51 protein-coding genes and 1 riboswitch (1 of these 52 running past the window's edge) are annotated in these 57,671 nt (G+C 49.0%); of the genes, 29 read left to right on the top strand and 22 right to left on the bottom strand.

The features are described from left to right. Positions 1 to 149: 149 nt before the first annotated feature. The gene (gene murI / locus M988_RS20045; protein ID WP_064575478.1) at positions 150 to 1,010 is read right to left on the bottom strand and encodes a glutamate racemase; all 861 of its coding nucleotides are present in this window, start codon (positions 1,008 to 1,010) and stop codon (positions 150 to 152) included. Continuing rightward, a complete protein-coding gene (gene btuB / locus M988_RS20050; protein ID WP_008815814.1) occupies positions 955 to 2,859 on the bottom strand; it encodes a TonB-dependent vitamin B12 receptor BtuB in 1,905 nt (634 codons plus the stop codon). The genes murI and btuB overlap by 56 nt, the downstream gene beginning before the upstream one ends. Before the next feature lie 64 nt (positions 2,860 to 2,923). Beyond that, positions 2,924 to 3,118, bottom strand: a riboswitch (cobalamin riboswitch). Between the two features lie 120 nt (positions 3,119 to 3,238). Between btuB and trmA the strand changes: the two genes are divergently transcribed. Beyond that, positions 3,239 to 4,342, top strand: a complete 1,104-nt coding sequence (gene trmA, locus M988_RS20055) for a tRNA (uridine(54)-C5)-methyltransferase TrmA (protein ID WP_004094266.1) — start codon at positions 3,239 to 3,241, stop codon at positions 4,340 to 4,342. 93 nt (positions 4,343 to 4,435) lie between these two features. On the opposite strand, the gene M988_RS20060 is transcribed toward trmA, so the two are convergent. Both M988_RS20060 and fabR read right to left on the bottom strand, forming a co-directional pair. Beyond that, positions 4,436 to 4,825: a YijD family membrane protein gene (locus M988_RS20060; protein WP_008815812.1), complete on the bottom strand. Its 390-nt coding sequence runs from the start codon at positions 4,823 to 4,825 to the stop codon at positions 4,436 to 4,438. A gap of 21 nt (positions 4,826 to 4,846) precedes the next feature. Further along, positions 4,847 to 5,515, bottom strand: a complete 669-nt coding sequence (gene fabR, locus M988_RS20065) for an HTH-type transcriptional repressor FabR (protein ID WP_008815811.1) — start codon at positions 5,513 to 5,515, stop codon at positions 4,847 to 4,849. Between the two features lie 243 nt (positions 5,516 to 5,758). Between fabR and sthA the strand changes: the two genes are divergently transcribed. Beyond that, the gene (sthA, locus tag M988_RS20070; RefSeq protein ID WP_008815810.1) at positions 5,759 to 7,159 is read left to right on the top strand and encodes a Si-specific NAD(P)(+) transhydrogenase; all 1,401 of its coding nucleotides are present in this window, start codon (positions 5,759 to 5,761) and stop codon (positions 7,157 to 7,159) included. Here sthA and oxyR read toward each other — a convergent pair. After that, positions 7,142 to 8,068 (bottom strand): DNA-binding transcriptional regulator OxyR, encoded by a 927-nt coding sequence (gene oxyR, locus M988_RS20075; RefSeq protein WP_008815809.1) that lies wholly within the window; start codon positions 8,066 to 8,068, stop codon positions 7,142 to 7,144. The genes sthA and oxyR overlap by 18 nt on opposite strands. 151 nt (positions 8,069 to 8,219) lie before the next feature. Between oxyR and M988_RS20080 the strand changes: the two genes are divergently transcribed. Next, positions 8,220 to 8,954 (top strand): glutathione peroxidase, encoded by a 735-nt coding sequence (locus M988_RS20080; protein ID WP_004094255.1) that lies wholly within the window; start codon positions 8,220 to 8,222, stop codon positions 8,952 to 8,954. Positions 8,955 to 9,043: 89 nt separating this feature from the next. After that, on the top strand, positions 9,044 to 10,492 hold the full coding sequence (locus M988_RS20085; RefSeq protein ID WP_064575480.1) for a dihydrolipoyl dehydrogenase: 1,449 nt from the start codon (positions 9,044 to 9,046) through the stop codon (positions 10,490 to 10,492). Positions 10,493 to 10,553: 61 nt separating this feature from the next. On the opposite strand, the gene argH is transcribed toward M988_RS20085, so the two are convergent. The 4 genes from argH to argC all read right to left on the bottom strand — a co-directional run bounded on the left by argH (position 10,554) and on the right by argC (position 15,203). Next, on the bottom strand, positions 10,554 to 11,927 hold the full coding sequence (gene argH / locus M988_RS20090; protein WP_008815807.1) for an argininosuccinate lyase: 1,374 nt from the start codon (positions 11,925 to 11,927) through the stop codon (positions 10,554 to 10,556). Positions 11,928 to 12,083: 156 nt separating this feature from the next. After that, entirely contained in the window at positions 12,084 to 13,298 is a 1,215-nt protein-coding gene (locus tag M988_RS20095; protein ID WP_004094246.1) for an argininosuccinate synthase, read from the bottom strand. A gap of 70 nt (positions 13,299 to 13,368) precedes the next feature. Beyond that, positions 13,369 to 14,148, bottom strand: coding sequence for an acetylglutamate kinase (gene argB / locus M988_RS20100; protein WP_008815805.1), 780 nt, complete (start codon positions 14,146 to 14,148; stop codon positions 13,369 to 13,371). A gap of 32 nt (positions 14,149 to 14,180) precedes the next feature. Then, complete coding sequence (gene argC / locus M988_RS20105) at positions 14,181 to 15,203, bottom strand: N-acetyl-gamma-glutamyl-phosphate reductase (RefSeq protein WP_064575482.1); 1,023 nt, start codon at positions 15,201 to 15,203, stop codon at positions 14,181 to 14,183. Positions 15,204 to 15,361: 158 nt separating this feature from the next. Here argC and argE point away from each other — a divergent pair, with 158 nt between their 5' ends. The 3 genes from argE (at position 15,362) to M988_RS20120 (ending at position 21,506) form a co-directional block, all read left to right on the top strand. Further along, on the top strand, positions 15,362 to 16,510 hold the full coding sequence (argE, locus tag M988_RS20110) for an acetylornithine deacetylase (RefSeq protein WP_169817479.1): 1,149 nt from the start codon (positions 15,362 to 15,364) through the stop codon (positions 16,508 to 16,510). A gap of 269 nt (positions 16,511 to 16,779) precedes the next feature. Next, the gene (ppc, locus tag M988_RS20115) at positions 16,780 to 19,416 is read left to right on the top strand and encodes a phosphoenolpyruvate carboxylase (protein WP_008815802.1); all 2,637 of its coding nucleotides are present in this window, start codon (positions 16,780 to 16,782) and stop codon (positions 19,414 to 19,416) included. Positions 19,417 to 19,778: 362 nt separating this feature from the next. Next, entirely contained in the window at positions 19,779 to 21,506 is a 1,728-nt protein-coding gene (locus M988_RS20120; protein WP_064575484.1) for a phosphoethanolamine transferase CptA, read from the top strand. A gap of 256 nt (positions 21,507 to 21,762) precedes the next feature. On the opposite strand, the gene rpmE is transcribed toward M988_RS20120, so the two are convergent. Then, entirely contained in the window at positions 21,763 to 21,978 is a 216-nt protein-coding gene (gene rpmE, locus M988_RS20125) for a 50S ribosomal protein L31 (protein WP_004094235.1), read from the bottom strand. 256 nt (positions 21,979 to 22,234) lie between these two features. On the opposite strand from rpmE, the gene priA reads away from it, so the two are divergent. From priA to rraA, 7 genes are all read left to right on the top strand, one after another. Beyond that, positions 22,235 to 24,430: a primosomal protein N' gene (gene priA, locus M988_RS20130; protein WP_039185220.1), complete on the top strand. Its 2,196-nt coding sequence runs from the start codon at positions 22,235 to 22,237 to the stop codon at positions 24,428 to 24,430. 277 nt (positions 24,431 to 24,707) lie between these two features. Next, entirely contained in the window at positions 24,708 to 25,736 is a 1,029-nt protein-coding gene (gene cytR / locus M988_RS20135; protein ID WP_008815799.1) for a DNA-binding transcriptional regulator CytR, read from the top strand. Positions 25,737 to 25,866: 130 nt separating this feature from the next. Beyond that, positions 25,867 to 26,844 (top strand): cell division protein FtsN, encoded by a 978-nt coding sequence (gene ftsN / locus M988_RS20140; protein WP_074388468.1) that lies wholly within the window; start codon positions 25,867 to 25,869, stop codon positions 26,842 to 26,844. Positions 26,845 to 26,930: 86 nt separating this feature from the next. After that, positions 26,931 to 27,461 (top strand): ATP-dependent protease subunit HslV, encoded by a 531-nt coding sequence (hslV, locus tag M988_RS20145; protein ID WP_025801467.1) that lies wholly within the window; start codon positions 26,931 to 26,933, stop codon positions 27,459 to 27,461. A gap of 11 nt (positions 27,462 to 27,472) precedes the next feature. Beyond that, positions 27,473 to 28,804, top strand: coding sequence for an ATP-dependent protease ATPase subunit HslU (gene hslU / locus M988_RS20150; RefSeq protein WP_004094226.1), 1,332 nt, complete (start codon positions 27,473 to 27,475; stop codon positions 28,802 to 28,804). A gap of 167 nt (positions 28,805 to 28,971) precedes the next feature. Continuing rightward, complete coding sequence (locus M988_RS20155) at positions 28,972 to 29,889, top strand: 1,4-dihydroxy-2-naphthoate polyprenyltransferase (RefSeq protein WP_004094224.1); 918 nt, start codon at positions 28,972 to 28,974, stop codon at positions 29,887 to 29,889. A 131-nt stretch (positions 29,890 to 30,020) separates the two neighbouring features. Then, positions 30,021 to 30,506, top strand: coding sequence for a ribonuclease E activity regulator RraA (gene rraA / locus M988_RS20160; RefSeq protein ID WP_004094220.1), 486 nt, complete (start codon positions 30,021 to 30,023; stop codon positions 30,504 to 30,506). A gap of 73 nt (positions 30,507 to 30,579) precedes the next feature. Here rraA and zapB read toward each other — a convergent pair whose 3' ends face one another. Next, positions 30,580 to 30,822 (bottom strand): cell division protein ZapB, encoded by a 243-nt coding sequence (gene zapB, locus M988_RS20165; RefSeq protein WP_004094217.1) that lies wholly within the window; start codon positions 30,820 to 30,822, stop codon positions 30,580 to 30,582. Between the two features lie 522 nt (positions 30,823 to 31,344). On the opposite strand from zapB, the gene M988_RS20170 reads away from it, so the two are divergent. The 3 genes from M988_RS20170 (at position 31,345) to glpX (ending at position 35,476) form a co-directional block, all read left to right on the top strand. Then, entirely contained in the window at positions 31,345 to 32,190 is an 846-nt protein-coding gene (locus M988_RS20170; RefSeq protein ID WP_008815796.1) for an MIP/aquaporin family protein, read from the top strand. A gap of 85 nt (positions 32,191 to 32,275) precedes the next feature. Next, positions 32,276 to 33,784 (top strand): glycerol kinase GlpK, encoded by a 1,509-nt coding sequence (glpK, locus tag M988_RS20175; RefSeq protein WP_004094211.1) that lies wholly within the window; start codon positions 32,276 to 32,278, stop codon positions 33,782 to 33,784. A gap of 681 nt (positions 33,785 to 34,465) precedes the next feature. Next, on the top strand, positions 34,466 to 35,476 hold the full coding sequence (gene glpX / locus M988_RS20180; protein ID WP_064575489.1) for a class II fructose-bisphosphatase: 1,011 nt from the start codon (positions 34,466 to 34,468) through the stop codon (positions 35,474 to 35,476). A gap of 56 nt (positions 35,477 to 35,532) precedes the next feature. Here the strand turns inward: glpX and emrD are convergent, their stop codons facing one another. Next, a complete protein-coding gene (gene emrD, locus M988_RS20185; RefSeq protein WP_039185209.1) occupies positions 35,533 to 36,717 on the bottom strand; it encodes a multidrug efflux MFS transporter EmrD in 1,185 nt (394 codons plus the stop codon). A 414-nt stretch (positions 36,718 to 37,131) separates the two neighbouring features. Here emrD and M988_RS20190 point away from each other — a divergent pair, with 414 nt between their 5' ends. Together M988_RS20190 and fpr are read left to right on the top strand one after the other, a co-directional pair. Then, positions 37,132 to 37,755 (top strand): helix-turn-helix transcriptional regulator, encoded by a 624-nt coding sequence (locus M988_RS20190; RefSeq protein ID WP_004094203.1) that lies wholly within the window; start codon positions 37,132 to 37,134, stop codon positions 37,753 to 37,755. A 2-nt stretch (positions 37,756 to 37,757) separates the two neighbouring features. After that, a complete protein-coding gene (gene fpr, locus M988_RS20195) occupies positions 37,758 to 38,504 on the top strand; it encodes a ferredoxin--NADP(+) reductase (protein WP_008815794.1) in 747 nt (248 codons plus the stop codon). Positions 38,505 to 38,556: 52 nt separating this feature from the next. On the opposite strand, the gene M988_RS20200 is transcribed toward fpr, so the two are convergent. Then, complete coding sequence (locus M988_RS20200) at positions 38,557 to 38,988, bottom strand: DUF805 domain-containing protein (protein ID WP_061059354.1); 432 nt, start codon at positions 38,986 to 38,988, stop codon at positions 38,557 to 38,559. 300 nt (positions 38,989 to 39,288) lie between these two features. Here M988_RS20200 and M988_RS20205 point away from each other — a divergent pair, with 300 nt between their 5' ends. Together M988_RS20205 and tpiA are read left to right on the top strand one after the other, a co-directional pair. Beyond that, positions 39,289 to 39,969, top strand: a complete 681-nt coding sequence (locus M988_RS20205; protein ID WP_008815792.1) for a DUF1454 family protein — start codon at positions 39,289 to 39,291, stop codon at positions 39,967 to 39,969. A gap of 126 nt (positions 39,970 to 40,095) precedes the next feature. Beyond that, the gene (gene tpiA, locus M988_RS20210; protein ID WP_008815791.1) at positions 40,096 to 40,863 is read left to right on the top strand and encodes a triose-phosphate isomerase; all 768 of its coding nucleotides are present in this window, start codon (positions 40,096 to 40,098) and stop codon (positions 40,861 to 40,863) included. A 68-nt stretch (positions 40,864 to 40,931) separates the two neighbouring features. On the opposite strand, the gene M988_RS20215 is transcribed toward tpiA, so the two are convergent. The 3 genes from M988_RS20215 to fieF all read right to left on the bottom strand — a co-directional run bounded on the left by M988_RS20215 (position 40,932) and on the right by fieF (position 44,326). Continuing rightward, positions 40,932 to 41,921, bottom strand: a complete 990-nt coding sequence (locus M988_RS20215; protein WP_039185201.1) for a sulfate ABC transporter substrate-binding protein — start codon at positions 41,919 to 41,921, stop codon at positions 40,932 to 40,934. A gap of 205 nt (positions 41,922 to 42,126) precedes the next feature. After that, positions 42,127 to 43,089 carry a 6-phosphofructokinase gene (gene pfkA / locus M988_RS20220; protein ID WP_004094193.1) on the bottom strand — a complete coding sequence of 321 codons (963 nt, stop codon included), beginning with the start codon at positions 43,087 to 43,089 and terminating at the stop codon, positions 42,127 to 42,129. A gap of 334 nt (positions 43,090 to 43,423) precedes the next feature. Then, positions 43,424 to 44,326, bottom strand: coding sequence for a CDF family cation-efflux transporter FieF (gene fieF, locus M988_RS20225; protein WP_008815789.1), 903 nt, complete (start codon positions 44,324 to 44,326; stop codon positions 43,424 to 43,426). Between the two features lie 333 nt (positions 44,327 to 44,659). Between fieF and M988_RS20230 the strand changes: the two genes are divergently transcribed. Next, the gene (locus M988_RS20230; protein ID WP_064575491.1) at positions 44,660 to 46,387 is read left to right on the top strand and encodes an LTA synthase family protein; all 1,728 of its coding nucleotides are present in this window, start codon (positions 44,660 to 44,662) and stop codon (positions 46,385 to 46,387) included. An 81-nt stretch (positions 46,388 to 46,468) separates the two neighbouring features. Here the strand turns inward: M988_RS20230 and cpxP are convergent, their stop codons facing one another. Continuing rightward, positions 46,469 to 46,942: a cell-envelope stress modulator CpxP gene (gene cpxP, locus M988_RS20235; RefSeq protein WP_020303931.1), complete on the bottom strand. Its 474-nt coding sequence runs from the start codon at positions 46,940 to 46,942 to the stop codon at positions 46,469 to 46,471. A gap of 151 nt (positions 46,943 to 47,093) precedes the next feature. On the opposite strand from cpxP, the gene cpxR reads away from it, so the two are divergent. Genes cpxR through trmL form a run of 3 tightly spaced genes read left to right on the top strand, consistent with a single transcriptional unit; the run spans position 47,094 to position 49,675 of the window. Next, complete coding sequence (gene cpxR / locus M988_RS20240; protein WP_004094186.1) at positions 47,094 to 47,792, top strand: envelope stress response regulator transcription factor CpxR; 699 nt, start codon at positions 47,094 to 47,096, stop codon at positions 47,790 to 47,792. After that, a complete protein-coding gene (gene cpxA, locus M988_RS20245; protein ID WP_004094183.1) occupies positions 47,789 to 49,159 on the top strand; it encodes an envelope stress sensor histidine kinase CpxA in 1,371 nt (456 codons plus the stop codon). Before cpxR ends, cpxA begins: the two co-directional genes overlap by 4 nt. A 42-nt stretch (positions 49,160 to 49,201) precedes the next feature. Beyond that, positions 49,202 to 49,675, top strand: coding sequence for a tRNA (uridine(34)/cytosine(34)/5-carboxymethylaminomethyluridine(34)-2'-O)-methyltransferase TrmL (gene trmL / locus M988_RS20250; RefSeq protein WP_008815787.1), 474 nt, complete (start codon positions 49,202 to 49,204; stop codon positions 49,673 to 49,675). Positions 49,676 to 49,741: 66 nt separating this feature from the next. Here the strand turns inward: trmL and cysE are convergent, their stop codons facing one another. From cysE to M988_RS20275, 5 genes are all read right to left on the bottom strand, one after another. Continuing rightward, on the bottom strand, positions 49,742 to 50,563 hold the full coding sequence (gene cysE / locus M988_RS20255) for a serine O-acetyltransferase (RefSeq protein WP_008815786.1): 822 nt from the start codon (positions 50,561 to 50,563) through the stop codon (positions 49,742 to 49,744). A gap of 211 nt (positions 50,564 to 50,774) precedes the next feature. Further along, positions 50,775 to 51,794 carry an NAD(P)H-dependent glycerol-3-phosphate dehydrogenase gene (gene gpsA, locus M988_RS20260; RefSeq protein ID WP_064575497.1) on the bottom strand — a complete coding sequence of 340 codons (1,020 nt, stop codon included), beginning with the start codon at positions 51,792 to 51,794 and terminating at the stop codon, positions 50,775 to 50,777. After that, positions 51,794 to 52,267, bottom strand: a complete 474-nt coding sequence (gene secB, locus M988_RS20265) for a protein-export chaperone SecB (RefSeq protein ID WP_008815784.1) — start codon at positions 52,265 to 52,267, stop codon at positions 51,794 to 51,796. The genes gpsA and secB overlap by 1 nt, the downstream gene beginning before the upstream one ends. A 62-nt stretch (positions 52,268 to 52,329) precedes the next feature. After that, positions 52,330 to 52,578, bottom strand: coding sequence for a glutaredoxin 3 (gene grxC / locus M988_RS20270; protein ID WP_008815783.1), 249 nt, complete (start codon positions 52,576 to 52,578; stop codon positions 52,330 to 52,332). A 17-nt stretch (positions 52,579 to 52,595) separates the two neighbouring features. Next, positions 52,596 to 53,027 (bottom strand): rhodanese-like domain-containing protein, encoded by a 432-nt coding sequence (locus M988_RS20275; RefSeq protein ID WP_035503673.1) that lies wholly within the window; start codon positions 53,025 to 53,027, stop codon positions 52,596 to 52,598. A 385-nt stretch (positions 53,028 to 53,412) separates the two neighbouring features. On the opposite strand from M988_RS20275, the gene gpmM reads away from it, so the two are divergent. From gpmM to M988_RS20295, 4 genes are all read left to right on the top strand, one after another. After that, a complete protein-coding gene (gpmM, locus tag M988_RS20280) occupies positions 53,413 to 54,957 on the top strand; it encodes a 2,3-bisphosphoglycerate-independent phosphoglycerate mutase (RefSeq protein ID WP_004094166.1) in 1,545 nt (514 codons plus the stop codon). 9 nt (positions 54,958 to 54,966) lie between these two features. Beyond that, positions 54,967 to 56,328 carry a murein hydrolase activator EnvC gene (gene envC, locus M988_RS20285; RefSeq protein WP_008815781.1) on the top strand — a complete coding sequence of 454 codons (1,362 nt, stop codon included), beginning with the start codon at positions 54,967 to 54,969 and terminating at the stop codon, positions 56,326 to 56,328. Further along, on the top strand, positions 56,313 to 57,305 hold the full coding sequence (locus M988_RS20290) for a divergent polysaccharide deacetylase family protein (RefSeq protein WP_226228526.1): 993 nt from the start codon (positions 56,313 to 56,315) through the stop codon (positions 57,303 to 57,305). Before envC ends, M988_RS20290 begins: the two co-directional genes overlap by 16 nt. Before the next feature lie 183 nt (positions 57,306 to 57,488). Beyond that, on the top strand, positions 57,489 to 57,671 hold the start of the coding sequence (locus tag M988_RS20295) for a phosphoethanolamine transferase (protein WP_248846527.1). Its footprint extends 1,332 nt past the window's final position; only the first 183 of its 1,515 coding nucleotides appear in the window; its start codon is at positions 57,489 to 57,491; its stop codon lies beyond the right edge, outside the window.

Here is a 57,671-nt window from a genome sequence, read left to right on the forward strand (position 1 = left end):
TGCTTTTCTCTTCCTCACCGAGCGACGTTTGCGTCGTTGTTCCCGGTCAGTGGTGGCGCATTATAGGGACTTCTGAACGGCTGACAACCCCTAATTACAAAAAACTTTTCAACCGCGCAAGTTTTCATCAGAAACCGTAAATTTGGAGACTAAATACTCAATTCTCGTAGCTCTGAGAAGCCCATACGGTGCAATACGGGCAAAAGTGCCTCAGTATCGCTATTCGTTTTCGTGGCATATGCCACATCATCTTCTGTACTCAATGTATTTTCTTGGTTTGCAACCAGCCAAGCAACTCGGCGAGCAATAGCGGCACCAGAATCGACCAACCGTGTTCCATCGGGCAGTACCGCAGCCAACTCCTCGCGCAGTAAAGGAAAATGTGTGCATCCTAAAACTACAGTGTCTGGCGGCTCTGCCATTGACAGCCATGGGCGTAGAATTTTCTTCAATACGGCATGATCAATCACTTCACCATGTAACTTCGCTTCAGCGAGTACCACCAGCTCAGAAGAGCCAAGCATTTTGATATCACAGTCTGTCGCAAAACGGGCAATGAGATCGTGAGTGTATGAACGCTGCACCGTCGCCTTGGTTGCCAAGAGTCCGACAACGCCATTACGTGTTAACTTCGCTGCGGGTTTAATCGCTGGCACCACACCCACAATCGGAAAGCTAAAACGCTCACGCAATGCGGGAAGCGTAATAGTACTCGCCGTGTTGCACGCGATGATGACAATAGAGAGAGGATGGCGCTTTTGCACTTCGGCAACGGTTTTGACGACACGCTCGATAATGAACGCCTCATCTTTTTCCCCATAGGGGAATCCCTGATTGTCGAATGCATAGATGTAATGGAGATCCGGCAGCAAACTGCGGATCTCCTGATATACAGATAACCCACCCACGCCGGAATCGAAAACTAGCGCAGTAGGTTTGGCAGTCGCTACATCATTAGAAGGTGTAACTACCGGTGAGATAATATTCTCTACCTGCGGTTTGGTAGCCATAAGCCGTTTCATAATCTTTATCTAACAGGTTGGCGATTCTACCACGAACTGTGAGATGAGACGTAACCGGATAGGAAGCAGAAATATCAACTGTGCTGTAACTTGGCAACACCTGCTGTGTGGTGTTGTACTTCGAAGTGTTATTGTCATAACGGCGCCCATAATATTGGTATGAAACGTCCATATCAACGTTAAACATCGTCCAATCGAGCTGATATTTTGCCTGTCGCTTCGCGCGACGCGCTAATACCTCATCCGTTTTGTCATTGCGTGGATCCATGTACTGCAAGGTTACCTGATGGGTAAAAATGCCGGTATCGATACTTCCTGTCCACTCCACACCTTTAATGGTTGCAGAATCGATATTGTCATAGCTGCCTGCATTGGCATTAGGCGCACTATAGTAAGTAATCAGATTCTCTATTTTGTAATGATACGCCGATAACCGCCAGTCAAGCGGCCCCGTTAACCCTTCGAGCCCAGCTTCCCATTGCTTGGAGGCTTCTGGTTTCAGATTTGGATTGGAATCAATGTTAAAACGTGTTGATCCAAACTGCTGCCCAAGGGATGGAGCCAAGAATCCGGTGCCATAAGATAGGGTAGTTCTATAACCTGGCGTGAACTCCCAACCGGCCGCGGTTTGCCATGTACCATGCCAGCCAAACTGTTCATCTTTATCTTCACGCCCAGAGGCTTCCACCGTGACGTCCCCTAGCTTTTGCTGACCACTAAGGTATAGCCCCGTGTTGTCGCGTTTGTAGATATCAGACTTACTCGTGTCAGAAGACGTTAGACGCTGCTGCTGCCAATCCACGCCAGCACTGATTTGCCCGTGTTCGAGACTATAGGTATTACCCCACTGGATATTACGCTGATCCATATCGTCAAGGGTGGAACCATCATGGTAGCGACCATATTCACTGCTGTAATTGTAATCTTTAACCTTCTGATAACTACCTGTCAGTTGAGAAGAATATGCACCCGACAAAAAGCGTAGTCCGGCATCATAGGTATGGTTGTAGGTTTGGCCTTCATTAGCACTATAGGCTGGCGTGAATGGCGGGCTACCTAAGTCATAATCACTGTTATTGGTGTACCCGTAACCACGGGCAAAACCAGAAAGCTCGTTGCTAAATTGGTGGTCTACGCCGCCCCAGAAGGTTTTGTTACGGTAGCCGTCATCGTCACGATCTGGCGCATAGGTTGAGCCCGGCTGCACATTAAAACCCTTGGTGCTTTCATAAGAACCAGCCAAAGTGACTTTAGTATTATCACTCACTTTCTGACGAACACTGCCGTCGTACTGCTGGAACCCTTTGGACCCCACACCAGCATTGATCTGCGCGCCTTCTTTGTCTGTTTGTGTAATCACGTTGATTACGCCACCCATAGCACCAGAACCATACACCGCCGAGCGAGGCCCTCTTATATACTCAACTCGTTGAACCAAAGAAATTGGGATTTGGTTGAAATCAGCAGTATTTGAAATCCCTGGGCGCGCAACAGGAATACCATCCACCAGCACTAAGACCTGACTCGCACTGGTGCCACGGATATACATTGTTGAACTCTGCCCCATCCCGCCATTCTGCACGATATCCACACCGGGTAAGCGGCGCATAACATCGTTTAGTGTTTTAGCCTGCCAACGGTCGATATCGTCTCGGGTGACAATATCCGTCGGTGCCAACACGGTTGATACCGGTTGAGCAAAGCGTGAGGCGGTTACGACTACATCATCATTACTATTTGCAGATGAATCAGAACGTGTGTCAGAAGTATCTTGCGCCCAACCGGAGAAAGCGGTGACAGACAAAGCTGCCATCAGCGCATTTTTTTTTATAGTCATGCAAAAGCATCCAAACTTAATTGGCAGGATGCCGCGAGCCGTGGCGTTAATTCGCGAAAACCACGTGAAGCGACGTATTCCGGCAGGTCTTCGGGCTTAGGATTTGCGTATCTTCCAATACGCACCGGGCGATGACTTCCCATCTGCAATGACAGTGTCAAAATATCGCCGTGACTTCCCCATACCGCTGCGCGTCAGCTCCGGATTCAAACCGGATTCCCTTTTCACTCTCCACTGGAGACCGGGCCGCCATGCTAAGTGAAAACCTATTCAGATGTCTAGACTTCTATGATGACGAGATAGAATAAGTCACAGAGCTGGACATCATTATTCCATCGCCTACAATCGCCCCTCTATTATTACGCTAGTGAGAAATGCCATGACCCCAAATACGCTGCCAACCGATCAATATGATGCCCAACTCACGGAGAAGATCACCCGACTGGCCAACATGATGACCCCGTTTGCGGCGCCTGAGATCGAGGCATTTCGCTCACCGGCCAGCCATTACCGTATGCGCGCCGAGTTTCGCGTATGGCATGATGAGTCCGATCTTTACCACATCATGTTCGATCAGCAGACGAAGCAGCGAATTCGTGTTGATCAGTTCCCAGCAGCAAGTGAACTGATCAACCGTTTGATGACCGTCATGATGGATGAACTGCGTCCCAATCAGGTTTTGCGCTTTAAACTGTTCCAGATCGACTATCTGTCGACGATGAACAATAAAGTCGTGGTTTCTCTTCTTTATCACCGCAAGCTGGATGAGGAATGGAAAGCACAGGCCGAAGCGCTACGCGATCGCCTGCGGACTCAAGGTTTTGACATACAGCTGATTGGCCGAGCGACCAAAACCAAAATCTGTTTAGATCAGGATTATGTCGATGAGTGCCTGCCGGTTGCCGGTCGCGACATGGTCTATCGTCAGGTAGAAAATAGCTTTACTCAGCCTAATGCCGCGGTGAACATCAAAATGCTCGAATGGGCACTAGACGTCACGAAGGATTCTAAGGGCGATCTGCTGGAACTGTACTGTGGTAACGGCAACTTCTCTCTTGCACTGGCGCGTAATTTTAACCGCGTATTAGCCACCGAAATTGCTAAGCCTTCTGTCGCGGCTGCACAGTTTAATATTTCCGCCAACCACATTGATAACGTACAGATCATTCGCATGGCGGCTGAAGACTTTACTCAGGCAATGAACGGCGTGCGCGAATTTAAACGCTTGGAGGGCATTGACCTAAAAAGCTACCAGTGTGAAACCATTTTTGTTGATCCACCGCGCAGCGGCTTAGATGACGATACATTACGTATGGTGCAGGCCTATCCGCGCATTCTGTATATCTCCTGCAACCCTGAAACGCTGAGTGCCAATTTGGAAACGCTGCACGAAACCCATCAGGTAAAACGCTTAGCGTTGTTCGATCAGTTCCCATACACCCATCATATGGAATGTGGCGTATTGCTGGAAAAGCGTCGTTAATTTCAGGCTCATCATTGAATGCAAAAAGGCAGCCAAACGGCTGCCTTTCTTATATAAGTCATCTATAAATCATCTGCGGTTATTACGCGGACGTCACTCAGGATCGTGGAAGTCTTTGTCACTATCCGGCTCGGCATTTTTCTTGAATGCCTTGATGCGATAGGCAATCCAAAAGACCAAAACAATACACAGGATAGTTGGCATAAAGTTGGAGCCGATTTCTGGATACTCTACACGCACAATGGCGCTATACATCAGTAGGCCAAGCAAAAAACATGAAGAAGAGAGAACCGGCATGCCTTCAGGCATTGAGCAGTTCAGATAGCGCTGATGCAGGCAATAAACAGATAAAACCAGCGCTAACAGCGGAAACACCGAAAACGGCACGACAGAGCTAAATAATGCGGCAAAGGAACCGCTGATAGAAAGCCCAGCAACCAAAGACAGAACTAATGTTCCCACATCCAAACGACTTTTGATCATGACCAACCCTATGCTTTAAATTTATTCCTGAGGCTGAGCCTGCTGCCCGACATTTTCATGTAAATGCGCTATATGTGCTTTTTCTTGCTCACGGCGGTACCAATAATAAGCGCCCTTGGAAATCATCCGCAATTGCAACACTAAACGTTCTTCCAACAAACGACGGTGTTCCATATCAATATCTAACGCTTCGGCACCCGCACTAAATACGATGGTCACCATTGCCTCGGCCTGAGCTTCGGTAAAGCTACGCGGCATGTGATTTTCGATTTCAAGATAGTCTGCAAGTTCCGCAATAAAATGCTGAACTTCACGCTGAACTGCAGCACGAAACGCAGCCGAGGTGCCGGAACGTTCCCGCAATAACAGCCGAAAAGCATTCGGGTTATTGCCGATGAATTCCATAAAAGTCGCCACCGAAGTGCGGATAACGCTGCCCCCTTTGGCGATACGCTGACGAGCCTGACGCATTAGCTGACGCAGCATCAACCCGCTTTCATCCACCATCGTTAATCCTAACTCATCCACATCGCGAAAATGGCGATAGAAGGAAGTAGGCGCAATACCGGCCTCCCGAGATACTTCACGCAGGCTCAAACTCGCAAAGCTCCGCTCAGCGCTAAGCTGATTAAAAGCGGCCTCTATCAGTGAACGACGAGTTCGTTCTTTTTGTTGCGCTCTGACGCCCATATTAATATCCGGTTAAATGTAAGTTTCTTCTTCCACCGTAGGTTTTTTAAGATTTTGATACGGTGGTTAAACGCCACTATATCAAACTTTACCCCAACCATACCTCTATGACCTTGTGAACTGTATAGCTAGGATGACAAAAATAGGAGGGGAATTGCCACGAAAAGCATAGGGGTGATTGGGGATACCTTGTTATTATGTTAAGGTAACGTTATATTTTTGTATAAGAAAGGCCTACCCTACATGCAACAGCACTATTCTTTTGATGCCATAGTCATTGGCTCAGGTCCCGGTGGTGAAGGCGCCGCCATGGGGCTGGTAAAACAAGGCGCGCGGGTTGCCGTAATAGAACGGCATTTTAGCGTCGGCGGCGGATGTACCCACTGGGGCACTATCCCATCAAAAGCACTTCGCCACGCCGTTAGCCGCATTATCGAATTTAACCAGAATCCTCTTTACAGCGACAACTCCCGAATTCTTAAATCCACTTTCCCCGATATTTTGCGCCATGCCGATAGCGTGATTAATCAGCAAACTCGGATGCGTCAGGGTTTTTACGAGCGCAACCATTGCCAGTTGTTTTCTGGTGACGCTGAGTTTATTGACGCCAATACCATCAGCGTCAGCTATCCCGATGGAACTCGTGACACCCTAAGTGCAAAAAATATCATCATTGCCTGTGGTTCACGTCCGTATCATCCATCAGGTGTCGATTTCAAACATCCACGAATTTACGATAGCGATTCCATTCTGCAACTTAACCATGAACCACAGCACATCATTATTTACGGAGCTGGGGTAATTGGCTGCGAATATGCCTCGATCTTCCGTGGTTTGAGCGTAAAAGTCGATCTCGTCAACACACGCGACCGTTTACTGGCATTCCTCGATCAAGAAATGTCAGACGCACTCTCTTACCATTTCTGGAACAATGGCGTCGTTATTCGCCACAACGAAGAATTTGAGCAAATTGAGGGCGTAGAGGACGGCGTCATCATGCATCTCAAGTCCGGTAAAAAAGTCAAAGCGGATTGCCTGCTGTATGCCAACGGGCGTACCGGGAACACCGACGCATTGAAGCTGGAAAATGTGGGGCTTGAGGCGGATGGGCGCGGCCTTCTGAAGGTCAACAGCATGTACCAAACGGCAATCTCGCATATCTATGCCGTCGGCGATGTTATTGGCTACCCAAGTTTAGCTTCTGCGGCATACGATCAGGGACGTATCGCGGCCCAGGCCATTATGCAAGGCGAAGCCAACGTACATCTGGTAGAAGATATCCCAACAGGGATTTATACCATTCCTGAAATCAGCTCAGTGGGCAAAACTGAACAGGAACTCACAGCAATGAAAGTGCCGTATGAGGTTGGCCGTGCGCAGTTTAAGCATCTGGCTCGCGCGCAAATTGCCGGCATGAGCGTGGGAAGTCTAAAAATCTTGTTCCACCGAGAAACTAAACAGATCTTGGGGATCCACTGTTTTGGCGAGCGTGCCGCCGAGATCATCCATATCGGTCAGGCAATCATGGAACAAAAAGGAGAAGGTAATACCATTGAGTATTTCGTGAATACTACCTTCAACTATCCAACCATGGCTGAAGCCTATCGCGTCGCGGCACTTAATGGGTTAAACCGCCTGTTCTAGAACACTGCACTGCTGTTTCATCACGCCTTGCATATGCTCGCGGATCACTTCCGCGAGCTGCTCGTAACGCGCTCGCAGCGGAGACCCCGGACGATAAACTAGCGCAATAGTACGTTTTGGCTCTGGTTTGTAACATTGCAGATAGCAAATACCATCACGTTCACGCTCTGGCGGAACCGCCAATGCTGGCAGCAAAGTAATACCGCTTCCTGCCGCCACCATATTGCGTAAAGTCTCCAGACTGGTTGCACGGAAATGCGTATCTTCATCCGCCCCAGCTTGGAAACAAAAACCCATCGCCTGATCGCGTAAGCAGTGCCCATCTTCCAGCATCAACAGATGTTCACCAGACAGTTCGGACATAGCAATTTTGTCTTTGCTTGCCAGAGGATGTCCGTTATACACCGCGAGTTTCATTGGCTCATCGAACAATGGGACTTCGATAAAAGCTTCTGTCTCTTTCACTAATGCCAAAATTGCACAGTCCAGTTTACCGCTGTCCAGTTGCGCCAGCAGTTGCTGGGTCTGCGCTTCATGCAGATACATCTCCAGCTTCGGGAAGGTTTGGTGCAGTGTGGGAATAATCTGTGGCAGCAAATACGGTGCGACGGTCGGGATCAAGCCAATATGCAGAGGGCCGGACATCGCTTCTCCCTGCTGGCTAGCCATTTCTTTAAGAACTTTCACTTCCCGCAGCACCGTACGCGCTTGATCAACCAGCAATAAACCTGCCTGAGTGAACAACACTTTACGGCTTGTTCGCTCCAGAAGCATCACGCCCAGTTCATCTTCCAGCTTACGAATCTGACCACTCAACGTGGGCTGGCTGACATGGCATGAATCCGCCGCACGGCGAAAATGGCGGTGTTCAGACAGCGCCACTAAGTATTCCAAATCTCGAATATTCATTTTTATCCTCCGAGCCATGATAGCTCATGGCGATAAATAAGATAGCAATGAACGATTAGAACTATCAAGCCTAAGAGTGAATAATGTCCATCAACGAACGGCGATATGCCAACACCAGTGATTTTTAATCTAATAATTAAAGGGTTAATCCATGTTTACTAGCCAAGAAGGTAAGAAAATTCCGCAGGTAACTTTCCACACCCGTCAGGGCGACCAGTGGATTGACGTCACTACCGATGACCTGTTCAAAGACAAAACCGTTATCGTATTTTCTCTGCCGGGCGCATTCACTCCGACCTGCTCATCTAGCCACCTACCACGCTATAACGAGCTGGCTCCGATTTTCCATGAAAAAGGCGTCGACAGCATTCTGTGTGTTTCTGTGAACGATACCTTCGTAATGAATGCTTGGAAGGCCGATCAAAAAGCTGAGCACATTACTTTCGTTCCAGACGGTAATGGCGAATTCACCAAGGGCATGAACATGTTGGTTGAAAAAGCTGACCTTGGTTTCGGCCCACGCTCATGGCGTTACTCCATGCTAGTTCGCAACGGCGTGGTAGAAAAAATGTTTGTTGAACCAAACAAACCAGGCGACCCATTTGAAGTTTCTGATGCCGATACCATGCTGAAGTATCTGGCTCCCGATTTCAAAGTACAGGCATCTGTTTCCCTGTTCACTAAACCAGGTTGCCCATACTGCGCTAAAGCGAAGCAAATGCTGCAAGACCGCGGTATTCAATACGAAGAAATCGTGCTGGGTAAAGATGCAACGACCGTTAGCCTGCGCGCTGTAACGGGTCGCGCTACTGTTCCACAAGTTTACATTGGTGGGCAACATATCGGCGGCAGTGATGACTTAGAGGTCTACCTGCAACAAGCCTAATAACCTGCAGTAGTCGTTATTATAAAAAAAGAAAGCCAACACTTTGGCGGGCTCGTCCCGCCTTTTTTCCGGTTTCAGGAGATAGCTTGATGAAAGAACTCAATGTTGACGTAGCCGTTATCGGCGGCGGAACTGCTGGCTTAGGTGCCTATCGCGCAGCCAAACTCTCAACGCCAAGCGTAGTTATGATCGAAGGTGGCCCATTCGGTACAACCTGTGCGCGCGTGGGTTGTATGCCTTCAAAATTATTGATCGCTGCAGCCGAAGCCGTGCATCAAATTGAACGGGCTCCTGGCTTTGGGGTTCATCCGCAAGGCGAAATCAAGATTGATGGCCGCGAAGTGATGGCCCGCGTTAAGCGTGAACGCGACCGCTTCGTGGGTTTTGTGATGGAAGGCGTCATCAGTATTCCTGACAGCGACAAAATTCTCGGCTATGCCCGTTTTATTGATGACAATACTTTGCAGGTTAACGATCACACACGCATCGTCGCAAAACGCATCGTGATAGCAACAGGTTCCCGCCCAACATGGCCGGCGCCGTGGAATGAGCTAGGCGATCGGCTCATCATTAACGATGACGTCTTTAACTGGAATGACCTGCCTAAATCCGTAGCCGTATTTGGCCCCGGCGTTATCGGTTTGGAGTTGGGACAAGCGCTCCATCGTTTAGGCGTGCAAGTAAAAGTATTTGGCGTTGGCGGCGCAGTAGGGCCGTTAACCGATAGTGACGTACGTGACTACGCCCGTCGTGCCCTGGGCGAAGAGTTCTATCTTGATCCTGATGTGAAAGTAGAAATCATGCAGCGCGAAGGCGATCGCGTATTTATCCGCTATCAGGATTTAGACGGCAAACCGCAGGAAATCATGGTCGACTACGTACTAGCCGCGACCGGGCGCCGTCCAAACGTAGATAATCTGGCGATTGAAAACACCTCTCTGGAGCTAGACGCTCGCGGTGTTCCGGTGGCCGATAGATTAACAATGCAAACCAGCGTGCCGCATATCTTTATCGCCGGTGATGCCAGTAACCAGCTACCACTGTTGCATGAAGCCAGCGATCAGGCTCGTATTGCTGGGGATAACGCAGGAAGCTATCCAGAAATCAAGCCCGGCTTACGCCGGAGCTCCATTTCTGTCGTTTTCTCTGATCCGCAGATTGCGATGGTAGGTTCAACCTACCGCGAGCTAAGCCAAAAATATGGCGCCTGCGGCTGCTTCGAAGTGGGAGAGGTGTCCTTTGAAAATCAGGGGCGTTCTCGCGTAATGCTACGCAACAAAGGTCTATTGCACGTTTATGGCGAACAAGGCACTGGCAAGTTCCTCGGCGCTGAAATGATGGGACCTGAAGTTGAGCACATTGCACATCTGCTGGCATGGGCGCATCAGCAAGGTATGACCATTGATCAAATGTTGGATATGCCGTTCTACCATCCCGTGATTGAAGAAGGGCTGCGTACCGCTCTGCGTGATTTACAAAGTAAGTTGCGTATCGGGGATACCGAAACAGAGCGTTGCATGCGCTGTCCGGGCGAATAACCTCGCTGCATTTGTATTAAAACCGGGCATTGCCCGGTTTTTTTCTATGGTGCTAAAGGCGTTATAGCAAACGCTGTTTTGCGTCGGCAATGGCCTGAGCCACCTGATGTGGAGATACGCCTCCTTTGGCACTTCGCTTATCTAAGCAAGATTGCAGCGACAGAATAGGATAAACGTCGTCACCAATCACACTGCTGAATTTTTGCAGCTCGCTAAGGCTTAATGCCTCCAAAGCTTTGCCCTGTTTGATAGCACCGACTACCGCTTCGCCCACAATATGATGAGCCTCGCGGAAAGGAACACCTTTCGCCACGAGATAATCCGCCAGTTCGGTGGCGTTTGCATAGCCTTGCTCAGCCGCTTCCTGACAACGAGGGCGTTTAACCTGAATCCCGTCCAAGACTAAAGCCGCCATATGCAGACAGTCCATCCACGTATCCAGAGCATCAAACAGACCTTCTTTGTCTTCTTGCATATCTTTGTTGTAAGCCAAGGGCAGGCCTTTCAACGTCATCATCATACCGGTCAACGCGCCCTGCACGCGGCCACATTTGCCACGGATAAGCTCCAGCGCATCGGGGTTTTTCTTCTGTGGCATGAGAGACGAACCTGACGTCACGCGATCTGACAATTCAACAAAATTGGCTTCACCGCTGTTAAAGAAGATCAAATCTTCTGCAAATCGTGACAGATGAACCATGCCGATAGACGCGTCAGAGAGCAATTCCAACACATGATCGCGATCGGAAACGCTATCTAAACTGTTGCGCGTGGCGCTTGAAAAACCTAACCACCCGGCCAGTTGCTCGCGATCGATAGGATAAGCGGTACCCGCCAAAGCCCCACACCCTAACGGGCTAACATCCAAACGTTTCAGCGTATCGTGCAAACGGCTTTCATCACGCGCCAGCATTTCGGCATAGGCTAAACACCAGTGAGCAAAGGTCACCGGTTGTGCACGTTGAAGATGGGTGTAACCCGGCATCACTGCGTCCTGATTGGCTTCCGCCGTGACTATCAGCGCCTGCTGCAATTGCTGCACAGCCTGTAATAACTCACCAATTTCATTTTTACACCACAGCTTCAAGTCCGTCGCGACCTGATCGTTACGGCTGCGGCCAGTGTGCAATTTTTTACCTAAATCGCCCACTTTATTGATCAGTTGGGTTTCGACCCAGCTATGAATATCTTCGGCGTCGCTGGCTAAAATGGCTTCTGGATCCGCTTGAACTTCCTCAAGTAAAATCCCTAATGCATCTTCCAACTTCTGCTGTTCTTCCACCGTTAATACATTGACGGTGACCAGAGCCTTTGACCATGCCACTGAGCCGGTAATATCCTGCTCAGCCAATCGGTAATCAAACCGCAGTGAGTCATTGAATTGCTTAAACCGCTGGTCTGCCGCCTGACTGAACCGCCCGCCCCATAGTGCCATGTGATGCTCCGTTATGATTAATAACCTTGCGGAAGTTTAATTCCCGCAAAAAATTTAAGCGTCCAAAATAAAAGTATTACTGTAAATAGGCGTTATTGTCGCAGCCTTGTTGGGTAAGGAAGCCCGACCCAACATGGCGCAAGTAAGATAGCCTACTTATTTTTTCTCGTTCAGCGCACGGATACGTGAGGACAACGAGAATAAACGAATGAAGCCGCCAGCGTGGCTGTGGTCATACACATCATCTTCGCCAAAGGTCGCGAACTCTTCGTTATACAAGCTGTTGCCCGATTTTTTCTGAATCGCCGTCGCTTGCCCTTTATACAACTTAATCACCACTTCGCCATTCACATCTTTAGCGATAGAATCAGCGGCTGCCTGAATTGACTCACGCAACGGTGCAAACCAACGACCATCGTAAACCACGTAGGACATCTCTTGCCCCAATTGTTCACGCCATTTAAAGCTGTCGCGATCCAGAACTAGCTGTTCTACGCCGCGTAGAGCCGCCATCATGATCGTGCCCCCCGGAGTTTCATAGCAGCCACGAGATTTAATCCCGACCAGACGGTTCTCTACAATATCGATACGGCCAACACCATGCTTCGCACCGAGAACATTAAGCGCCTCTAAACAGGCAAACGGACTCATCTTCTTACCATTAACGGAAACAACTTCGCCTTTTTCTACGCCAACCGTCACTAATTCAGACTCATTTGGCGCATCTTCTGGTGAATTTGTCCATACCCAGCAATCTTGGTTGGCGGCATTCCACGGGCTTTCCAACACACCACCTTCAGTAGAAATATGCCACGCGTTAGCGTCACGACTGTAGATTTTCTCCAGCGATGCAGTCGTTGGAATATCACGCACTTTTAAATAATCGAGCAGAGCTTCGCGAGAACGTAGATCCCACTCACGCCAAGGAGCAACCACTTTAAGCTGCGGTGCTAATGCGGTGTAGGTCGTTTCGAAACGCACCTGATCGTTACCTTTACCCGTCGCGCCGTGACACAGCGCATCTGCACCCAGTTTGAGAGCCAGCTCTACCTGAGCCTTGGCAATCAGTGGACGCGCCATTGATGTACCCAATAGGTAAGTGCCTTCATACAACGCACCGGTTTTCAGCACTGGGTAAACATAATCTTTGATGAATTCTTCACGCAAATCAGCGATGTAGCAGGATGAAGCGCCAGAGCGCAGGGCTTTCTCTTCAACGCCAACCAAATCTTCACGCTCTTGGCCAATGTCAGCCACGAATGCGATAACTTCACAGTCACCGTAGTTTTCTTTCAGCCAAGGAATGATTGCCGAAGTATCTAAGCCGCCAGAGTAAGCCAGAACGATTTTACTGATGCCTTGCGTTGCCATAGTCTTTTCCTTTATCTCAATAACTTAAAATTTTTCAGTTAAATTAGGTCTTTTGAAGTATGACGAGTAATCAATTCGCGAGAATTCTGGTGCCTACCGGCACACCGTTAAACAATGCTGGAAGCTTCTCAGCATGTCGCCAGCTTGCAATATCGACGGGTCTTCCCAAAGACCGAGCGGCATCAAGCGCAGCGTTTACTTTTACAACCATTCCATCAGTGATAATGCCTTGAGCGATCAGCTGTTCGGCTTTAGCTGCCGTCATTTCTTCAATGCGCTGCCCTTTGCCATCCAGAATTCCGCTAACGTCCGACAGTAAAATCAGATCGGCCCCCAGCGTTGCAGCCAACGCCGTTGCCGCTTGGTCTGCATTAACATTCATTAACTCACCTTCAGCCGTGATACCCACCGAACTGATGATAGGTAAATAGCCCGTCGCCAACAGCGTTGTCACCAATGCAGGAGAACCTGCTTTTGCCTTGCCGACATGACCGAGTTCTTCCGACAGTTGGCTAACTTCCACCATATCGCCGTCACCCAGAGATAAACCCACCGCTGAAATATGGTGTTTTTTGGCACAGGCCAGCAGAGTTTTATTCGCCGTCCCCGCCAACGCCCCCGTGATGATGCCTATCTGATCGGCTGGCGTTACGCGCAGGCCATTTTTCTTCACTACCGGCAAATGGAGCTGTTTCATCAGGTCATCAACTAGGCATCCACCGCCATGAACAATCACCAGCGGTCGCTGATGGCTTTGGCGATAAGCAACCAAAGCCTGAAACAGGCGTTGCATCGCCTCTTCGCTATCCAGCAAAACCCCACCTAACTTGATGATTAATGGATTGTTCATAGCAGTCTCTTTTTAAAGTTTAAGTTTCATCGTTACAGCAATGATTGTGTTTCATTAAAACCAAAGCGGATATTCATACACTGCACAGCCTGAGCTGCCGCCCCCTTCAGTAAATTATCTTCTGCGGAAACGATAATCAGGTGCTCGCCCTGTAGAGCAAAACCAATATCGCAGAACGGCGTCCCCGCTACGTTTTTAATGGCCGGAACACCTTGGTCATATACCCGAACCAATGGTTTTTCAGCATAGGCCTGCTGATAGGCAGCTTTTACCTGCTCGACCGTCACGCCTACACTCAATTTGCAGGTGATGGTCGCCAAAATTCCGCGCGGGAAATTGCCCAAGTGAGGTGTAAAAATCACCGGCGTTCCCAAGTGAGTCGCAATTTCTGGCTGATGGCGATGAGTAAATATGCCGTAGGGCTGCAAGCTCACTTCGCAAAAACTCGTGGTCATGCTGGCTTTCCGCCCCGCTCCGCTGACACCGCTGACGGCGTTAATCACTGGCCATTGATTTAAATCGAGCAGGTTCGCATCAATCAGCGGCTTTAAGGCCAGCTGCGATGCCGTTGGATAACAGCCAGGAACGGCCACCAGCTGCGCCTGTTTGATATATTCAGCCCGCCACTCCGCCAGACCATAAACAGCTTTGTCTAGCCAGTCGGCGTGCTGATGTGTAAATCCATAATAGTCTTGATAAAAACTCGCCTGATTCACCCGATATGCACCGGAAAGATCAAACACCACACAGCCAGCCTGCAAAAACTGCGGGGCTAAATCATGGCTAACTTCGTGCGCCGTCGCGAGAAACACGACATCAACACCTTTTGCCATCTGAGCTACGTCGCCCATAGGCTGCAATGGCAGATCAACGATGCCTTTCAGCTGCGGATGCAAATCAGAAAGTAACTTTCCTGCATCTGAGCTTTGCGCTGAAACCGTTAAACCAGTTATGTTCATAGCAGGGTGACGCTGCAGATAGACGGCAAGTTCCGCGCCGGTATAGCCGCTGGCCCCTACAATTAACCCGTTTAACTGAGACTGTGCGTTAGGCATCTGTCGTTTCCACCTTCTTGGTTAATCATCGATCGTAAATATTACATTTAGCGCTGCACATCATAACTTTTACAGTTTCATTCGGCGAGCGCTTATTGTATTTTTATTCATAAATAATGCATGAATATTGATACTATCCTAACTAAAGGCTGTCAACAGTGAATATGAAATTACCACCATTTATTGAGCTGTACCGCGCCTTGATCGCCACGCCGTCCATCAGTGCAACCGACAGCGCGCTCGATCAAAGTAATGAAGCATTAATCAACTTGCTAGCGGGGTGGTTTGGCGATCTCGGCTTTCGCGTTGAGGTTCAACCTGTGCCACATACGCGTAACAAATTCAATTTACTGGCCAGTATTGGCCAAGGTACTGGTGGCTTAATGTTGGCGGGGCATACGGATACCGTGCCGTTTGATGATGGTCGCTGGACACGCGATCCCTTCACCCTTACCGAACACGACAATAAGCTCTACGGGCTCGGCACCGCAGATATGAAAGGCTTTTTTGCCTTTATTCTGGATGCGCTTCGCGACATCGATGCTAGCAAACTCAGCAAGCCGCTCTATATTTTGGCGACTGCAGATGAGGAAACCACGATGGCTGGCGCACGCTATTTCGCGGCGACCACGCATTTACGCCCTGACTGCGCCATCATTGGTGAACCTACATCTCTCAAGCCTGTACGGGCGCATAAAGGGCACTTATCGGAAGCCATTAGGATTACAGGGCAATCGGGCCATTCAAGCGATCCCGCGCGTGGCGTTAACGCCATCGAATTAATGCATGACTCTATCGGGCATCTGTTAACTCTGCGCAATACGCTCAAAGACCGTTATCACCACGATGCTTTTAACATTCCTTATCCCACAATGAACCTCGGACACATCCACGGCGGTGACGCGCCCAATCGTATTTGCGCCTGCTGTGAGCTGCATATGGATATTCGCCCTCTGCCGGGTATGACGCTCAACGATATCGATGAGTTACTCAATCAAGCGTTGGCACCGGTAAGCGAGAAGTGGCCGGGACGTTTAACTATCGAGCATCTGCACGTACCGATTCCTGGCTATGAATGTCCAGTACACGCACCGCTTATTCAGGTGATTGAAGGGTTACTAGGCGAACGTGCAGAAGTCGTGAACTATTGCACCGAAGCACCATTTATTCAGGAAGTTTGCCCTACACTAGTATTAGGGCCGGGCTCTATCGATCAGGCTCATCAACCCGATGAATTCCTTGCGACGTCATTTATCCAACCTACGCGTGAATTGATCGGTCAGGTGGTTAATCATTTTTGTCGATAAATGATTAACCGCTAATTGACGCTTTAATGAAATTTTAACAGTGAAAACGGCGGCGATGTCACCCTATTGCAGCCGTTTGCAACGTAACTGTTATTAGAAACGTTAATTCCCGTCACCGTGTAATTAAATTTCAGTTAAATCACCAAATTCATGTCGTTTAGCAATAAATTGTGACAATTGACGTAGACAATGGAACGTGGCTTTATAAAAGAGGCGGTCTACGCCTTTCGGGTGAAAGAAATTTACATATTGGAGGGGTCAGGGGTCTTATGAACGAACAATATTCGGCAATGCGAAGTAACGTCAGTATGCTAGGAAAGCTGCTCGGCGACACCATAAAGGAAGCGCTGGGCGAAAATATCCTAGACCGTGTCGAGACTATCCGTAAATTATCCAAATCCTCACGTTCGGGTAACGATGCGAGCCGTCAGGAACTGCTGACTACGCTACAGAATCTGTCGAATGATGAGCTGTTGCCGGTTGCCCGCGCATTCAGCCAATTCCTGAGTCTGACAAACACCGCAGAACAGTATCATAGCATTTCACCCCACGGTGAAGCGGCAAGCAATCCTGAAGTCATGGCCCAGCTTTTCACCCGTTTGAAAAGTAACAATCTCAGCGACGAGCAGATTAAGAAAGCCGTTGATGAGCTCTCCATTGAATTGGTTCTCACTGCACACCCAACCGAAATCACCCGCCGTACCCTGATCCATAAATTGGTTGAGGTGAATAATTGCCTGAGCCAGCTCGATCATAGCGATCTGGCTGACTACGAACGTAATCAAATCATGCGCCGTCTGCGCCAGTTGGTTGCTCAGTCATGGCATACCGATGAAATTCGTAAAAATCGCCCTTCGCCGATCGACGAAGCTAAATGGGGCTATGCCGTCGTTGAAAACAGCCTGTGGGAAGGCGTTCCTGCATTTCTACGTGAATTCAACGAGCAGTTAGAGAATTCTCTCGGCTATCAGCTCCCTGTCGAAGCTGTACCGGTTCGCTTTACCGCTTGGATGGGCGGCGACCGCGACGGCAACCCAAACGTGACCGCGGAGGTCACTCGCCATGCATTGCTGCTAAGCCGCTGGAAAGCAACCGACCTGTTCCTGCGCGATATTGCGGTGCTGGTGTCTGAGCTTTCGATGACTGAATGCACGCCAGAGTTACGTGCACTGGCCGGTGGTGACGACGTTCAAGAACCATACCGTGAGTTGATGAAGAAGCTACGTACTCAGTTGACCGAAACTCAAGCTTATCTAGCGGCGAAAATTAAAGGTGAACGTGTGACGCGTCCCGATAATCTGCTGGTAAAAAATGAGCAACTGTGGGAACCGCTTTATGCTTGTTATCAATCATTGAAAGCCTGTGGCATGGGTATCATTGCCAATGGTCAACTGTTAGATACTCTGCGCCGCGTTCATTGCTTTGGCGTGCCACTGGTGCGTATCGATGTGCGCCAAGAGAGCACACGCCACTCGGAAGCGCTGGCAGAACTGACTCGCTATCTGGGGCTCGGTGATTACGAAAGCTGGTCGGAAGCGGATAAGCAAGCCTTCCTGATCCGTGAACTGAACTCCAAGCGTCCGCTAGTTCCTCGTCAATGGGAGCCAAGCGCTGAAACTAAAGAAGTCTTTGATACCTGCAGCGTCATTGCCGAAGCGCCGCAGGGCTCAATTGCAGCCTATGTAATTTCTATGGCCCGCACGCCATCGGATGTTTTAGCCGTACACCTATTACTTAAAGAAGCTGGCTGCCCTTACCTGCTGCCAGTTGCACCCTTGTTCGAAACCCTTGATGACCTCAATAACGCCGAAGATGTGATGACTCAGTTACTGAACATCGACTGGTATCGCGGCTTTATTCAAGGCAAACAGATGGTGATGATCGGCTATTCCGACTCCGCGAAAGATGCAGGCGTGATGGCCGCTTCTTGGGCACAGTATCGCGCACAAGAAGCCTTGGTTAACGTCTGTGAGAAAGCAGGAGTCGCCTTAACGCTTTTCCACGGACGCGGTGGTTCAATTGGTCGCGGTGGCGCACCAGCACACGCAGCTCTCCTATCACAACCGCCGGGAAGCCTGAAAGGGGGTCTACGCGTTACCGAACAAGGTGAGATGATCCGCTTTAAACTCGGTTTGCCACAGGTCACTATCAGTAGCCTATCGCTGTATACCAATGCGATTCTTGAAGCCAACCTGCTACCCCCACCTGCACCAAAACAGGAATGGCGCGATCTGATGGATGAAATGTCAGATGTATCCTGCGATATGTATCGTGGCTACGTGCGTGAAAATAAAGACTTCGTTCCTTATTTCCGCTCAGCGACACCTGAACTCGAGCTGGGTAAATTGCCTTTAGGTTCACGTCCAGCCAAACGTAAGCCAAATGGCGGCGTAGAAAGCCTGCGAGCCATTCCGTGGATCTTTGCTTGGACACAAAACCGACTGATGCTCCCCGCATGGCTGGGAGCCGGTGCCGCACTTCAGGCCGCGGTAGACGGAGGAAAACAGTCAACGCTGGAGACTATGTGTCGCGATTGGCCATTCTTCTCAACCCGCATTGGGATGTTAGAAATGGTATTTGCCAAGTCAGATCTCTGGTTAGCAGAATACTACGATCAGCGTCTGGTGGATGAAGCACTGTGGCCTTTGGGTAAACAACTGCGTGATCAGTTAAGCAAAGATATTAAAGTCGTTCTCACTATCTCCAACGACGACCATCTGATGGCCGATCTGCCATGGATCGCCGAATCAATAGCGTTGCGTAACGTGTATACCGATCCATTAAACGTGTTGCAGGCAGAATTACTACACCGCTCGCGTTCAATGTCAGAACCGGATGCTAACGTTGAACAAGCACTGATGGTCACCATCGCCGGCGTTGCCGCTGGGATGCGTAATACCGGCTAGTCAGTCGATCCAAACGCGCTATCGCTCAGGTAGCGCGTTTTCTTCCTATCTCGATCAGCGGCATTATTCCCGCATAACCCCCCTGACAATGGGCTATTGCTGTAATCAATAGTTTCCTGTTATAAAAAAAAACAATTCATCACGAACTTTTATTAAATTGTAGCATCTATTGTTACGAAAAAATAAGATTGCTAAGATTGCTCGGTTTTGCGCAGTGCTCACTATTTGCTCGCAATGCCGATAGATAAATTTAAAACATAGGTTTATTGCGGGTACATTATTCCGCTAATAAAAACTAAGGTTCCTTTAAGGTTAGATGATTAACATCCCTGCGGTGATATTCTCTGATAGGCTGAAATAATATGACTTCATCTCCAAATGCAGATAAGGCATTTAGCTGGAAGGCTTTGTTCTGGGTTCTGCTGTTCTTTTGGTTTTTCTCTACTGTTTTACAGGCCGTCATTCTTGTCACTGGCTACAGTGGCTCCAACGGCATTCGTGACTCTTTGCTGTATAGTTCACTTTGGTTAATTCCTGTATTTTTATTCCCGAACAAAACCCGCATTATTTCAGCGGTTATTGGCATTATTTTGTGGGCAGCCTCTATCTGTTCACTAGCCTATTATATTATTTACGGACAAGAGTTCTCTCAGAGCGTTCTGTTCGTCATGTTCGAGTCCAACACCAGCGAAGCTGGCGAATACTTCAGTCAATATTTCAGCCTGCATCTGGCGCTTATTCTTCTGGCTTATACCGCTGTCTGCGTCTTCCTGTGGACACGCCTTCGCCCTGTCTATATCCCCTCTTTCTGGAGATATGTTATTCCAGCGGCAATCTTCTATGGCCTTATCGTTAACCCGATGGTCTATAACATGCTGATTCAGAAGCGTTCATTTGAAGATTCCCTGCCACGCTTAACGTCTCGCATGGAGCCAGCCGCTCCGTGGCAAATGATCACTGGTTATTTCGAATATCGTAGCCAGCTCGCCAGTCTGCAAGCGTTACTGAAAGAAAACAGTTCACTACCGCCATTGGCAAATCTGACCGATGCAAGTGGCAATGCGCCGCGCACGCTGGTTTTAGTGATCGGTGAATCGACCCAACGTGGCCACATGAGCCTGTATGGTTATCCGCGTGAAACGACGCCTCAGTTAGATGAACTGCACAAGACAGACAAGAATCTGACCGTATTCAACGATGTGGTCACTTCTCGTCCTTACACGATCGAAATCTTGCAGCAAGCTCTGACGTTCGCTAACGAGAAGAATCCTGATCTGTATCTGACCCAGCCTTCATTGATGAATATGATGAAGCAAGCGGGATATAAAACGTTTTGGATCACTAACCAGCAAACGATGACCAAGCGTAATACCATGCTGACGCTGTTCTCCCAGCAAACAGACAAGCAGTATTATCTGAACCAACAGCGTACACAGAGTGCCCGACAGTATGACGGCGACGTGTTGCAGCCGTTTAAAGAAGTGATGGCCGATCCTGCACCGAAGAAATTTATCGTGGTGCATTTGCTAGGCACGCACATTAACTACAAATTCCGCTATCCAGAAGGATTTGATAAATTTAATGGCACCGAGGATGTTCCTCCTGGCTTAAGTCAGGATCAGATTGATTCCTATAATCAGTACGACAACGCAAATCTGTATAACGACTATGTGGTGTCTAGCCTGATTAAAGATTACTCAGCAACAAATCCAAACGGTTTCTTACTGTACTTCTCTGACCACGGTGAGGAAGTGTATGACACTCCGCCGCACAATATTCAGGGACGTAACGAAGCGTCACCAACGCGTCACATGTATAGCATTCCGTTCATCCTATGGACGTCACCAAGCTGGCAGCAATCGCATCCTCGTGATTTTGCCTCAATGACCGATCGTAAATACAGCAGCTCTGAGTTGATTCATACTTGGTCTGATTTGGCTGGTTTGAAATATGATCTGTTCAACCCTGAGAGAAGCTTAGTGAATCCGAACTTTGTTGAAACCACACGTTGGATCGGCAATCCCTATGAGAAAAAAGGTTTGCATGATTACGACAAACTGCCGTTTGGCGACCAAGTCGGAAATCAGTAACTAACAAGAGCCCTAAGCCTAATGCTGATCGTTTAAGAGATCGAGATACACGGGGCTAGCACACCGCGGGGCGCTCCGGCAGCTAAAGCTGCTACGACCCCATCGGTGTTCTTCCCCTAAAATCACGCTTAAGTGACCGGCATTAGCCCTAAGCCCCTTTTCGAAGGGGCTTTTTTTATGATTCATTCGAATCAACCATTGAATTTTAAGCAATAAAAAAGGCACCCTTAGGTGCCTTCTTCTTGAGCAAAAAGAATTACTTCTTAGTGCCTGGTACGCTGAAACGCTTGTTGAAGCGGTCAACACGACCACCGGTAGCAACATCACGCTGCTTGCCAGTATAGAACGGGTGGCAGTTGCTGCACACGTCCAGGTTCAGGTCGCGACCTGCGGTAGAATGAGTTTTGATCACGTTGCCGCAAGAGCAAGTTGCAGTAATTGCAACGTAGTTCGGGTGGATACCTTGTTTCATGGGATAACCTCAGTTAAGGCCGCGTCGCTATCCAGCCCTATTCCGCCAGACACCACGCGTGGTTGATAAATTTGGTTTGATAAAAAGCCTATCAAAGGCGGCGAATTATACAGGGATCAAACATACACCGCAATCGAATTGCAATTGACTTTATTTATATCCACCTCTCCCTTTAAACGCCGTTATGCAAATTAAACTGGTTCAAACCTTCCCCCCGACATGTAAACTAAGCGTACATTTGGAAGCAGGATTAAACATGCCGGTCGTTCACGTAGCCTTACCCGTTCCATTATCCCGTACCTTTGATTATCTTCTGCCAACGGGGATAACCCCCATCGCAGGAGCACGGGTCAGTGTGCCTTTCGGACAGCGCAAAATGATCGGTATTATCACTGGATTTGGTGAGCACAGCGAACTTCCGCTTGAGAACTTAAAATCTGTTCACCAAGTGCTAGATAATGAATCACTTTTCTCTTCCCGTATGTGGCACATGCTGCGCTGGGCTGCGGATTATTATCATTACCCAATTGGCGAAGTGCTGTTTCATGCGTTGCCGGTGATGCTGCGCCAAGGCAAACCAGCACAACATGGGCAACTGTGGCAATGGGTCATCACTGAACAAGGGAAGGCTACGCCGCCAGAAACACTAAAACGAGCACCTAAACAACAGCGAGCTCTGGCGACGCTGTTACAGCGGCCTTTGTATCGCCATCAGGTGACCGAATGTGACTTAAACGAAGCAGCGCTGCAAAGCATCAAAACCAAAGGGCTTGCGGAGCTCCGTGCCGAATCACCAGAATTACACGACTGGCGCGCCAATTATGCCGTTAACGGTGAGCGACTAAAGCTCAATACCGAGCAAGCCACCGCCGTAGGCGCGATTCGCAGTGAGGACAATCAGTTCAGCGCCTGGCTGCTTGCTGGCGTAACGGGTTCAGGCAAGACTGAAGTCTATCTCAGCGTAATCGAAAATATTTTGGCTCAAGGCCGTCAGGCGCTGGTCTTAGTGCCTGAGATTGGCCTTACGCCACAAACTATCGCTCGTTTTAGAGAACGCTTTAATGCACCGGTTGACGTTCTCCACTCAGGCTTAAACGATAGCGAACGCCTAGCGGCATGGCTACGTGCCCGTAATGGCGAAAGCGCAATCGTCATAGGAACCCGTTCGGCGCTGTTCACGCCTTTTGCTCGTTTAGGCGTCATCATCATTGATGAAGAACATGATGGTTCCTATAAACAGCAGGAAGGATGGCGCTATCACGCGCGAGATTTAGCCGTATTCCGCGCACATCAGGAGAATATCCCTATTGTGCTTGGCTCAGCCACTCCCGCCTTGGAAACGCTGCACAATGTTGAACTGGGGAAATACCGTCGCCTGCGACTGACCCAGCGAGCAGGTAATGCCAAACCCGCAGCCCAACACCTGCTAGATTTAAAAGGTCTACCGCTCAAAGCTGGGCTTGCCCAGCCGCTATTACAGCGGATGAAACAACACGTTGATGCCGGAAATCAGGTTATCCTGTTCCTGAATCGACGAGGCTTTGCCCCTGCGCTGCTGTGCCACGAGTGTGGCTGGATTGCCGAATGCCAACGCTGTGACCATTACTACACGTTACATCAGCAACAGCATCATCTGCGCTGTCATCATTGTGATAGCCAAAAACCGATTCCGCGCCAGTGCCCACAGTGTGGCAGCACTAATCTGCTGCCCGTCGGACTCGGCACCGAACAACTTGAAGCCGAGCTTACCACGCTGTTTCCTGATACACCGATTACGCGCATCGATCGCGACACAACCAGCCGCAAAGGCGCATTGGAACAGCAATTGGCCGAAGTACATCGAGGGGGGGCTCGTATATTAATCGGCACCCAAATGTTGGCGAAAGGCCACCATTTTCCCAACGTCACGCTAGTGGCTTTGCTTGATGTTGATGGCGCACTCTTTTCTGCTGATTTCCATTCTGCTGAGCGTTTTGCCCAGCTATATACACAGGTTTCCGGTCGAGCAGGACGCGCAGGCAAACAGGGAGAGGTGATATTACAGACCCATCACCCAGAACATCCTCTTCTATTAACCTTGTTGAATCAGGGCTACGACGCCTTTGCTGAGCAAGCGCTTAAAGAGCGTAAAAGCGTATTCTTACCCCCCTATACTAGCCATATCATGGTGCGTGCTGACGATCATGATAACCAGAATGCGCCACAATTTTTGCAGCAGCTAAGAAACCTGTTGGAAGCCAGTCCGTTGCGGGATGAGTCGTTTTGGATACTCGGGCCCGTTCCAGCGTTACAACCTAAACGCGGTGGACGATTCCGTTGGCAGCTGTTACTACAGCACCCTTCGCGCGCACGGTTACAGAAAATCGTTAAAGGTACACTGCCGCTAATAAGCACCTTACCAGCCGTGAAAAGAGTGAAATGGACGCTCGATGTTGATCCAACGGACAACTGATCGTCCAAGTGAGAAAGGCCATAAGACAGATGGATAAAAACAGCGATTTGCGATCCTGATCTAAAAAATCTATCTCGGTCACATTTCTCATGCAAATTAGGTAACAACAGCAGGGTGCATTCTGTTTAAAATGTGATCCATATGGTAATTCATGAACTGGTATGAGCATTCCGAGCAACAAAACTGGGATGACGCAAGGAAGCTGGTTTTCATTCAGTAAAACAGGAAGAGTAACACCGCCCGCGTCAACGTTTCGCTAGACGCAAGGAGAACAGCGTTGGAAGAGAAGCAAAGCATGTCTGCTGCCACCATGAAAGACGTGGCTGAACACGCCGGTGTCTCAACAGCCACCGTTTCAAGAGCATTGATGAACCCCGAGAAAGTCTCTGCCGCTACCCGCCAAAAAGTTGAGCAGGCCGTATTAGCCGTTGGTTATTCTCCACACGCACTGGCGCGTAGTTCAAAACGCAATGAGTCGCGAACCATTCTGGTGATAGTTCCCGATATCTGTGACCCATTCTTTGCCGAAGTCATTCAGGGTGTTGAACGTACCGCTGCAGAGCATGGCTATTTAGTATTGCTTGGTGATTGCGCGCAACAGCAGCAGCAAGAAAAAACTTTCGTAAACCTCATCATTACTAAACAAATAGACGGCATGTTGCTGCTAGGCTCGAACGTACCTTTCGACGCCAGCAAAGAAGAACAGAAAAACTTGCCACCGATGGTCATGGCGAATGAGTTTGCACCTGAACTTGAACTGCCTACTGTGCATATCGATAACCTCACAGCCGCTTTCGAAGCCGTGTTGTATCTACATGAATTAGGTCATCACCGCATTGCTTGCATTGCAGGGCCAGAAAGCATGCCGCTGAGCAAATATCGTCTACGTGGCTATATTCAGGCACTGCGTCGTTGTGGCATTGCAGAGGAAAAGAGCTTTATTGAACGCGGTGACTTTACCTATGAAGCCGGCGCACAGGCGATGCTGGCACTGATGTCGCTGCCACAACCCCCAACGGCGATCTTCTGCCATAGCGACGTTATGGCCATCGGCGCGCTGTCACAGGCAAAACGCATGGGATTGCGCGTACCAGATGATGTTTCACTGGTTGGTTTTGATGATATAAAACTGGCTCAGTACTGCGATCCTCCGCTGACTACCGTGTCTCAGCCTCGCTATCAAATTGGGCGTGAAGCCATGTTACTGCTATTAGAGCAGCTTCACAGTCGCTCCGTAGTTAGCGGTTCGAGACTGTTAGACAGCGAATTTATCGTTAGAGGAAGTACATCTGCGCCGAAACGCTAGTTAAATTGGGATGAGTTCAGTAACATGGCGCTCTTAATTCAAAATAAATACCCAACATAATTGGAGCTGCGGCCTTGCTAACGCGGGTGCAGCAATAGAATGATGGGTGTTACGATGTAGCGAAAAGACAGTGGCACAACGAGATTATGTGAGCCGGGGCCGCTCATCAGGAGCGAAGCGCAAAACCAATACCCGGAAAAAGAAGAAGTCATCTCCTGGTATTTCTAAAACCATGGTGGTTCTTGCTATGGGGGTTTTAGTGACCTTCGCTGCCGGCCTTTATTTTTTGACTCACCATAAACCAGACAGCGATGAACTGTTACCGACGCAGGCAAAACATGCCGGTAATGGCCTTCCGCCAAAACCGGAAGAACGCTGGCGTTACATCAAAGAGCTTGAGAATCGTCAGGTAGGCGTAGCTACGCCTACACAGCCAAGCAGTAGTGCTTCGGCGACACAAAATCAGCAGCCACAGCTCACCGCGGAACAGCGTCAACTGTTAGATCAGATGCAGTCTGATATGCGTCAGCAGCCAACTCAGCTGTCAGAAGTGCCGTACAACGATCAAATGCAGACTGCGCGCCGTACGCCACAAAACAGCCGCATGCCGGATCAAACCTACACTCAGCAACAACCGGTAACGGCGACTCAACCACGTAATCCGTTCTCACAGCAGAATACGACGACCACTCAACCAACCCAACCGCGCCAAACACAAACAGAGCCAACACGCCCTGCGCGTACTACACCGCCGGCGCAAACCGCTCAGCAGCCCGTTCAGCAACCGCATAAAGAAAAGCCAGCTCCGGTAACAAGCGTAGCGGAACAACCAACCGCGGCGAAAGAAGCTAAGCAAGAAAAAGCGCCTGAAAAAGAAAACAGCCAAAAATGGCTGGTACAGTGCGGTTCATTCCGCAGCACCGATCAGGCGGAATCCGTTCGTGCGCAATTGGCATTCGGCGGCGTCGAAAGCCGAATTACCGCTGGTGGTGGATGGAATCGCGTCTTGTTAGGCCCATACAGCAGTCGTGCCGCAGCAGATAAAATGCTGCAACGATTGAAGGGCGAAGGAATGTCTGGATGTATTGCCCTCTCAGCCGGGGGTTGAAAAGCAAAATATCCCCCCCATCTATCTGACAATGCCCCCACACAAAGGTGTGGGGTTCTTATTTCGTCAGCTACGGGGGTCTGCTCGTGACAACAATAGTAAGCGTACGCCGCAACGGTAAAGTGGTAATCGGTGGTGATGGCCAAGCGACCATGGGCAATACCGTCATGAAAGGTAATGTTCGCAAAGTTCGCCGTCTGTATAACGACCGCGTGATTGCCGGATTTGCCGGTGGCACCGCAGATGCCTTCACCCTGTTTGAACTCTTCGAACGCAAGCTGGAACTGCATCAGGGACATTTGGTTAAAGCGGCCGTTGAGCTTGCCAAAGATTGGCGTACCGATCGTATGCTGCGCAAACTCGAAGCGCTGCTGGCGGTCGCGGATGAAAACGCCTCCCTCATCATCACCGGTAATGGTGACGTCATTCAGCCAGAAAATGATTTAATCGCGATAGGCTCCGGCGGCCCTTATGCTCAGGCAGCCTCTCGCGCATTGCTCGAAAACACAGAACTGAGTGCCCGCGAAATTGTTGATAAAGCGCTGGGTATTGCTGGTGATATTTGTATCTACACCAATCAGTTCCACACCATTGAAGAATTAGACTCCAAAGCGTAAGGACTCCAAACATGTCTGAGATGACCCCACGCGAAATTGTCAGCGAACTCGATAGCTACATCATCGGCCAGCACTCTGCAAAGCGCGCCGTGGCTATTGCCCTGCGTAACCGCTGGCGCCGCATGCAGTTGAATGAAGAACTGCGTCATGAAGTAACACCCAAAAATATTCTGATGATTGGCCCAACCGGCGTCGGTAAAACCGAAATTGCACGTCGTCTGGCTAAACTGGCTAATGCGCCATTCATCAAAGTTGAAGCGACTAAGTTCACTGAAGTCGGCTATGTAGGTAAAGAAGTCGACTCAATCATTCGCGATCTGACAGATTCCGCGATGAAAATGGTGCGCATGCAGTCCATCGAAAAGAATCGCTATCGTGCCGAAGAAATGGCTGAAGAGCGCATTCTGGATGTTCTGATCCCACCCGCTAAAAACAACTGGGGCCAGCCAGAACAAAGCGCTGAGCCTTCTGCCGCGCGCCAGAGTTTCCGCAAGAAGCTGCGTGAAGGCCAGTTGGATGATAAAGAAATCGAATTAGAATTAGCCGCTTCTCCGGTTGGTGTTGAAATTATGGCTCCTCCAGGAATGGAAGAGATGACCAACCAACTGCAGTCCATGTTCCAGAATCTGGGTGGGCAAAAGCAAAAAGCGCGCAAAATTAAAATCAAAGAAGCCTTCAAACTGCTGATTGAAGAAGAAGCGGCGAAACTGGTTAACCCTGAAGAGCTGAAAGAGCAGGCGATTAATGCCGTTGAACAAAACGGTATCGTATTTATCGATGAGATCGACAAAATCTGTAAACGCGGTGAATCTTCTGGTCCAGACGTTTCTCGTGAAGGTGTTCAGCGCGATCTGTTGCCTCTCATTGAAGGCTGCACGGTTTCAACCAAACACGGCATGGTGAAAACTGACCACATCCTGTTCATTGCTTCAGGTGCATTCCAAGTTTCGAGCCCATCGGACCTGATCCCTGAGCTGCAGGGTCGCTTGCCAATTCGTGTTGAGCTGCAGGCGCTGACCACTGAAGACTTCGAGCGCATCCTGACCGAGCCGAGTGCATCGCTGACTGAACAGTATCAGGCACTCATGGCAACTGAAGGCCTCACCATCAACTTCACCGCCGACGGTGTACGTCACATCGCTGAAGCTGCATGGCGCGTTAACGAAAGCGCTGAAAACATCGGCGCACGTCGTTTACACACGATTCTGGAGCGTTTAGTCGAAGAGATCTCCTTCGAAGCTAGCGATATGAGCGGTCAGACTGTAACAATCGATGCTGAATATGTACGCAATCACCTTGATGAACTCGTTGCAGATGAAGATCTGAGCCGGTTTATCCTATAATACGTTTCAAGAACCGTCCCTATCGGTTGTCATAAAAGGGAGGCTTTGGCCTCCCTTTTGTATGTCTACAATATCCAATTGATAAAATATGGTAGATTACCGACCCTAACTGGAACCCATCACCCGAATTTTTCACCGTGGGATCCCCTGAGCGACTGAAGCGAATAATGAGTTCATCAACAACAATTAGCAGGCCTCGCGCCTGGTTGGAAAGTCTGCGCTTGCGTACCCTGCCGCTGGCCTTGGCATCCATCGTCACCGGCTCTGCGATTGCCGCATGGCAAAACACCTTTAAGGTGGAGATTGCCCTGCTCGCGCTGCTGACAGCCGCTATGCTGCAAATACTCTCCAATCTGGCCAACGACTATGGCGATGCCGTCAAGGGCAGCGATACCGAAGAGCGCATCGGGCCACTACGTGGTATGCAAAAAGGCGTCATTACTCAGGCACAGATGAAGCGTGCACTGGGAATTACCGTTGTACTAACCGTTCTGTCGGGGATCGCGCTGATTGCCGTCGCTTGCCAAAAGCCACAGGACATCATTGGATTCCTGATCTTAGGATTAATGGCGATTGTCGCTGCGATCACCTATACCGTGGGTACTCGCCCCTATGGGTATATGGGACTCGGTGATATTTCTGTGCTGGTCTTCTTTGGATGGCTCAGCGTTGCTGGAACCTACTATTTGCAGGCAGGCACTTTCGACAGCGTCGTCATGCTGCCCGCTACCGCCTGCGGTTTCTTAGCGACTGCCGTGTTGAATATCAATAATCTGCGCGATATCGAAAACGATGCAATCAACGGCAAAAACACGCTTGCTGTACGCCTTGGTCCCATAAAAGCACGCTACTACCATGTTGGTTTACTGGTAGGCTCGGTGGTATGTCTCGCATTGTTTGCGCTGCTTTATCTAAAAAGCGCGTTTGGCTGGTTATTCGTGTTAGCCATTCCTATGCTGTACAAACATGGTCATTACGTCTTCACCCATCGAACGCCTGAGGCTATGCGCCCTATGCTGGAAAGCATGGTGAAAAGTGCCCTGCTCACCAATGTGTTATTTGCCATCGGCACCGTTCTAAGTTAATCCTCGCTTTTGCTGGCACACAAAACGTGCGCCAGCGCCGCTAATCGCCACATTTAACAATTGGTGTTTTTGCAAACAACATGGATAAGGGGATATACTAAACATCCCTGCGGCAAACAGACGTTAATCCTATGAAATACGATACTTCCGAACTATGCGACATTTACCATGAAGATGTGAATGTAGTAGAACCGCTGTTCTCCAACTTTGGTGGGCGTACTTCGTTTGGCGGGCAGATCACCACAGTGAAATGCTTTGAGGATAACGGCCTACTCTATGAACTGTTGGAAGAGAATGGGCGTGGACGTGTGATGGTCATTGACGGCGGTGGTTCTGTGCGTCGTGCGCTGATCAACGCAGAATTAGCTCGTTTGGCTACACAGAATGAGTGGGAAGGCATTGTCGTTTACGGTGCCGTTCGTCAGGTCGACGATCTCGAAGAGTTGGATATTGGTATTCAAGCGATGGCGGCTATCCCTGCAGGAGCAGACGGTGAAGGCATCGGCGAGAGCGATATCCGCGTAAACTTCGGCGGCGTGACCTTCTTCTCCGGCGATCATCTGTATGCTGACAACACAGGTATTATTCTCTCTGAAGAGCCATTGGATCTCGAGTAGTCCATAGCCCAGTCTGAATGAAAAAAGGCGCTCAATGAGCGCCTTTTGCTTGCCTGCATGAAAACAAAGTCAATTAATTCACTTCATCCATGCGGCCTAACAAAGAGCGCAGGCGCTCCTGCCATGCAGTTTGTTCTTCTTTCAGCTGTTCGTTTTCACGCACCAGAGCTTCACGAGAGCCAGCAGCTTGCTGAACTTCCTGATTCAGTTGAGTGTTCTGTTCTTTCAGCTCTTCGATTTCCATCTGCAACAGCGTAATGGTATCAATCGCCTGTTGAACTTTTGCTTCCAATTTTTCAAATACTTCAAATGACATTCTTCTGTCCCCTTATCATAGCCAGGCGTACATCTGCTGTAGTGAGTGCGTTTATTTGTCACCCACTGCGAAAATATAGTTGCGCCCATAAACACAACGACTGACTGCCACCCACGGTGCGCGAGTCATTGCGCAATAAATTCTTTTTCAACTCCGATTGTATGTACCCCATTCTCTACTGTCTAGCGCGATACTGGGGCAAAGTGCAGTCTGTAACAAAATCGCACCTTATGACTATCAGTTAATCCCTAAAAATCGTATTCATCAGCTTCGTTATAAATTTACAATTAAGTTACAAAATCGTGTCACCATGATCTGTGTCAGTGGTCAGATCACAAAAAAATTTGGCAAAAAGAGCACTGAATACGCGGATTCACTCATTTTTATGACGAAGTACACACATTTTGATTTCGCTATTTCTCGTTTTTGCTCGTTAACGATAAATTTACAACAAGCCCAGAAAAAATATATGAGGGCTTGCTTCACACCCCCTACAATAATTCGTCGTTAGGACACCAAGTCATGAGCCAAACAGCTAGTTCAACGTTAAAAGGGCAGTGCATCGCTGAATTCCTTGGCACCGCATTGCTGATATTTTTTGGATGTGGCTGCGTAGCCGCACTTAAGCTGGCAGGTGCAAGTTTTGGTCAGTGGGAAATTAGTATTATTTGGGGTCTGGGTGTTGCCATGGCAATTTACCTGACGGCCGCTATCTCTGGTGCTCATCTGAATCCCGCCGTCACTATCGCCTTATGGCTTTTTGCCTGTTTCGATAAGCGCAAAGTTATTCCCTACATCATTGCTCAGGTTGCGGGGGCTTTTTGCGCCGCGGCACTGGTCTACGGTTTGTACCAAAACCTGTTCGTCGACTTTGAGCAAGCCCACCAGATCGTCCGAGGCAGCGTAGCCAGCCTAGATCAGGCCGGTGTGTTCTCCACCTATCCGAACCCACATATTTCTGTAGGGCAGGCATTCTTGGTTGAAACCGTTATTACCGCCATCCTGATGTGCCTAATTCTGGCACTGACCGATGACGGCAACGGCATTCAACGTGGCCCATTAGCGCCACTGCTGATCGGTATTCTCATCGCCGTTATCGGGGCATCTATGGGGCCGTTGACCGGATTTGCGCTTAACCCAGCTCGTGACTTTGGTCCTAAAGCTTTTGCCTATCTGGCTGGCTGGGGCGAAGTTGCCTTTACCGGCGCTCGAGATATTCCATACTTCTTAGTACCTATCTTTGGCCCAATCGTCGGCGCATGCATCGGCGCCTTTGGTTACCGTTCACTGATTGGTCGTCACTTGCCATGTGATGTATGCAAGCTCGAAGATGAGCCTGCAACCAAAACAGAACAGCGTAAGGCCTAGTATTCATCGGTGGACTTCGCTCCACCGGTTTTCATTTTTTTGAGACACCATGTCGTATTCAGTTCATCAACGCAGGATTAATGTTATGACGACCGAAAAAAAATACATCGTCGCGCTCGACCAAGGAACCACCAGCTCACGAGCAGTGGTACTGGATCATGACGCTAATATCATCAGCGTCTCTCAGCGTGAATTTGAGCAAATCTATCCAAAAGCGGGTTGGGTTGAACACGACCCAATGGAGATTTGGGCGACGCAAAGTTCTACTCTGGTCGAAGTCCTAGCGAAAGCGGATATCAGTTCTGATCAAATCGCGGGTATTGGTATCACCAACCAGCGTGAAACCACCATCGTTTGGGAGAAAGAGACAGGCAAACCCATTTATAACGCTATTGTGTGGCAATGCCGCCGTACTGCTGACATCTGTGAGAAACTGAAAAAAGCAGGCATGGAAGAGTACATTCGCCATAATACGGGCTTAGTGGTTGACCCCTATTTCTCTGGCACCAAAGTAAAATGGATTCTTGATCACGTTGAAGGATCTCGTGAGCGCGCAAAACGCGGCGAGCTGCTGTTCGGTACCGTAGATACTTGGCTGGTTTGGAAAATGACACAGGGGCGTGTTCACGTCACCGACTACACCAACGCCTCTCGTACCATGATGTTCAACATCCATACGCTGGAGTGGGATGAGCGCATGCTAGAGGTCTTGGACATTCCACGCGAAATGCTGCCAACCGTACATCCATCATCTGAAATCTACGGCCAAACCAACATCGGTGGTAAAGGCGGTACTCGTATTCCAATCGCAGGGATCGCGGGTGACCAGCAGGCTGCGCTTTATGGTCAACTGTGCGTGCAAGAAGGTATGGCGAAGAACACTTACGGTACCGGTTGCTTCCTATTGATGAACACCGGAAAAGAAGCCGTTCCTTCCAAGCATGGTCTACTGACGACTATCGCCTGCGGCCCACGCGGTGAAGTGAACTATGCGTTGGAAGGCGCCGTATTTATCGGCGGCGCATCAATTCAATGGCTACGCGATGAGATGAAGTTGATTAACGACGCGGCGGACTCCGAATACTTCGCAACCAAAGTAAAAGACAGCAACGGCGTGTACGTGGTACCTGCCTTTACTGGTCTGGGCGCCCCTTACTGGGATCCGTATGCACGTGGAGCTATCTTCGGCCTGACCCGTGGCGTAAACAGCAACCACATTATTCGTGCAACGCTGGAATCTATCGCTTACCAAACGCGCGACGTTCTAGATGCAATGCAAGCGGACTCCGGTACTCGTCTAAAAGCGCTGCGCGTAGACGGTGGTGCTGTTGCCAATAACTTCCTGATGCAGTTCCAGTCTGACATTCTGGGAACGCGTGTTGAGCGTCCTGCAGTACTGGAGGTTACGGCGTTGGGTGCAGCATATCTAGCCGGTCTAGCAGTAGGGTTCTGGAGCGATCTGGAGGAACTGCGTAGCAAGGCCACTATCGAGCGTGAATTCCGTCCAAGCATTGAAACCGTGGAGCGTAACTATCGTTACAGCGGCTGGAAGAAAGCTGTATCGCGTGCTCAGGCGTGGGAAGAGCACGATTGATATTGGGCTCACCAGTTATGTTATGTATATAACTAAGGTGTAAAGTTTCGTTCGCCTATCAGCAACGGCATTTGCCTATAAACTGAGTTGAAGGCGACCGATGAGGGGCGCCAGCGCGCGCCCCTTCAATCCTCGCGCTTTTATCCGAGACGCCATTTCCGCATCGGGTCGGCATGCGCCATCCTTGGCGCCTCCTCCCCTCGTAGAAACATCCTGTTTCTACTGCTCTATCTACCAAAACTTAAACTCAAAAAAGACAAAACAATCAAAACAATATTGCTTTGTCTTCTCGTGTTGAATGAAATGCATGATAGAACCGCCATCAGGGATGATGGCGGTAGGTCGAAGGCGCACAGGGATGTGCGCTCTGAGACCGGTCGGTCAAACAACTCGATAAAAAGCGCGAGAGTGAAGAGGTTGCGCGCTGGCAACCTCTTCTCGGACGCCTCGCTAGCGGTTTCATGGAAACAAATTTGCTAACTGGCGGACGAAACCCTTCACCGTTCTATCATAGAGATAGAAAACCGCTGCCAATACGGACGCCTGCACAGTCCAAATGTGAATAGAAGACAGCAGCAATGAAGCCTATACAATCGTTTTCCAATCCCCCCCTCTCACCTTGTGCTAAAATCCCCTCCCGTCTTTATCCCTCAATCTTTCAGTAACCAATACGGATCTATAATGAAACGTGAATTAGCCATCGAATTCTCCCGCGTCACCGAAGCCGCAGCTCTGGCTGGATACAAGTGGTTAGGCCGTGGTGATAAAAATGCCGCTGACGGCGCTGCTGTTAATGCCATGCGCATCATGCTTAACCAAGTCGATATCGACGGTGAAATCGTGATCGGTGAGGGTGAGATCGATGAAGCTCCAATGTTGTATATCGGTGAGCGTGTTGGTACTGGTAACGGCGATCAGGTTGATATCGCCGTCGATCCCATTGAAGGCACCCGTATGACCGCCATGGGTCAATCTAATGCGCTAGCCGTTATGGCCGTTGGCGATAAAGGTACTTTTTTGCGCGCACCGGATATGTATATGGAGAAACTGGTTGTCGGCCCGCAAGCTAAAGGCGTTATCGATTTAAATCGACCATTGGCCGAAAACCTGCGTCTGGTTGCCGAAAAGCTAGAAAAACCGCTGCATGAGCTAACCGTCATTACGCTGGCAAAACCACGCCATGACGCTGTAATTGCTGAAATGCAGACACTTGGCGTTAAAGTATTTGCGATTCCTGACGGCGACGTAGCGGCCTCAATTCTGACCTGTATGCCTGAAAGCGAAGTTGATGTCATGTACGGCATCGGCGGCGCACCAGAAGGCGTTGTCTCAGCCGCAGTGATTCGTGCGCTAGATGGTGATATGCATGGCCGCCTGATCGCTCGATACAATGTGAAGGGCGATACCCCAGAAAACCGCGCGCTTGGCGAACAAGAGCTCAAGCGTTGCGCTGAAATGGGAATCGAAGCAGGTAAAGTGCTGCGCTTAGACGAAATGGCACGCAACGATAACGTCGTATTCTCCGCGACGGGAATAACCAAAGGTGATTTGCTGGAAGGTATTTATCGTAAAGGGAATATGGCTACCACTGAAACCCTGCTGGTGCGCGGTAAATCACGCACTATTCGCCGTATTCGTTCGACACATTATCTCGATCGCAAAGATCCAAAGATTTGTGAATTAATCATCTAGCTTCGATATCTCTCAGCCTCGTATTCACAGGCGAGGCTGAGGTTTTAAAACACAACTTACACCATATGCCCTTGCTGCTGCATTTTATGCGCAAGCGGTAGCCAACAGAGCAAAATCATCACGGCCATTGCCGTCATTAACATCCCTAAGCTGAACTGCCCCGTCTGTGGTAATAACGCAGAGAACCAAGCCATCGCGCCAGAACCCATGTTTTGTAGACCGCCCACCAGCGCACCCGCAGCCCCAGCCAAGAACGGAAATGGCTCCATAGCCCCTGTCGTTGCCAGTGGGAATAGCATTCCAGCGCCAAAGAAGAACAGTGCTGCAGGCACCACCAGCGTCCAAATATTCATAATGCCAAACCAGCCTGGGATCCACATCATAACGCCAGCGAGCAAGCAGCTGATTACCGAATGCCACATCAAGGTGGAGAAGCTTTTCCCCTGACGCCCTGCGTACCACGCACCAAAGAAGGCGGCTGGGATAGGTAAGATAAACAGAATACTCACGACGATGCCGCTGAGCCCCAAAACGCCGCCCATCAGCACACCGGAACAAGCCTCGAATACCGCAACACCGGCAAGTCCACCCACGAGCATAATCAAATAGCAGCCAAAAGAGCCGTTGGTCAGCAGCATTTTGTAGCTCGCAAACATATTCTTACGCGGTGCATTTGCCGGACGCGTTTCTGGAAGCCAGCGGTACATTGAAAACGCAACGCACACACAAAGCAGCAGTAAAAAACCATAGCAAGCACGCCAGCCGAGCACAGAATCCAGCATACCGCCAATCACCGGTGCCAACAGCGGACTAACGAGAATACCCATGTTCAATAGGCTGTTGGCATAGCGTAGAGAAGGCCCCTCATAGAGGTCGCGCGGCATAGTACGAGCCATCACACCAGCTACGCCGGTTCCCATGCCTTGTAACGCGCTTGCCATAACCAACATATCTAAATTGGTCGATAGCAACGCCCACAGCGCACCAATGATGAAAATCCCCATACCCGCCAAAATGACCGGGCGACGTCCCACACGATCGGAAATGGGGCCGTAGATCAACTGCGATCCACCGTAGGTTAGCAAATAAGCAGCCATGACCCCTTGCACAGCACCACTACGCACGCCCAGATCACGCGCCATATCTGCAATAGAAGGCACATAGATAGTCTGTGCCATCTGGCCAACTGCGACGAGCAGAATCAACATCACTAACAGGTGAAAATTCTCGAGCTTTCTCATTATTTTACGCTTGCCAACGCATCAAATTAGTATCATTAACTATTCATGACATAAATGTCAGGAAGTTAAAGCCATAGATCGGCGCATAATCTAACAGATTAGATTAAATAAACGAGCGAGTAAGGTTCTTTATTCTGGCTGATTTTGGCATACAAAAGTACCTAGCTCGTAAAGAAAAAGTTACAGCGAGGCATTCATTCTGCGACGGGATTAAAAATAGAGGATATTAATCATTTAATAGAGATATATAAGTTATTAAACTATATACCCAAAATAATTCGAGTTGCATTGAGAAGGCAAGTAAGTGAATCCCGATGAGTTTGCTCTAGTAAGAGATTCGGATGAGTGAACACAGCCAACAAAATGCAAGTTGAAGTATGACGGGTATACCCACTTTCCAAAAGGATTTGAGTCATGAAGACACCAGAATTGATCATGCTGCAGTTGAAAAGCCTTGGTCCTCAGTCAGCCAAGATGCTGGCTGATAGAATATCGATCACCACAATGGGCATTCGTCAGCATTTACAACAGCTCGAACAACGTGAACTTGTCTGTTATGAAGAGGCCAGAACCAAAGTGGGCCGCCCAACTCGTTACTGGTCGCTAACGACCAAGGGACACAGTCAGTTCCCCGATCGCCATCAAGACCTGTCGCGCGTGATCCTCGGTGCCGCACAGCAACTCTTCGGCGATGAAGGTGTTGAAAAACTCATTAATGTCCGCGAAGACTCTCTGTTTCAGCGCTATGCAACGGAACTGGAGAAATATCCCGAAGGCGAAGAACGCTTTCAGGCACTGGCTCGCTTGCGCCAAAACGACGGCTACATGGCCGAACTTGAGGTTGAAGATGATGCCGTGGTGCTGATTGAAAACCACTGTCCGATTGGCGTGGCAGCCCATAACTGCGGTAACTTATGTAACTCTGAGTTGAGTTTATTGCATCGCCTGTTGGGTCCAAACTACCAAATTGACCGCGTCGAGCATATTATTTCCAACTCACGTCGCTGCGCATATCGCATTACACCTCGGGAGTTGTAACCATGGCAGAATGGGTAACGGGCACTATTACTCAAGTTCAACATTGGACAGAGAATCTGTTCAGCATCACGCTGCAAGCACCGGTCCATAACTTTACTGCCGGACAGTTTGCCAAGCTGGGCTTAGATATTGACGGAGAGCGTGTACAGCGCGCTTATTCGTATGTAAATGCGCCAAGCGATAATAACTTAGAGTTTTATCTGGTAACCGTACCCGATGGTAAGCTCAGTCCGCGTCTGCATAGCCTTCAGGCAGGTGATACTTTACAGGTCACTGAAGAAGCCGCTGGTTTCTTTGTTCTGGATGAAGTTCCAGACTGTAAAACGCTTTGGATGCTGGCAACCGGTACTGCATTGGGGCCATATTTATCAATTTTGCAAGAAGGTAAAGATCTCGAGCGCTTTGAGAATATTGTCTTAGTTCATGCCACTCGTTTAGCGCAGGACTTAAGCTATCTGCCATTGATGCAACAGTTGGAACAACGCTACAACGGCAAATTACGGATTCAAACCGTAGTCAGCCGTGAGAATGCCGCAGGTTCACTTCAGGGGCGCGTTCCTGCGCTCATCGAAGATGGTTCTTTGGAAGCTGCGGTAGGTTTAAAAATCGACGCAGAAGAGAGCCACGTGATGTTGTGTGGCAATCCGCAAATGGTGCGAGATACCCAACAAGTGTTGAAGGATTCACGTGGAATGCGCAAGCATCTGCGCCGTAAACCGGGGCACATCACCAGTGAGCATTACTGGTAAATTTCAGCGATGATAAAACATGTGCCGGTTTGACCACCGGCATTTTTTTGGCTTAACGGCCTGCGTTCTTAAAATCGACCGGCGTTGGTTCTGGACCAAAACGATTATCCCCTTCGGTACCTATAAACGAACCACAGTCGATCAGCATCATCACCCCGATCAGCGTTGGAATAAAACGCCCAACCCCCCACTGCCAGATCTCGGCTAGCATACTCCAGTTTCCTGCTGCCAGCATCCAAGCAACAACGACCAAAAGAGCCCACCAGCCCGACTTATTGCGATCGTGCAAGCGCTTTACCAACACCGCTGCCGTTGGCCACAATGAAAAAACTAAACCAAAGGCCGCCGTTTGTAACGAAATCCAGCCACTTCCTGCAATCGAAAAAATAATCACTAAAAGAAGCGCCCACAATCCCATCCATATCCAGAAATCGCGCCGCCCAATTCGTCCGTTAAAAGAGAAACACCACTTTTGAATGGTCATAATCTGAAGTTGCCTACGTTATTACACCCTAAATAATTCGAGTTACAGGAAGGCGGCAAGTGAGTCAATCCCGATGAGCTTACTCTAGTAAGTGATGGGGGTGAACGAGCGCAGCCAACGCACATGCAGCTTGAAGTATGATGGGTAGAGAGCTAATAGCGGCAAAGTTTACCTTATCTCTCTCGGCCTCGGGAAATTTTGCACACAATTTTGACAATCACCCTTCGAAAACGCTTTAATCAGGTATAGGCGTGTGTATTACCAACATTCAGAATGGCAGATTGGAACATCAGACCAACAATGAAAAAAACGAGTTGCTACACATCCAAGGCTTTCTTCGCAATACTGATTCTATGGTATGCAGGCAGCAGTTTTTCTGTCAGTGCCGCGCAGGAAGAAGGCCGTATACTTTCTGACGAGCTCCCCGCCGCCCCTTACCTATTACCCAACGCTCCGACGTTCGACCTGACACTGGTTCAATTTCGCGCCAAGTACAACATTGAAAACCCGACGCTTATCATCAACGAATATCGGGCTATTAGCGTAAAAAACGAAGAGACGGCTATCACGCGCGCCGCCAGTAAAATCAATGACTATCTCTACTCTTCGGTTGTACTGGAAAAGGGCACAGGAAAAATCAAGAGCTTACAGATTACCTACATTCCGCCCGTGTCGATAAAAAACGATAAAGAAAATGGAAAAGACGGCAAGAAGCTCGATAAATCAGACGATAAAGTCTCACGCGAGTCGCGCGAACTCGCCATCAACTATATGGCCGCTATCATGCGGCACTTTTCGCCTACACTAACCTTTGATCAATGCACGGCTAAAGTATCGTCGCTGTTGAATAAAGGCAAAGGCCAGCTCTATTTCGCCCAAAATGATGGAGCGATGCGTTATGTCGTATCGGATAGCGCAGAAAAAGGTATTACTTTCGCAGTTGAACCGATTAAGCTGTCGCTATCAGATAATGCGGCTTAATCGCATCCTTTCGTATTTCATGATGGAAAACAAAACTTCTTAGTCGCGAGCTTTCTATACTGATTTACAGACAATGCCGGTAAGGCAGACTTTTACGATTATGTGTTCCGAATTGGAGAAATGAAAATGCGTCAACCATTAGTCATGGGCAACTGGAAACTCAACGGCAGCCACCACATGGTCAACGAACTGATCCTTGCGCTGCGCAACGAACTGAGCGCCGTAGCCAACTGTGACGTTGCTATCGCTCCACCAACCATCTATCTGGACCAGGCTGCACATACTCTGGCAGGTTCTCGTATCGCACTGGGTGCACAAGACGTTGGTATCAACGCTTCTGGTGCATTCACCGGTGAAACTTCGGCTCAAATGCTGAAAGATGTCGGTGCTAAATACATCATTATCGGTCACTCAGAGCGTCGTACTTACCACAAAGAAAGCGACGAGTTCATTGCAGAGAAATTTGCAGCCGTTAAAGAAGCTGGCCTGATCCCTGTGCTGTGCATCGGTGAAACCGACGCAGAAAATGAAGCGGGTAAAACTCAGGAAGTTTGCGCTCGTCAATTGGATGCCGTGCTGAAAACCATGGGTGCTCAAGTCTTCAAAGGTGCAGTTATCGCATACGAACCAGTATGGGCAATCGGTACTGGCAAATCAGCAACCCCTGCTCAGGCTCAAGCCGTTCACAAATTCATCCGCGACCACATTGCTAAACACAATGCCGAAGCAGCTGAAGAAGTTATTATCCAATACGGTGGTTCTGTTAACGCAGCAAACGCCGCTGAACTGTTCACTCAGCCAGATATCGATGGCGCGCTGGTTGGCGGTGCATCTCTGAAAGCTGACGCTTTTGCCGTTATCGTTAAAGCTGCGGCTGAAGCAAAAACTGCATAATTGCGTTTCTGCTTTCTTGCATGCAAAAAAACCCCGGAGAACCGGGGTTTTTTTATGACTGGAAAATGCTATCTCTGGGAAATCTGATCGAATTCCCCACCGGTTGCAAAATGTTCTTTCTGAGCCTTCTGCCAGCCACCAAAGAGCTGATCAACGGTAAATAACTTCAGTTGCGGAAATTGCTGGCTGTATTGCTTGGCGATTGCCTCATCACGTGGGCGGTAGTAATTTTTGGCGGCGATGGTCTGCCCTTCAGGTGAATACAGATATTTCAGGTACTCATCCGCAACCTGACGCGTTCCGCGCTTATCGACCACTTTATCCACCACGGATACCGTCGGTTCAGCCAAAATAGAAACACTCGGCGTCACAATTTCAAACTGGTCTTTACCCAATTCGTGCTGTGCCAGTAGCGCTTCGTTCTCCCACGCAATCAACACATCGCCGATGCCACGTTCAACGAAAGTATTCGTTGCGCCGCGTGCGCCAGAATCAAGCACCTCTACGTTCTTATACAGCGCTTTGACGAACTCTTTAGCCTTAGCCTGATCGTTATTGTTATTTTCCAGCGCATAACCCCATGCACCTAAATAGTTCCAGCGAGCGCCACCGGAGGTTTTAGGGTTAGGCGTAATAACTGAAACGCCCGGTTTAATTAAGTCATTCCAATCGTGAATTTGCTTTGGGTTACCTTTACGAACTAAGAAAACAATGGTTGAAGTGTAGGGTGCCGAATTATCTGGCAGACGTTTAATCCATGCTTTATCTATTCGTCCACGCTCCGCGATTGCATCAACGTCATAGGCTAGCGCCAGCGTCACTACGTCGGCTTCGATACCGTTAATCACCGATGTCGCCTGCTTGCCCGAGCCACCATGAGATTGCCTGATCGTGACGTTATCGCCTGTCTCCTGTTTGTAGTGCTTGCTGAACGCTTCGTTATATTGCTGATAAAGCTCTCGTGTTGGATCATAAGAAACGTTTAGCAACTGAATATCTTTTGCCAGCGCGCCCGTAGCCACCAGCAGTAACGACAGACCAATCCCAAGTTTACGCATCACCGCTCTCCAAACTTTTACCAAAGTAGTTAAAAGAGAGCCTGCCAGAAAGCAGGAAAATGATTAAAGAATAAAAAAGATACAGTTATGCTTTCGAGGAATAATAACGAAAGGTTGATCTGCCAATCACAGTAGCAAAAAAGCCCCAAGGAGGGGCTTTTGAAATGGTTAACACCTAAATTGCTTAGGCCTCTGGCTTAAACAATTAGTACAGCATTTTCGCTGTTTCCAGCCAATCACCTTTAAATGGACGCTTCATATTTTCTACCGCGTCGATGATATCGTGGTGAACCAGCTTTTCGTTCTGAATACCGACACAGCGTCCACCGTAGCCCTGTAACAGCAGTTCAATAGAGTATGCGCCCATGCGGGAAGCTAAAATGCGGTCATAGGCGACTGGAGCCCCACCACGCTGGATGTGACCCAGAACGGTTGCACGAGTCTCACGGCCGGTTTCTTGCTCAATATGTTTAGCTAACTCATCGATGTCACAGATGTGCTCAGTGATTGCCACGATAGCGTGTTTTTTGCCTTTGATAATGCCGGCTTTGATTTCGTTAACCAGATCTTCACGCTTGAACTCAACTTCTGGCAGAACGATAAACTCACAGCCCCCAGCGATGGCCGCCGCCAACGTCAGGTCACCACAGTAGCGGCCCATGACTTCAACGATAGAAATACGCTGGTGAGAAGAAGAGGTATCACGCAGGCGGTCGATCGCTTCAACGACAGTTTCCAGTGCAGTGAAATAACCGATAGTGTAGTCCGTACCCGCAACGTCGTTATCGATCGTGCCCGGCAAGCCGATGCAAGGGAAGCCCATCTCCGTGATACGCTTCGCCCCCATGTATGAACCATCACCACCGATAACCACTAACGCATCCAGTCCAACTTTGCGCATGTTATCAACGGCTTTCTCACGCACTTTATCATCGCGGAACTCAGGGAAACGCGCAGAACCCAAGAAAGTACCGCCACGGTTAATCATGTCTGACACACTTGAGCGATCAAGCTGCTTCATACGACCTTCATACAAGCCGAGGTAGCCGTCCTCGATACCGTAGACTTCTAACCCTTTGGCTAATGCCGCACGTACAACACCACGGATCGCAGCGTTCATACCTGGAGCGTCACCGCCACTCGTCAATACACCGATTTTCTTGATCATGACTACCTCTGAGCTTGTAGATGCTATTCTTAAGAATTGTTTTCGCCATCGCGCTAAACGTTATTGTATGTGGTACAGGACACGGGTATAGAAAATGAACGTTTATTGCTGCTACTGCTGAATATTATATCAAAGTTATCCAGCTGAATTGATTCAGGTCAGTCTAGTTTGTGGTAAAAAATTTCCCAAGCACTAAAGGAATAAATTTAGAAACCCACCACACCCATCACACTATTACTTACATTCTCTAATGATTTGGGTTGTGAAAGCCGTGATAAACGGGATAACACTCGCAACCACCGACTTGAACTATAACTTTATAGCTTAGTCGCGATTAGACCTCCCAGTGCCCTTTTCGAGTATCAGGCACCACGGAACACGGGTCCTGATGGATTATCACATCAGAACCGGGAAACCGCTGCAAAATAGCCTGCTCAACTTGTTCGGCGATTTCATGAGCGTGAATTAAAGGGAGGTTATCGTCCATCTCGATATGTAACTGAATAAAACGTGTCGGCCCTGACTGGCGGGTTCTTAAATCATGTACTCCGCTAACGCCCGGCCAAGCATGGACGATATCGACAATAGCCTGACGCTCATCATCATCTAATGCACGATCTAGCAAAGACTGAACGGCCTCATAGCCCATACGTAGTGCGCTATACAGGATATAAACGCCGATTCCGAGCGCAAACAGAGAGTCCGCACGCGTGAAACCGTACCAACTCAATCCCAGTGAGATCAAAATTGCACCGTTCATCATGACGTCAGACTGGTAATGAAGCATATCCGCGCGTACTGCTTGACTACGGGTTTTTCGCACCACCCAGCGTTGGAAGGTCACTAATACCATCGTACAGGCTAAAGCGATAATTGTTACCCCAATACCAAGGCCTGGGTCAGTCATCGGCTCAGGGTTGATAAGGTGTTGGAAACCGGTCAGGAACAGGAACAATGCGGAGCCGGAAATAAACATGCTTTGCGCCAGTGCGGCCAGGGATTCCGCTTTGCCATGCCCAAAGGTGTGTTCTTCATCAGCAGGTTGCAATGAGTAACGTACCACCAGCAAATTCGTCAAAGATGCAGCGATATCTACAATGGAGTCCACCAGTGATGCCAAAAGACTGACAGAACCAGTGTGCCACCAGGCAAGCGTTTTAATAATAAGGAGTACGGTGGCGGTGACCGTGGCTCCCAGCGCAGCGGTTTTAACTAACCGTGCATATTGCTGCTCCATGAAAATATCCTTTAATCACTTAGGGCTGTTCAGTATAGCGAATTAATGACAAAAAAAGCCGCAGGGAACATGGCTTGTCTTAGCTCAGATTAGCACAATGCTCTGTTACGTTTGGAAAGATATATAATATCGAGGACGACTTGATCCTCCCTCTCACTTCGCTCATCTTAATTTACCGTATCAGTCTTTTATCGCTCTTACGGCTGTACCCGTAAATTGGCGGTCAACAATATTTTGACCATATTTTAATCGCATCGATTTACACGCCATTGAATGACGCAGCGACATTATGTGCGTGTCTATAAAATGAAATCGCCTGAGGCATCGATCATCATGGGGCAATCACGCTCACCCGTATCAAGCCAACAATCTAACAGCTCAACGTTAAACCGTTTTAAACAAAATCCTAAGACCTGTTTATACTGCCTACTTTTAGTCATCGTCGCTGTCGTCATCCTTGCGGGTAATACGCCCTCGGCGGGCTATCCCCTTATCACCGCATTGAGTGCGTTTGTTTTCATCGTGGGTATGTTCTATCTACTTTCAGGGAGAAGCATATTTGCCTTGTCGATTACTAGCCTTTTGGTGATCGTCCTACAGTTTATCAACCAGCTTAAAGTCCATTATTACAAAGACCATTTGATGTTTCCCGACATCTATTTGGCTACTGATCCCTCCAATACCGCTACGCTTTTTCATTACCCTTTAGCAGGTCTAGCGCTTCTCGGTCTAGTGATATGGCTAATCATCACGCTGGTTGTTACATGGCGAGCGACTGCACGCAATGTCTCTCACAGGGTCTGGTGGCGCAGTATTGGGATGATGATCCTTGCCAGTGCGCTCGTAGCCCTTTGCGTCACCCGCTACCAACACGTCTGGGCAACCACCCTACCAGGTGGAACTGGCGTGGTTTCAAACCTCGTCATGTCAGCGAGCGAAGTGGAATATGAGCCACCTTCCTTTAATAGCGAATCCAGTGCCTATTTTAAACAGCAGGCCGCAGCGCTAAATCTGCCCCTAGCGAACCATAGTCAGCATCCAGACATCATCGTGCTGCTACAAGAATCTACGGTCGATCCTCGGCTTTATTCGTTACCAGACCCCAAATTGCTCCCCCGATTCACGATGTTTGAACAAGGAGGTAACGTGAAAGCACATACGCCGATGCGCGTACAAACTTTTGGTGGCGGCACATGGTTATCCGAATTCGCGCTATTAACCGGTTTACGCAGCGATGATTTTGGAGCTATGAAGAATTCTGTGTTCTATTCCGCGGTCGATCACGTCAACGACAGCTTGTTTAAACAGATGAAAAACAATGGCTACTACACGATTGTGCTTACGCCATTTAATAAATCAGCCTATAACGCCGGTCATGCCTATCATGAGATGGGAATCGACCAGATCCTTCAGCCGCAGGAGTTAGGCTATCCCGGCAAGCTTGAAGATAACCTTTGGCACATCACCACTGCGGATATGTTGAAATACGTTAAGCAGATCATGGCGAAAAAAACGGATAAGCCATTGTTTATCTATGCCTTAACCATGTACGAACATGGTCCCTATGATGAAAAACATAGCGACGATTATCATCTGACCCACTATGTGAAAAAAAGTGGTTCTGCTGGCGAGTTCAGCCACTATGTGGAGAAAATTAAGACTTCGGACACTGCGTTAGCTGATTTCTTCCAATTTGTTGATACTCGCAATAAACCGACCATTTTTATGCATTTTGGCGATCACCAACCCGCCATTGATTGGTCCAATGGCTACACCACGACGATGTCAGACCCGATGCATTTCACCCAGTTTAGCCTGCGTGATAACACAGGAGCACCCGCCGTCAGTGACTTAGGGCGAATGACGGATATTGCATTCTTAGGCGGGATGGTATTGGAACACGCCAATTTAAGCGTTTCACCGTTCTATCGTGCCAATATTGAAATGCGCCATCTCTGCAAAGGCGAACTCAACGATTGCACAAACACTAAACTGGTCGAAAGTTATAAGCATTATATCTACAGCGAACTGCATGCCGCATCAGGTGACAGTAACCCATAATTTACAAGCTACAGGCAAAAAAAACCCCACCGTAAGGTGGGGAAGACAGGGATGGTGTCTATGGCAAGGAAAAACAGGGTGCTACTCTTTCGTACCTAACTTCAGGGCTGAAGTATTCTGCATGGTCGCTATCTGCTGCTGCCAATTGGCAATCCGCTGCTGGTAACGCTCATTTAACTGGGCCTTTTGCTCTGGAGTAAGCAGGTTGTACATCTGGTTGCGAATTTTCGCCATTTCAACCTGACGGTTTATACTCTCCTGAGCCATTTTCTCGGCTAACTGCCGCACTGCGGCTTCATCGAACTTTTCTGCCGTTACCAGATTGTGCATGGTTTCAGCCTCCGCGATATCCACGCGGGGTAAATCGTGTCGCGCAAGCTGCATCAAATCTCGCATTTGCTGGCGCTGATGTTCACTAAGATTCACACCATCAAACATGCGGTTATGATCCATACTTTGATACAACATACCGTTATGTTGAGAGCCTTCGGCAAATGCTGCGGTTGAGGCCATCGCAAGCATAAACGTCATGGCTAACGAGGTTACTTTACGCATCATCTACTCCTTTGCATTGGCTGGCTCATGTGAATCGACGAGAATCAGTGTAGCTCTGGGCCTGAAAACTAGCGTCAGTGCATGTAAAACTAAGTAAAGTCATGGAATAGCGGCACTTGTTGTCGTATTTTGCGTCAGGAGGTAAATACCTATGAATAAAATTTTACTGGTTGATGACGATCGCGAACTGACGTCACTACTGCAAGAACTGCTGGATTTAGAAGGTTTTAGCGTCGTGGTTGCTCACGATGGCGAACAGGCTCTGGAGCTTTTGGATTCCAGTATCGATTTATTATTGTTAGACGTCATGATGCCGAAGAAAAACGGTATCGATACATTGAAAGAAGTTCGCCAACATCACCAAACGCCGGTCATTATGCTCACTGCGCGCGGTAGTGAATTGGATCGCGTGCTGGGTCTGGAACTCGGCGCAGATGATTATTTACCTAAGCCGTTCAACGATCGCGAGCTAGTTGCACGTATCCGTGCAATTTTGCGCCGTTCGAATTGGAATGAGCAGCAACAAAGCAACGAAAGCAACGCGCCAACGCTGGAAGTTGATCACCTGTTACTGAATCCGGGGCGTCAAGAAGCCAGTTTTGATGGACAAACATTAGAACTGACAGGAACTGAGTTCACCCTGCTTTATCTGCTGGCTCAGCATTTAGGACAGGTTGTTTCACGTGAACACCTGAGTCAGGAAGTCTTGGGTAAACGTCTGACACCGTTTGATCGTGCTATCGATATGCATATTTCTAACCTGCGCCGTAAGCTGCCTGAACGTAAAGACGGTCAGCCTTGGTTTAAAACACTACGCGGTCGCGGCTATCTGATGGTGTCTGTTTCATGATTAACAGCCTTACGGCACGTATCTTTGCCATTTTCTGGTTAACGCTGGCGTTAGTGCTGATGGTGGTGTTGATGCTGCCAAAACTTGATTCACGTCAGCTAACCTCATTACTGGACAGTGAACGCCGTCAAGGCATTATGCTGGAACAGCACGTGGAAGCGGAATTAGCTGTTGACCCGGCGAATGACCTGATGTGGTGGCGTCGCTTGTTCCGCGCCATTGATAAATGGTCTCCTCCAGGTCAGCGACTTCTGTTAGTGACAAGCGAAGGGCGCGTGATTGGCGCTCAACGCAATGAAATGCAGATCGTGCGTAACTTTATCGGCCAGTCTGATAACGCAGACCAGCCGAAAAAGAAAAAATATGGCCGACTCGAAATGTTGGGGCCCTTCCCTATTCGTGATGGCGAAGATAATTACCAACTCTATCTGGTTCGTCCAGCAAGCAGCCCACAGTCCGACTTCATCAACCTGATGTTTGACCGCCCGCTGTTACTGTTACTGGTTACGATGCTCATTAGTTCACCTCTGTTACTCTGGTTAGCATGGAGCCTCGCGAGCCCTGCCCGTAAGCTTAAAAATGCTGCCGATGATGTTGCCAGTGGCAATCTCAAACAGCATCCTGAATTGGAGGCGGGTCCGCAGGAGTTCTTAGCCACCGGAGCAAGTTTTAACCAAATGGTGAGCGCTCTCGAGCGCATGGTTAACGCACAGCAACGGCTTATCTCTGATATCTCGCATGAGCTAAGAACACCGCTGACACGCCTGCAGCTTGCTACCGCGCTGATGCGGCGACGCCATGGTGAATATAACGAACTGTCGCGTATAGAGATGGAGGCTCATCGTCTCGATAGCATGATCAATGACTTGCTAGCGCTGTCTCGCAATCAGCATAAAACCGAGCTGGAGCGCGAGCACCTTAAAGCCGATGAGCTTTGGGATGACGTGTTGGAAAATGCCAAGTTTGAGGCTGAGCAAGTCGGCAAAACGCTAGAGATTATCAGCCCACCGGGGCCTTGGCCGCTATTTGGCAGCCATGCAGCACTCGATAGTGCGTTTGAAAATATCGTGCGTAACGCTCTTCGCTATTCTCATCACAAAATTGCGGTGACGTTTAGCTGTGACAATCAGGGGATCACCATTCACGTCGACGATGACGGCCCTGGTGTCGCACCAGAAGACCGTGAGCAGATCTTCCGTCCATTCTATCGCACTGATGAGGCGCGCGACCGCGAGTCAGGAGGTACAGGCCTAGGCTTAGCAATCGTCGAAACCGTGGTAGAACAGCATAACGGCTGGGTCAAGGCCGAAGACAGCCCTCTGGGTGGTCTGCGCCTAACACTTTGGCTACCGCTTTATACGCGATAAGTTTGGAGTATAATGCGCCCCCTGACCTTGGGGGCGTACCACATGTTAAATATCGTTTTATTTGAACCAGAAATCCCACCGAATACCGGTAATATCATCCGTCTCTGCGCCAACACGGGCTTTAAATTACACCTTATCGAACCGTTAGGTTTTACTTGGGACGATAAGCGTCTGCGCCGCGCAGGTTTGGACTATCACGAGTTCGCCACGCTAAAAAAACATCATGACTATCAAGCCTTTCTCGACAGCGAACAACCTGAACGCCTCTTTGCTTTGACGACAAAAGGTACGCCGGCACACAGCGCGGTAAGTTATCAAGCAGGTGATTATCTGGTGTTTGGCCCAGAAACGCGCGGATTACCAGCCTACATTCTGGATGCTCTCCCTGCTCAGCAAAAAATTCGTATACCAATGCTCGCCAGCAGTCGCAGCATGAATCTGTCAAATGCGGTTTCTGTTGTGGTTTACGAAGCTTGGCGCCAACTTGGCTACGAAGGTGCGCTACTGAAAGAGTAAGTTATTAGTAGAAATAGGATGCGAGGCAGGCGAATGTCTGCCCCGTGAAATGAAGACAAGTTGTATTTAGATACCGTCGCCGAACTCAAAACCGTCATGTGCGCCGTTAAACAACTGATCCATATCCATAGATGGCTTTTCGCTTTCAGGGCGTCCGACAATGCGAGCTGGCACACCGGCAGCGGTTGTATGCGCTGGAATTGGATGTAATACAACTGAGCCAGCCCCAATCTTAGCACCACGGCCAACCTCAATATTGCCGAGAATTTTAGCGCCAGCTCCGATCATTACACCTTCGCGGATTTTTGGGTGACGGTCGCCGCCCTCTTTCCCCGTACCGCCCAGCGTCACCGATTGCAGAATAGAAACATCATTTTCTACAACGGCAGTTTCGCCGATCACAATTCCGGTTGCGTGATCGAGCATGATCCCGCAGCCAATGCGCGCAGCAGGGTGAATATCCACCCCAAAAACAACGGAAATCTGGTTTTGCAGATAAATAGCCAACGCTTTACGGTCTTGTGACCATAACCAATGGCCGATGCGATACGCTTGAAGCGCATGGAAACCTTTGAGGTACAACAGCGGCGTAGAGTATTTATCAACTGCGGGGTCACGCTGACGCACAGCAAGAATATCGCGCGCCGCATAGTCCGTCATATTGGTGTCTGCACGGTAGGCTTCTTCCACCACCTCGCGGATCGCAATAGCGGGCATAATGGCGTTCGCCAGCTTATTCGCCAAAATGTAACTCAGTGCACTACCCAGATTTTCATGCTTCAGCAAGGTGGCATGATAGAAGCTAGCCAGCATCGGCTCACACTCGGCCAAACCACGCGCCTCGGTTTTGATGCATTGCCAGATTTGTTCTAACTCTTCTATCGACATACAACGCTCCCTTACTTCACCTAAATTACTGCTATTTAATTGCTGCCACGATCATATTCGAGCCAGCTGTACCCAACATAATTGGCGTTGCATGACAAAAGCCTTAAGACTTTTTGTCATGCAGTTTCAAGTATGACGGGGATATAATTTAGACAACAATTAACCAGACCGACTATCATGCGGTCAAGCAGTTATACCAAGAATTTGGCACCTAGCGGCTGGTCTTTTCGTCTTTGCGTGCACGACCTAACAGCGTCAGCGCAGCTTCTCGAGCATCTTTATGGCAGTAGAGCACCTGATAAATTTGCTCAGTGATCGGCATTTCAACACCATAGCGATGAGCTAACGCCATCACTTCTTTGGTGTTGCGATAACCTTCCACCACTTGACCAATCTTATCCTGAGCTTCCTGCACGCCAATGCCTTGCCCCAACATAATCCCGAAGCGTCGGTTACGAGACTGGTTATCGGTACAAGTCAGCACCAAATCGCCTAATCCCGACATCCCCATAAAGGTGGTTGGATCGGCACCTAGCGCAACGCCAAGACGGCTCATCTCAGTCAAACCACGGGTGATCAGCGCTGTTCTGGCATTTGCCCCAAAACCAATGCCATCGGACATTCCCGCCCCAATCGCAATCACGTTTTTCACCGCGCCGCCCAGCTGTACACCGATAAAATCGGGATTGCTGTAAACACGGAAACTTTTGCCACAGTGTAATAGCTGCTGCAAATCTTCAGTGAACTGTGCGTCAGTTGATGATAATGCGATTGCCGTAGGAAGACCCGCTGCCAACTCTTTCGCAAACGTAGGGCCCGATAGCGTCGCTAAAGGAATATCAGGACCGAGAGCCTCACGGGCGACGTCTTGCAACAGACGGCCTGTTTCCGCTTCCAATCCCTTAGTTGCCCAAACGATACGTGAATCAGCACGCAAATAAGGCTTCAGTTGACGCAGCACCTCACCAAACACATGGCTAGGTACAACGACCAGCACATCACGGCTTGCAGCCATTGCCTTCGCAAGATCGGTTTCCAGCTTGAGCGTATCAGGGAAAGGGACATCAGGCAGGAAGGCCTGATTACAGCGCGCAGCATCCAGTGAATTGATATGCTTGGGATCGTGTCCCCACAACACAACCTGATGCCCATTGCGCGCCAGCGTAATTGCCAGAGCGGTGCCGTACGAGCCGGCACCGATGACGGTCATTGAAGCCGTTGGGTTATTCATTAGGCATCCAGAGGCTGCTGTTCAGCACCTTCTGCGCCTTCAGCTTGCTGCAGATAGTTCATGAACAGTGCATCAAAGTTAACGGGAGCTAAGTTCAACTGTGGGAAAGTACCACGAGAAACCAAGCTGGTGATGCATTCACGCGCATACGGGAACAGGATGTTCGGGCAGTAAGCACCAAGGCAATGCGCCATCTGAGTGCCTTCAATGCCAGAAATTGTGAAAATACCTGCCTGCTGAACTTCACACAGGAATGCAGTTTCTTCGCCCAGAGATGCAGTTACCGTCACGCGCAGCACAACTTCAAACACGCCGTCAGCCAGTTGAGTTGATGCCGTATCCAGATCCAGTTTGACTTCTGGCTGCCATTCTTTCTGGAATACTGCTGGTGCGTTTGGTGCTTCAAAAGAGATATCTTTGGTGTATACACGCTGGATCTGGAAAGACATCTCTGAGTTATTTTGTTCTGACATAGTGTTAATACCTTTTAAGTTAATATCCATAAATAGGATTTATGGGGCGAATACCGTACTGATTACAAAAGCGGCTCAAGGCCACCCTTCGCATCCAGCGCGTGTAAATCGTCACAGCCACCAATGTGCTGCCCATTAATAAAAATTTGTGGCACGGTTGTACGCCCGCTGCGCTCAATCATTTCTTCACGCTTTTTCGGGTCGTTATCAATAGCAATTTCATGAAACTGAGCACCTTTTGACTGCAACAGTGCTTTTGCACGATGACAGAAAGGACAGGTCGCTTTGGTATAGATATCAATGTTTGCCATGATGAATTCCTTGTAGCTTATTTACCGCGTGCTAAAGGCAGGTTCTCACCGCTCCAGCCTGCGATACCATCTTTCAACGTGTAAACGCGTTCAAAGCCCGCTTTCACTAAATGCTCACCGGATTCACGAGAGCTCATGCCGTTGGCACAAACCACGATGACTGGCTGAGTTTTATGTTTATCCAGTTCACCAAAGCTACCGTTTTTCAGGTCGCTAGGCGTCAGATTCAGAGAGTTTGCCAGATGCCCTTTGCGGAAATCTTCGCGAGAACGAGTATCAACGACTACGGCATCTTCTTTGTTAATGAGAAGAGTTGCTTCACCACGAGTAATTTCTTTTACTTTGGAGAAACGGCTTTTAAAGGTGGTGACCAGTACTGCTACAAACAGAACAATCCACGCTACGCTAAGTATGGGATGGGCACTCACAAATTGCATAATCTCTTGCATTTGCATGGGGTGTAACGACTCCCGTCAGTTAAGGGATAAAATCAAAGTGTCAGAGTATACCTGCGCAGTGCGTCAATTACAGCCAGAAGACCTGTTACTAAAAACGAATCTGCGGCATAACCCGAAATTTTTCATTATTCAGACAGGGTTTACCTGCCCAAAATGCGGAACAGAAACGATCATTTGATCTTTCTGCACTCAATTCACCACAGACTGTAGTAAAATTACACTACTTTGAGTGCAAATAGCCGTGTATGTTATTCGGCCTTTGCTTAGGCACCGCTCTGCGGGCGTACTAGTGATCCGTTTTAGCATGAACGGCTATTCACACTTGAACGTATTTTGAACTCAAACTTTGAACTTATAAAGAAACGAGGTTGTTGCAATGTCGAGCGCCAAAAAACCTATGGTACTGGTGATTCTAGACGGTTACGGTTACCGCGAAGAAACCCAAGATAACGCGATTCTTAACGCTAAACGTCCTGTGATGGATCGTTTGTGGAAAGAGTATCCGCACACCCTGATTTCTGCTTCCGGCTTAGACGTGGGTCTACCTGACGGTCAAATGGGTAACTCAGAAGTGGGTCACGTAAACTTAGGCGCAGGCCGCATCGTATACCAAGACCTGACTCGTCTGGATAAAGAAATCAAAGATGGCGATTTCTTCGCTAACGAAGTGTTGGTTGGCGCTGTTGATAAAGCCGTATCTCTGGGCAAAGCAGTCCACATCATGGGCTTGATGTCTCCAGGCGGCGTTCACAGTCACGAAGAACATATTCTCGCTATGGTTGAACTGGCCGCTAAGCGCGGTGCAGAAAAAATCTACCTGCATGCATTCCTAGACGGACGTGACACTCCGCCGCGCAGTGCTGAAAATACACTGAAACGATTCACCGAGAAATTTGCCGAATTGGGTAAAGGCCGTATTGCTTCTCTGATTGGCCGCTACTATGCCATGGATCGCGATAACCGTTGGGATCGCGTGCAGTTAGCCTACGACCTGTTGACCGAAGCTAAAGGCGAATTCACCGCTGAAAACGCTGTGGCTGGCCTTGAAGCCGCTTACGCTCGCGATGAAAATGACGAGTTTGTTAAACCAACCGTGATTAAAGCCGCTGGTGAACCAGATGCCATCATGGAAGACGGCGATGCGCTGATCTTCATGAACTTCCGCGCTGACCGTGCTCGCCAAATCACTCGCACCTTTGTTAACGCCGACTTTGACGGTTTCAAACGCAACAAAGTAGTTAACTTCAGCAACTTCGTGATGCTGACTGAGTACGCTGCTGACATCAAAGCTGCATGTGCTTACCCACCATCATCACTGGAAAACACTTTCGGCGAATGGCTGATGAAGCATGACAAAACCCAGCTGCGTATTTCCGAAACTGAAAAATATGCTCACGTAACGTTCTTCTATAACGGTGGCGTTGAAGAACCGTTTAAAGGCGAAGACCGCATCCTGATCAACTCACCAAAAGTTGCCACCTACGACCTACAGCCGGAGATGAGCTCTGCTGAGTTGACCGAAAAACTGGTCGCTGCAATCAACAGCGGTAAATACGATGCGATCATCTGTAACTACCCTAACGGTGACATGGTTGGCCACACGGGTATTTATGATGCAGCCGTTAAAGCCGTTGAGACACTGGATCATTGCGTCGGTCAGGTTGTGGAAGCCGTACAAAACGTAGGTGGTCAGTTGCTAATCACCGCAGACCACGGTAACGCCGAGCTGATGCGCGATCAGGTTACTGGTGCAGCTTATACCGCTCATACCAACCTGCCAGTACCACTTATCTATGTTGGAAAACCGGCTAAAGCCGTTGAAGGCGGTAAATTGTCTGACATCGCAGCAACCATGTTAACGATGATGGACATGGAAGTGCCTAAAGAGATGACTGGTAAGCCGCTGTTCATCGTGGAATAATCGATCCCCATGAGGGGAAAAGACCAATTTCACGAATCAAAGGTAGCCTTAGCGCTCAAAACGGGTAAAAACATCGGTGATAAGCAAACGTGTTTGTCACCGTTACCCACAGCGCTTCGCATGCTGCCAATACTATGTGCCAGTTTCATTTACGCTGGCGCATGGTTTTCTTCGTTCCCCGCGATTGCCGCTGACGATAATAAACAGCAGCTAAAATCTATTCAGCAAGACATTGCTGAAAAAGAAAAAGCCGTAAAACAACAGCAGCAACAACGCAGTTCACTGCAAGATCAACTCAAAGCCCAAGAAAAAATCATCGCTCAGGCGAGTCGATCCCTGCGAGAAACACAGTCTGAACTGGCGGCGTTAAGTGCCAATGTCACCAAACTAACCGCATCAATTAAAAAGCTTCAGTCGCAAGAGAATAAGCATCTACAACTGCTTGAGCATCAACTCGATATGGCTTTCCGCCTAGGGAAACATACCGGCATTCAAGTATTGCTGAGTGGTGAAGAAAGCCAGCGCAGTGAGCGTATCTTGGCTTACTTTGGCTATCTCAATGAAGCACGCCAGAAGAACATTGATAAGCTAAACCAAACTCGCACAGAGTTAGCCAGTGAAAAGAAAGCGCTAGAAGCAGCACAGAACCAGCAAAAAGCGATTCTCATCACTCAGCAGCAAGCTCAACAACAGCTTGAATCTGCCCGCATTCAGCGACAAAAAACACTGTCATCGTTGGAAAGCGCTCTGGCGAAAGACCAGCAACAGCTCTCTGAAATGAAAGCGAACGAATCGCGCCTGCGCGATCAGATTGCAAAAGCCGAACGTGAGGCTAAGGCTCGAGCCGAGCGAGAGGCTCGTGAAGCCGCCAAACTTCAGGCTCAAATGAAGGCTAAAGAAGAACAGGCGAAGAAAAAAGGCACCACCTATAAATACAAACCAACGGAAAGTGAGCGTTCGTTAATCGCCCGTACCGGGGGTTTAGGCCGTGGCAACGGTCAGGCTCTGTGGCCAGTTCGCGGTCGTACTATTCACAGTTTCGGCGAAACACTGCAAGGTGAGCTGCGCTGGAAAGGGATGGTTATTGCTGCATCCGAGGGTAGCGAAGTCAAAGCTATCGCAGATGGTCGCGTACTGCTGGCCGATTGGCTACAAGGTTATGGCCTAGTCGTCGTCGTTGAGCACGGTAAAGGCGATATGAGCCTGTATGGCTATAACCAAAGCGCGCTGGTTAACGTAGGTGCTCAAGTGCGCGCTGGTCAGCCAATTGCATTGGTTGGTAACAGCGGTGGCCAAGGCCAACCTGCTCTTTATTTCGAAATTCGCCGTCAAGGACAAGCCGTTAACCCACTACCATGGCTTGGACGTTAGACCCGCGATTCGCCATTCACCCCGCAGTTACCGCTCCTGCATTAACAAGGGAAAACACATTGCGATTTTTCAATGCTGTCACCTCCGCACTTTTCATTTTCATCTGTAGCGCGGCCTCTGCCTACGCGGGAAAACTGGCGATTGTCATCGATGACTTTGGCTATCGACCGCAAGAAGAAAACAAAATTCTGCAAATGCCTTTAGCGATCTCGGTGGCGGTATTACCCACCGCGCCACATGCGCGTGAAATGGCCACCAAAGCACATGCGCAAGGGCGGGAAATTTTAATCCATCTGCCAATGGCACCTATCAGTAAGCAACCATTAGAAAAAGACACATTGCAACCCTCAATGAGCGAAGCTGAAATCCAGCGCATTATTCATCAGGCCGTAAATTCTGTGCCGTATGCCGTCGGGATGAACAATCATATGGGCAGCTTGATGACCTCGAATCTACAGGGCATGCAGAAAGTGATGCGCACCCTTGAGCAGTATCACTTTCTCTATTTTCTCGACAGCATGACTATCGGCAATAGCCAAGTCACGAACGCATCGGCGGGAACCGGCATCAAAGTGATTAAACGTAGAGTCTTTCTAGATGATTCTCAGAATGAGGCATCCATTCGCCAGCAGTTTAATCGCGCAATTCAAATCGCCCGTAAAAACGGCTCAGCCATAGCGATCGGTCATCCACATCCATCAACGGTGCGGGTATTGCAACAAATGCTGCCGTCGCTACCTGCAGATATCGTATTAGTTCGCCCAAGTTCTCTGTTAAACGGCGCTTCTGTACCGGACAAGAACCCAACGCCAACGCAGCAAAAACCGCGTAATCCGTTCCGTGGCGTGAAACAGTGCATAACCAAAAAAGCACCTGAAAAAGTGTATGCTACCGCGATGTTTGATGCGATTAGTTCCAGCTTGGCAAATTCAGCGCCGATAAAATTTATACAGGATCGCTGGCAATACTGGCACTAACGGCGTCAGTACCAAATTAATTCATAATCCGGCATACTATGAGATTGCGGATTATGAATTAATTGCTAAACCAAAATGAATATAAAGAAATCTTATTTACTCTTTGGGAAAGAGTATTTATTGCTAATTATTAGCGTAATAATCTTCAGCGTAATTAATATACTCATGGCGCCAAATATTCACATGTCTTACCGCATTGTGACTTTTACGCTGTCGTTATTATTTTTAAAAGCCATCCGTTCGTCCCCACTGCGTTTGATACTGGCCATACCATTTTTATTTCTGTGCTCTGCAGATATTAGCCTTAGTCTCTACTCGTGGTTTACATTCAAAACGCCATTTAATGACGGTTTTGCAGTCAGTACG

The sequence above is a fragment of the Hafnia paralvei ATCC 29927 genome (assembly GCF_001655005.1).
Taxonomy (GTDB): Bacteria; Pseudomonadota; Gammaproteobacteria; order Enterobacterales; family Enterobacteriaceae; genus Hafnia; species Hafnia paralvei.

Bases quoted from the DNA above. Each gene is read 5' to 3' on its own strand.
- murI (WP_064575478.1), bottom strand. From the start codon at position 1,010: ATGGCTACCAAACCGCAGGTAGAGAATATTATCTCACCGGTAGTTACA.
- btuB (WP_008815814.1), bottom strand. From the start codon at position 2,859: ATGACTATAAAAAAAAATGCGCTGATGGCAGCTTTGTCTGTCACCGCT.
- trmA (WP_004094266.1), top strand. From the start codon at position 3,239: ATGACCCCAAATACGCTGCCAACCGATCAATATGATGCCCAACTCACG.
- M988_RS20060 (WP_008815812.1), bottom strand. From the start codon at position 4,825: ATGATCAAAAGTCGTTTGGATGTGGGAACATTAGTTCTGTCTTTGGTT.
- fabR (WP_008815811.1), bottom strand. From the start codon at position 5,515: ATGGGCGTCAGAGCGCAACAAAAAGAACGAACTCGTCGTTCACTGATA.
- sthA (WP_008815810.1), top strand. From the start codon at position 5,759: ATGCAACAGCACTATTCTTTTGATGCCATAGTCATTGGCTCAGGTCCC.
- oxyR (WP_008815809.1), bottom strand. From the start codon at position 8,068: ATGAATATTCGAGATTTGGAATACTTAGTGGCGCTGTCTGAACACCGC.
- M988_RS20080 (WP_004094255.1), top strand. From the start codon at position 8,220: ATGTTTACTAGCCAAGAAGGTAAGAAAATTCCGCAGGTAACTTTCCAC.
- M988_RS20085 (WP_064575480.1), top strand. From the start codon at position 9,044: ATGAAAGAACTCAATGTTGACGTAGCCGTTATCGGCGGCGGAACTGCT.
- argH (WP_008815807.1), bottom strand. From the start codon at position 11,927: ATGGCACTATGGGGCGGGCGGTTCAGTCAGGCGGCAGACCAGCGGTTT.
- M988_RS20095 (WP_004094246.1), bottom strand. From the start codon at position 13,298: ATGGCAACGCAAGGCATCAGTAAAATCGTTCTGGCTTACTCTGGCGGC.
- argB (WP_008815805.1), bottom strand. From the start codon at position 14,148: ATGAACAATCCATTAATCATCAAGTTAGGTGGGGTTTTGCTGGATAGC.
- argC (WP_064575482.1), bottom strand. From the start codon at position 15,203: ATGCCTAACGCACAGTCTCAGTTAAACGGGTTAATTGTAGGGGCCAGC.
- ppc (WP_008815802.1), top strand. From the start codon at position 16,780: ATGAACGAACAATATTCGGCAATGCGAAGTAACGTCAGTATGCTAGGA.
- M988_RS20120 (WP_064575484.1), top strand. From the start codon at position 19,779: ATGACTTCATCTCCAAATGCAGATAAGGCATTTAGCTGGAAGGCTTTG.
- rpmE (WP_004094235.1), bottom strand. From the start codon at position 21,978: ATGAAACAAGGTATCCACCCGAACTACGTTGCAATTACTGCAACTTGC.
- priA (WP_039185220.1), top strand. From the start codon at position 22,235: ATGCCGGTCGTTCACGTAGCCTTACCCGTTCCATTATCCCGTACCTTT.
- hslU (WP_004094226.1), top strand. From the start codon at position 27,473: ATGTCTGAGATGACCCCACGCGAAATTGTCAGCGAACTCGATAGCTAC.
- M988_RS20155 (WP_004094224.1), top strand. From the start codon at position 28,972: ATGAGTTCATCAACAACAATTAGCAGGCCTCGCGCCTGGTTGGAAAGT.
- rraA (WP_004094220.1), top strand. From the start codon at position 30,021: ATGAAATACGATACTTCCGAACTATGCGACATTTACCATGAAGATGTG.
- zapB (WP_004094217.1), bottom strand. From the start codon at position 30,822: ATGTCATTTGAAGTATTTGAAAAATTGGAAGCAAAAGTTCAACAGGCG.
- M988_RS20170 (WP_008815796.1), top strand. From the start codon at position 31,345: ATGAGCCAAACAGCTAGTTCAACGTTAAAAGGGCAGTGCATCGCTGAA.
- glpK (WP_004094211.1), top strand. From the start codon at position 32,276: ATGACGACCGAAAAAAAATACATCGTCGCGCTCGACCAAGGAACCACC.
- glpX (WP_064575489.1), top strand. From the start codon at position 34,466: ATGAAACGTGAATTAGCCATCGAATTCTCCCGCGTCACCGAAGCCGCA.
- emrD (WP_039185209.1), bottom strand. From the start codon at position 36,717: ATGAGAAAGCTCGAGAATTTTCACCTGTTAGTGATGTTGATTCTGCTC.
- M988_RS20190 (WP_004094203.1), top strand. From the start codon at position 37,132: ATGAAGACACCAGAATTGATCATGCTGCAGTTGAAAAGCCTTGGTCCT.
- fpr (WP_008815794.1), top strand. From the start codon at position 37,758: ATGGCAGAATGGGTAACGGGCACTATTACTCAAGTTCAACATTGGACA.
- M988_RS20200 (WP_061059354.1), bottom strand. From the start codon at position 38,988: ATGACCATTCAAAAGTGGTGTTTCTCTTTTAACGGACGAATTGGGCGG.
- M988_RS20205 (WP_008815792.1), top strand. From the start codon at position 39,289: ATGAAAAAAACGAGTTGCTACACATCCAAGGCTTTCTTCGCAATACTG.
- tpiA (WP_008815791.1), top strand. From the start codon at position 40,096: ATGCGTCAACCATTAGTCATGGGCAACTGGAAACTCAACGGCAGCCAC.
- M988_RS20215 (WP_039185201.1), bottom strand. From the start codon at position 41,921: ATGCGTAAACTTGGGATTGGTCTGTCGTTACTGCTGGTGGCTACGGGC.
- pfkA (WP_004094193.1), bottom strand. From the start codon at position 43,089: ATGATCAAGAAAATCGGTGTATTGACGAGTGGCGGTGACGCTCCAGGT.
- fieF (WP_008815789.1), bottom strand. From the start codon at position 44,326: ATGGAGCAGCAATATGCACGGTTAGTTAAAACCGCTGCGCTGGGAGCC.
- M988_RS20230 (WP_064575491.1), top strand. From the start codon at position 44,660: ATGGGGCAATCACGCTCACCCGTATCAAGCCAACAATCTAACAGCTCA.
- cpxP (WP_020303931.1), bottom strand. From the start codon at position 46,942: ATGCGTAAAGTAACCTCGTTAGCCATGACGTTTATGCTTGCGATGGCC.
- cpxR (WP_004094186.1), top strand. From the start codon at position 47,094: ATGAATAAAATTTTACTGGTTGATGACGATCGCGAACTGACGTCACTA.
- cpxA (WP_004094183.1), top strand. From the start codon at position 47,789: ATGATTAACAGCCTTACGGCACGTATCTTTGCCATTTTCTGGTTAACG.
- trmL (WP_008815787.1), top strand. From the start codon at position 49,202: ATGTTAAATATCGTTTTATTTGAACCAGAAATCCCACCGAATACCGGT.
- cysE (WP_008815786.1), bottom strand. From the start codon at position 50,563: ATGTCGATAGAAGAGTTAGAACAAATCTGGCAATGCATCAAAACCGAG.
- gpsA (WP_064575497.1), bottom strand. From the start codon at position 51,794: ATGAATAACCCAACGGCTTCAATGACCGTCATCGGTGCCGGCTCGTAC.
- secB (WP_008815784.1), bottom strand. From the start codon at position 52,267: ATGTCAGAACAAAATAACTCAGAGATGTCTTTCCAGATCCAGCGTGTA.
- grxC (WP_008815783.1), bottom strand. From the start codon at position 52,578: ATGGCAAACATTGATATCTATACCAAAGCGACCTGTCCTTTCTGTCAT.
- M988_RS20275 (WP_035503673.1), bottom strand. From the start codon at position 53,027: ATGCAAGAGATTATGCAATTTGTGAGTGCCCATCCCATACTTAGCGTA.
- gpmM (WP_004094166.1), top strand. From the start codon at position 53,413: ATGTCGAGCGCCAAAAAACCTATGGTACTGGTGATTCTAGACGGTTAC.
- envC (WP_008815781.1), top strand. From the start codon at position 54,967: ATGAGGGGAAAAGACCAATTTCACGAATCAAAGGTAGCCTTAGCGCTC.
- M988_RS20290 (WP_226228526.1), top strand. From the start codon at position 56,313: ATGGCTTGGACGTTAGACCCGCGATTCGCCATTCACCCCGCAGTTACC.